This window comes from Starkeya nomas (genome assembly GCF_902703545.1).
GTDB lineage: Bacteria > Pseudomonadota > Alphaproteobacteria > Rhizobiales > Xanthobacteraceae > Ancylobacter > Ancylobacter moscoviensis.
On record NZ_CACSAS010000001.1, the window covers coordinates 1,654,792 to 1,712,462 of the forward strand.

Annotated in this window: 48 protein-coding genes (1 of these 48 running past the window's edge); 26 read left to right on the forward strand and 22 right to left on the reverse strand. The window is 66.3% G+C overall.

Annotated elements, in window-relative coordinates:
* A partial coding sequence (gene traA / locus STARVERO_RS08040) for a Ti-type conjugative transfer relaxase TraA (protein ID WP_244616650.1) occupies positions 1-1,977 on the reverse strand: 1,977 nt, incomplete at its 3' end.
* A 90-nt stretch (positions 1,978-2,067) separates the two neighbouring features.
* Here traA and STARVERO_RS23825 point away from each other — a divergent pair.
* Complete coding sequence (locus tag STARVERO_RS23825) at positions 2,068-2,493, forward strand: tyrosine-type recombinase/integrase (RefSeq protein ID WP_159601663.1); 426 nt, start codon at positions 2,068-2,070, stop codon at positions 2,491-2,493.
* A gap of 147 nt (positions 2,494-2,640) precedes the next feature.
* On the opposite strand, the gene STARVERO_RS23830 is transcribed toward STARVERO_RS23825, so the two are convergent.
* Together STARVERO_RS23830 and STARVERO_RS08055 are read right to left on the reverse strand one after the other, a co-directional pair.
* Entirely contained in the window at positions 2,641-3,585 is a 945-nt protein-coding gene (locus tag STARVERO_RS23830) for a DNA-methyltransferase (protein WP_159598469.1), read from the reverse strand.
* A gap of 272 nt (positions 3,586-3,857) precedes the next feature.
* Positions 3,858-4,538: a hypothetical protein gene (locus STARVERO_RS08055; protein ID WP_200837729.1), complete on the reverse strand. Its 681-nt coding sequence runs from the start codon at positions 4,536-4,538 to the stop codon at positions 3,858-3,860.
* Between the two features lie 547 nt (positions 4,539-5,085).
* On the opposite strand from STARVERO_RS08055, the gene STARVERO_RS08060 reads away from it, so the two are divergent.
* Positions 5,086-5,871, forward strand: coding sequence for a hypothetical protein (locus STARVERO_RS08060; RefSeq protein ID WP_159598470.1), 786 nt, complete (start codon positions 5,086-5,088; stop codon positions 5,869-5,871).
* Positions 5,872-5,928: 57 nt separating this feature from the next.
* Complete coding sequence (locus STARVERO_RS08065) at positions 5,929-6,351, forward strand: thermonuclease family protein (RefSeq protein ID WP_159601664.1); 423 nt, start codon at positions 5,929-5,931, stop codon at positions 6,349-6,351.
* Here STARVERO_RS08065 and STARVERO_RS08070 read toward each other — a convergent pair.
* Positions 6,311-6,994, reverse strand: a complete 684-nt coding sequence (locus tag STARVERO_RS08070; RefSeq protein ID WP_159598471.1) for a recombinase family protein — start codon at positions 6,992-6,994, stop codon at positions 6,311-6,313. The genes STARVERO_RS08065 and STARVERO_RS08070 overlap by 41 nt on opposite strands.
* A gap of 1,300 nt (positions 6,995-8,294) precedes the next feature.
* Here STARVERO_RS08070 and STARVERO_RS08075 point away from each other — a divergent pair.
* From STARVERO_RS08075 to STARVERO_RS08085, 3 genes are all read left to right on the forward strand, one after another.
* A complete protein-coding gene (locus STARVERO_RS08075; protein ID WP_159598472.1) occupies positions 8,295-9,014 on the forward strand; it encodes an SOS response-associated peptidase in 720 nt (239 codons plus the stop codon).
* A 54-nt stretch (positions 9,015-9,068) separates the two neighbouring features.
* Positions 9,069-11,009, forward strand: a complete 1,941-nt coding sequence (locus STARVERO_RS08080; RefSeq protein WP_244616652.1) for an acyltransferase family protein — start codon at positions 9,069-9,071, stop codon at positions 11,007-11,009.
* A gap of 217 nt (positions 11,010-11,226) precedes the next feature.
* Complete coding sequence (locus STARVERO_RS08085; RefSeq protein WP_422802133.1) at positions 11,227-11,829, forward strand: L,D-transpeptidase; 603 nt, start codon at positions 11,227-11,229, stop codon at positions 11,827-11,829.
* A gap of 54 nt (positions 11,830-11,883) precedes the next feature.
* Here STARVERO_RS08085 and STARVERO_RS08090 read toward each other — a convergent pair whose 3' ends face one another.
* The gene (locus STARVERO_RS08090) at positions 11,884-12,288 is read right to left on the reverse strand and encodes a gamma-butyrobetaine hydroxylase family protein (RefSeq protein WP_144342502.1); all 405 of its coding nucleotides are present in this window, start codon (positions 12,286-12,288) and stop codon (positions 11,884-11,886) included.
* A 228-nt stretch (positions 12,289-12,516) separates the two neighbouring features.
* Here STARVERO_RS08090 and moaA point away from each other — a divergent pair, with 228 nt between their 5' ends.
* From moaA to STARVERO_RS08105, 3 genes are all read left to right on the forward strand, one after another.
* On the forward strand, positions 12,517-13,560 hold the full coding sequence (gene moaA / locus STARVERO_RS08095) for a GTP 3',8-cyclase MoaA (protein ID WP_422802173.1): 1,044 nt from the start codon (positions 12,517-12,519) through the stop codon (positions 13,558-13,560).
* Between the two features lie 148 nt (positions 13,561-13,708).
* On the forward strand, positions 13,709-14,896 hold the full coding sequence (locus STARVERO_RS08100; protein WP_159598475.1) for an MFS transporter: 1,188 nt from the start codon (positions 13,709-13,711) through the stop codon (positions 14,894-14,896).
* 114 nt (positions 14,897-15,010) lie between these two features.
* Positions 15,011-15,922, forward strand: coding sequence for a DMT family transporter (locus STARVERO_RS08105; RefSeq protein ID WP_159598476.1), 912 nt, complete (start codon positions 15,011-15,013; stop codon positions 15,920-15,922).
* A gap of 22 nt (positions 15,923-15,944) precedes the next feature.
* Here STARVERO_RS08105 and STARVERO_RS08110 read toward each other — a convergent pair whose 3' ends face one another.
* The 3 genes from STARVERO_RS08110 to STARVERO_RS08120 form a co-directional block, all read right to left on the reverse strand.
* Positions 15,945-17,057 (reverse strand): TRAP transporter substrate-binding protein, encoded by a 1,113-nt coding sequence (locus STARVERO_RS08110; protein ID WP_159598477.1) that lies wholly within the window; start codon positions 17,055-17,057, stop codon positions 15,945-15,947.
* Positions 17,058-17,094: 37 nt separating this feature from the next.
* Entirely contained in the window at positions 17,095-18,237 is a 1,143-nt protein-coding gene (locus STARVERO_RS08115) for a TRAP transporter substrate-binding protein (RefSeq protein ID WP_200837731.1), read from the reverse strand.
* A 123-nt stretch (positions 18,238-18,360) separates the two neighbouring features.
* Positions 18,361-19,452 (reverse strand): TRAP transporter substrate-binding protein, encoded by a 1,092-nt coding sequence (locus STARVERO_RS08120; protein WP_144342497.1) that lies wholly within the window; start codon positions 19,450-19,452, stop codon positions 18,361-18,363.
* Between the two features lie 284 nt (positions 19,453-19,736).
* On the opposite strand from STARVERO_RS08120, the gene STARVERO_RS08125 reads away from it, so the two are divergent.
* Positions 19,737-20,564 (forward strand): isocitrate lyase/PEP mutase family protein, encoded by an 828-nt coding sequence (locus STARVERO_RS08125; protein ID WP_159598478.1) that lies wholly within the window; start codon positions 19,737-19,739, stop codon positions 20,562-20,564.
* Between the two features lie 7 nt (positions 20,565-20,571).
* Here the strand turns inward: STARVERO_RS08125 and apbC are convergent, their stop codons facing one another.
* Positions 20,572-21,750: an iron-sulfur cluster carrier protein ApbC gene (gene apbC / locus STARVERO_RS08130; RefSeq protein WP_159598479.1), complete on the reverse strand. Its 1,179-nt coding sequence runs from the start codon at positions 21,748-21,750 to the stop codon at positions 20,572-20,574.
* Positions 21,751-21,991: 241 nt separating this feature from the next.
* Here apbC and STARVERO_RS08135 point away from each other — a divergent pair, with 241 nt between their 5' ends.
* From STARVERO_RS08135 to STARVERO_RS08145, 3 genes are all read left to right on the forward strand, one after another.
* Complete coding sequence (locus tag STARVERO_RS08135) at positions 21,992-22,768, forward strand: ABC transporter substrate-binding protein (protein WP_159598480.1); 777 nt, start codon at positions 21,992-21,994, stop codon at positions 22,766-22,768.
* Between the two features lie 79 nt (positions 22,769-22,847).
* Entirely contained in the window at positions 22,848-23,570 is a 723-nt protein-coding gene (locus tag STARVERO_RS08140; RefSeq protein WP_159598481.1) for an ABC transporter permease, read from the forward strand.
* Positions 23,570-24,319 carry an ABC transporter permease gene (locus STARVERO_RS08145; protein WP_159598482.1) on the forward strand — a complete coding sequence of 250 codons (750 nt, stop codon included), beginning with the start codon at positions 23,570-23,572 and terminating at the stop codon, positions 24,317-24,319. Before STARVERO_RS08140 ends, STARVERO_RS08145 begins: the two co-directional genes overlap by 1 nt.
* Before the next feature lie 11 nt (positions 24,320-24,330).
* Here STARVERO_RS08145 and STARVERO_RS08150 read toward each other — a convergent pair whose 3' ends face one another.
* From STARVERO_RS08150 to cobT, 3 genes are read right to left on the reverse strand one after another with little or no spacing between them, the layout of a single operon-like run.
* Positions 24,331-24,966, reverse strand: a complete 636-nt coding sequence (locus tag STARVERO_RS08150) for a uracil-DNA glycosylase family protein (protein ID WP_159598483.1) — start codon at positions 24,964-24,966, stop codon at positions 24,331-24,333.
* A gap of 39 nt (positions 24,967-25,005) precedes the next feature.
* The gene (locus tag STARVERO_RS08155) at positions 25,006-25,533 is read right to left on the reverse strand and encodes a thermonuclease family protein (protein ID WP_244616654.1); all 528 of its coding nucleotides are present in this window, start codon (positions 25,531-25,533) and stop codon (positions 25,006-25,008) included.
* Complete coding sequence (gene cobT, locus STARVERO_RS08160; RefSeq protein ID WP_159598484.1) at positions 25,530-26,552, reverse strand: nicotinate-nucleotide--dimethylbenzimidazole phosphoribosyltransferase; 1,023 nt, start codon at positions 26,550-26,552, stop codon at positions 25,530-25,532. The genes STARVERO_RS08155 and cobT overlap by 4 nt, the downstream gene beginning before the upstream one ends.
* 78 nt (positions 26,553-26,630) lie before the next feature.
* Between cobT and bluB the strand changes: the two genes are divergently transcribed.
* From bluB to STARVERO_RS08180, 4 genes are read left to right on the forward strand one after another with little or no spacing between them, the layout of a single operon-like run.
* Complete coding sequence (gene bluB / locus STARVERO_RS08165; RefSeq protein ID WP_159598485.1) at positions 26,631-27,332, forward strand: 5,6-dimethylbenzimidazole synthase; 702 nt, start codon at positions 26,631-26,633, stop codon at positions 27,330-27,332.
* A 13-nt stretch (positions 27,333-27,345) separates the two neighbouring features.
* Positions 27,346-28,137, forward strand: coding sequence for an adenosylcobinamide-GDP ribazoletransferase (gene cobS / locus STARVERO_RS08170; protein ID WP_159598486.1), 792 nt, complete (start codon positions 27,346-27,348; stop codon positions 28,135-28,137).
* A 14-nt stretch (positions 28,138-28,151) separates the two neighbouring features.
* A complete protein-coding gene (locus STARVERO_RS08175; RefSeq protein WP_144342487.1) occupies positions 28,152-28,334 on the forward strand; it encodes a DUF1289 domain-containing protein in 183 nt (60 codons plus the stop codon).
* Positions 28,331-29,059 (forward strand): TIGR02281 family clan AA aspartic protease, encoded by a 729-nt coding sequence (locus tag STARVERO_RS08180; protein WP_144342486.1) that lies wholly within the window; start codon positions 28,331-28,333, stop codon positions 29,057-29,059. Before STARVERO_RS08175 ends, STARVERO_RS08180 begins: the two co-directional genes overlap by 4 nt.
* An 11-nt stretch (positions 29,060-29,070) precedes the next feature.
* Here STARVERO_RS08180 and STARVERO_RS08185 read toward each other — a convergent pair whose 3' ends face one another.
* Together STARVERO_RS08185 and dusA are read right to left on the reverse strand one after the other, a co-directional pair.
* Positions 29,071-29,910 (reverse strand): sulfite exporter TauE/SafE family protein, encoded by an 840-nt coding sequence (locus tag STARVERO_RS08185; RefSeq protein ID WP_159598487.1) that lies wholly within the window; start codon positions 29,908-29,910, stop codon positions 29,071-29,073.
* Entirely contained in the window at positions 29,910-30,938 is a 1,029-nt protein-coding gene (gene dusA / locus STARVERO_RS08190; protein WP_159598488.1) for a tRNA dihydrouridine(20/20a) synthase DusA, read from the reverse strand. Before dusA ends, STARVERO_RS08185 begins: the two co-directional genes overlap by 1 nt.
* 668 nt (positions 30,939-31,606) lie before the next feature.
* Here dusA and STARVERO_RS08195 point away from each other — a divergent pair.
* Positions 31,607-37,264 (forward strand): autotransporter outer membrane beta-barrel domain-containing protein, encoded by a 5,658-nt coding sequence (locus STARVERO_RS08195; RefSeq protein WP_159598489.1) that lies wholly within the window; start codon positions 31,607-31,609, stop codon positions 37,262-37,264.
* Positions 37,265-37,509: 245 nt separating this feature from the next.
* Here the strand turns inward: STARVERO_RS08195 and STARVERO_RS08200 are convergent, their stop codons facing one another.
* The 4 genes from STARVERO_RS08200 to STARVERO_RS08215 are packed head-to-tail and all read right to left on the reverse strand — an operon-like array spanning position 37,510 to position 42,752.
* Positions 37,510-38,625, reverse strand: a complete 1,116-nt coding sequence (locus STARVERO_RS08200) for an FAD binding domain-containing protein (protein WP_159598490.1) — start codon at positions 38,623-38,625, stop codon at positions 37,510-37,512.
* A gap of 37 nt (positions 38,626-38,662) precedes the next feature.
* A complete protein-coding gene (locus tag STARVERO_RS08205) occupies positions 38,663-40,918 on the reverse strand; it encodes a xanthine dehydrogenase family protein molybdopterin-binding subunit (protein WP_159598491.1) in 2,256 nt (751 codons plus the stop codon).
* A complete protein-coding gene (locus STARVERO_RS08210) occupies positions 40,915-41,412 on the reverse strand; it encodes a (2Fe-2S)-binding protein (RefSeq protein WP_159598492.1) in 498 nt (165 codons plus the stop codon). Before STARVERO_RS08210 ends, STARVERO_RS08205 begins: the two co-directional genes overlap by 4 nt.
* On the reverse strand, positions 41,409-42,752 hold the full coding sequence (locus STARVERO_RS08215; protein WP_159598493.1) for a cytochrome c: 1,344 nt from the start codon (positions 42,750-42,752) through the stop codon (positions 41,409-41,411). Before STARVERO_RS08215 ends, STARVERO_RS08210 begins: the two co-directional genes overlap by 4 nt.
* A 396-nt stretch (positions 42,753-43,148) precedes the next feature.
* Here STARVERO_RS08215 and STARVERO_RS08220 point away from each other — a divergent pair, with 396 nt between their 5' ends.
* From STARVERO_RS08220 to STARVERO_RS08230, 3 genes are all read left to right on the forward strand, one after another.
* Positions 43,149-43,661 (forward strand): redoxin domain-containing protein, encoded by a 513-nt coding sequence (locus STARVERO_RS08220; protein ID WP_159598494.1) that lies wholly within the window; start codon positions 43,149-43,151, stop codon positions 43,659-43,661.
* The gene (locus tag STARVERO_RS08225; protein WP_144342477.1) at positions 43,658-44,188 is read left to right on the forward strand and encodes a DsbA family protein; all 531 of its coding nucleotides are present in this window, start codon (positions 43,658-43,660) and stop codon (positions 44,186-44,188) included. Before STARVERO_RS08220 ends, STARVERO_RS08225 begins: the two co-directional genes overlap by 4 nt.
* A gap of 82 nt (positions 44,189-44,270) precedes the next feature.
* Positions 44,271-45,470, forward strand: coding sequence for an MFS transporter (locus STARVERO_RS08230; RefSeq protein ID WP_200837898.1), 1,200 nt, complete (start codon positions 44,271-44,273; stop codon positions 45,468-45,470).
* A 117-nt stretch (positions 45,471-45,587) separates the two neighbouring features.
* Here the strand turns inward: STARVERO_RS08230 and STARVERO_RS08235 are convergent, their stop codons facing one another.
* Together STARVERO_RS08235 and STARVERO_RS08240 are read right to left on the reverse strand one after the other, a co-directional pair.
* Positions 45,588-47,396 carry an ABC transporter ATP-binding protein gene (locus tag STARVERO_RS08235; protein ID WP_159598495.1) on the reverse strand — a complete coding sequence of 603 codons (1,809 nt, stop codon included), beginning with the start codon at positions 47,394-47,396 and terminating at the stop codon, positions 45,588-45,590.
* Between the two features lie 446 nt (positions 47,397-47,842).
* Positions 47,843-48,265 carry a RidA family protein gene (locus STARVERO_RS08240; protein WP_159598496.1) on the reverse strand — a complete coding sequence of 141 codons (423 nt, stop codon included), beginning with the start codon at positions 48,263-48,265 and terminating at the stop codon, positions 47,843-47,845.
* Positions 48,266-48,439: 174 nt separating this feature from the next.
* Between STARVERO_RS08240 and STARVERO_RS08245 the strand changes: the two genes are divergently transcribed.
* Entirely contained in the window at positions 48,440-49,327 is an 888-nt protein-coding gene (locus STARVERO_RS08245) for a LysR family transcriptional regulator (RefSeq protein WP_159598497.1), read from the forward strand.
* Positions 49,328-49,375: 48 nt separating this feature from the next.
* Here STARVERO_RS08245 and STARVERO_RS08250 read toward each other — a convergent pair whose 3' ends face one another.
* Complete coding sequence (locus tag STARVERO_RS08250) at positions 49,376-49,927, reverse strand: cupin domain-containing protein (RefSeq protein WP_159598498.1); 552 nt, start codon at positions 49,925-49,927, stop codon at positions 49,376-49,378.
* A gap of 143 nt (positions 49,928-50,070) precedes the next feature.
* Between STARVERO_RS08250 and aptA the strand changes: the two genes are divergently transcribed.
* The 4 genes from aptA (at position 50,071) to STARVERO_RS08270 (ending at position 57,216) form a co-directional block, all read left to right on the forward strand.
* Positions 50,071-51,405, forward strand: a complete 1,335-nt coding sequence (gene aptA, locus STARVERO_RS08255; RefSeq protein WP_479692374.1) for an omega-aminotransferase AptA — start codon at positions 50,071-50,073, stop codon at positions 51,403-51,405.
* Positions 51,406-52,019: 614 nt separating this feature from the next.
* Positions 52,020-55,427, forward strand: a complete 3,408-nt coding sequence (locus tag STARVERO_RS08260) for an autotransporter domain-containing protein (protein WP_244616656.1) — start codon at positions 52,020-52,022, stop codon at positions 55,425-55,427.
* 141 nt (positions 55,428-55,568) lie between these two features.
* On the forward strand, positions 55,569-56,375 hold the full coding sequence (locus STARVERO_RS08265; protein ID WP_159601671.1) for a DeoR/GlpR family DNA-binding transcription regulator: 807 nt from the start codon (positions 55,569-55,571) through the stop codon (positions 56,373-56,375).
* A 238-nt stretch (positions 56,376-56,613) separates the two neighbouring features.
* Positions 56,614-57,216, forward strand: coding sequence for a L,D-transpeptidase (locus STARVERO_RS08270; RefSeq protein WP_144342471.1), 603 nt, complete (start codon positions 56,614-56,616; stop codon positions 57,214-57,216).
* Between the two features lie 28 nt (positions 57,217-57,244).
* On the opposite strand, the gene STARVERO_RS08275 is transcribed toward STARVERO_RS08270, so the two are convergent.
* On the reverse strand, positions 57,245-57,671 hold the 3' portion of the coding sequence (locus STARVERO_RS08275) for an inositol monophosphatase family protein (protein WP_159598499.1). The gene runs 374 nt beyond the window's last position; 427 of the gene's 801 nt are visible here — the last part of the coding sequence; the start codon falls outside the window, past its right edge; its stop codon occupies positions 57,245-57,247.

Genomic DNA, 57,671 nt, shown 5'->3' on the forward strand with positions numbered 1-57,671 from the left:
GTCCATGCCCGGCGTCGCCAACACATGGGCGCGGTCTACGGTCATGCCCTGCGCCTTGTGGATCGTGGCGGCATAGCCGTGGTCGATCTTGTTGTAGTCCTTCAGGTCGAACGCGACATTGCGCCCGTCGTCGGTGCGGACGGTCATGCTCTGGGCGCCGACCTGCTCGACGGTGCCGAGCGTGCCGTTCTTCACGCCAAGGCCGCGCTCGTTTTGCAGGAACATGACGCGATCGCCGGGCGCGAAGGTCCGCACACCGCGTTCGGCGGCGACATGCACATCCGCGCCAAGTTCACCTGCATCACGCATTTTCTGGCGGGCGGCCTCATTGAGCGCGCGCACGTCGTCGTTGGTGTGGGTGAGGATGATGCGGCTCTTGTCGGGCGATTCCTGCCGGTCGCGGTCCCAGCGGCCGATCAGATCGTCGCGCGCCTGCTCGCGTGACTCGGCCTCATGGACCATACCATGCTTGTCGTAGGCGTGGATCGCATCGCCGGTTCGGCTGGTCGCCAGGTCACGGGTGGCGTCGCGCTGCCAGTCCTCGCGCTGGCGGCGCACCTCGCCGATCTCCGCCCCGCCATGGCGCTCGTGGATCGAACGGAACGCCGCGCCCGCCTCGATGGACTGCAACTGCTGCGGATCGCCGACCAGCACCACCTTGGCCCCGGCCTCGGCGGCATGGGATAGCACGCGCTCCAACTGCCGCGTGCCGACCATGCCCGCCTCGTCGATGACAAGCACATCGCGCGCGGCCAGCACATCGCGGCCCTGCGCCCAACCATGTTCCATGCTGGCGATGGTACGGGACGTTATGCCCGATCCGCCTTCGAGATTTTCCGCGGCGATGCCGGACAGCGCCACGCCCCGGACCTCGTAGCCCGCCGCCTCCCAAGCCTCGCGCGCCACCCCCAGCATCGCGCTCTTTCCCGTCCCGGCATAGCCGACGACGACACCCAGGCCGCGCCCGTCCGTGACATGCGCCAGCGCCTCGGCCTGCTCGCCGGACAAGACAAGGCCGCGCGTTTCCGCACGCGCCAGCGCCACCTCACGATCCCTGTCGTTGACCTCATGGCGTTCCCGTTCGGCCATCAGTTCGGCCGCGCGGTGTAAGCGCTGTTCGGTCTCGCTCATCTCGCGGGTGGTGAAGCGATCCTGCCCAAGTCCGTCCTTGCCGAGTTCGACAAGATCGGGCGCGTTGCGCATCGCGCCCATCACCGCGTTGAACTGGTCGATCCCGTCGCTGTGCCGGTGCGCGAACATCGCCATGTCACGCCGGGTGAAGGTCGATTGCTGCTGCGTGATCGCGTCGAGAGCGGTGGAAGGATCGGCGACGATCCGCGCGCCATTCTCGCGGGCAATGCGCCGGTGATCCTCGGCGCGGTCGGCCTCAAGCCCGGCGGCTTCCATGCGCTGCGCGGGTGCGCCGATCTTCGTCTGCGGCTCAAGGTCGATGCCCTGTGCCTCAAGGCTGCGGTGGTCGATCCGCGCGTCTATGTCGAGTTCCGCCAGCCGCTCGTTGACGTGATCGGCCCAGCGTTCGCGCCAACGCTCGACCAAATCCGTGCGGTTCCACTCCCGCACCTTCGGGCCGAAGCCGTCCGCGTCCACCGACCGCATGGTGAGCATGACATGGGCATGGGGCTTGGGCAGTCCGTCCGCCCCGGTGTCCCAATGCACATTGAGATCGGCGATCATGCCCTCATCGACAAACTCGGACTGCACGAAGTCGCGGGCCAGTTCGACGCCCTGCGTCTGTGTCATCTCGCGCGGAATGGCGAACTCCACCTCGCGGCAAAGCTGTGCGTCCTTTCTTTTCTCGAAGGCTTCAACATCATTCCAGAGCCGTTCGCGGTCGTTCCATTGCTCTGGGGCGTTTTCCGGCAACATCACCTCGGAATGGACGACGCCCGGCTTGTTGGAGAAGTCGTGGTCACGGCCCAGCCGGTCATCGCGCAGCCGGGAGGCCGAGCGCGGCACTCGGCAACATGGCGCCGGTCGAGTTCGCAATGAAATCCACGCTGGAAAAACAGGCCGCATGAGGCCACAAACGAAACCCAGGACTCTACCATAGACCGGAGGAGATTAGGGTCTCAGGTCAAACTCAAGAACCGGGCTTCAAAGCGCTGGGTTCCCATACACAGCCAACTCATCGCTTTGGGGCTCCTCGACTACATCGAGCAGTTGCGGAAGAGAGGACATGATCGCCTGTTCCCTACCTTCAATAGGGACGTAAAGAACGGCTACGGGCGCACTCTCGGGCGATGGTTCAATGACCGCTTCCTACCGAAGCTAGGGTTGAAGACAACCAAGTTGAGCTTCCACAGCCTCCGGCATACGGCCGTCACGACCATGATGCATGCCGATATTGAGGAACCTATCGTCCAATCGGTGGTCGGGCATACCAAGAGCGGCGTCACGCAGCAGTACTACTTCAAGGCGGGATACACGCTTGCACAACTTAGCGAGGCTGTAGAAACGATACGGTTCGAGTAGTTAAATTAACGACCACAACCCCAAGACCGCACAAGTACAGCATAAGGCGTCATCGAATTAACCAACGAAGAACAACTTCGACCTTTGCGAGATAGGAGAAGCGCGTATCTCACGAAGCTACATGCACCGGCCATAGCTAACGCGCAGTTACGCGTTACCCTCTTCGCGAACACGTAGAGCGGCTAGACGCGGAATAGCCTCCGAAGCCATAGCTACGAAACGCGAATCTCGCTCGACACCTATGCTCGGGTAGCCCACTGCACACGCTGCGGCCAAAGTCGAACCCGAACCCGCAAACGGGTCCAAAACAATCCCCTCACCCAACGGCAACGATGCGCGTACTATCTGACGCATTATGGCCTGAGGTTTAAGGGATGGATGAGGCGCAATCCGACGCTCACTTACCGGCGTCGGCCCCGATCTTATCACGTCACCGAAAGGTCGTTCCTTGGAAATCCTTCGAAAGCCACCAGTGCCCCATTTTCGGAGATTATCCTGCACCCGCCCCTCTAGAGGCGTCCTCAGCACGACCCACGGCTCCCACATGGAGCGAGGCATGACAGAAACGTCTGCAAATTCTTCGTGGGCGTTCTTAGGTCGATCACCTCCCCGCATCGTCATCACAAGACGAGCTATATATCCTCGGAGCTCTAGGCCGCCCTCGACCATAGCAGCAGCCACAATGTGTGCCAGCAGGGGGTTCGACGCCACTATGACGTTAGCGCCAGGCACAGCCGCCCGCCTGAGCAAAGCGCCCAACCTTTGGAAAAAATGCCGAAGCTCGTCATGATCACGCTGGCGTAGCACTGTAAAGCGAGGGAGGGGCGCTCTTCTGTGACCATCGAATGAGGGCGGAACACGCCATATTCCGCCACGCCCTTCTAGCAGCTTGACCTGCTCTTCAGATGAGTACTCGATCAAACCGTAAGGTGGATCCGTAACGACGGCATGCACGGACTGCTCTGGTTGCCGCTCCAACCATTCAAAACAATCTGCCTGATAGAGGCGAGCCAAATTATCGATGAAAACTGGCACTTCGCCAATTGTGGGGACCTCAGCAGATGATCCTGCCCGCCCGGCTTTACGTGCCATCAGTCATCCCCTCTGAGCCGGTACCTTCCCCGGGCGACACGTTCGAAAAGCCGAGGCTCATTAAGGTTGAGGTACGAGCGAACCGATGAGGGCGGTACATCGCCAAGCCGCTTGGATACAGCTTCGTAAATTTCGGTCACGGTCGCCGCATCATTAACAGTCCTGAGATGCCCTACAATGGCATCCCGCACGACACCCGGAGGATGCATGATCCGCTCCACTTCTTACCCAGCTACATGAATGCCCTATAGACGTCTCGACGTCAAAGGCTGTCATTGGGCCTTTTTCGTAGGCGGCTTTAGCCCGTCGGTTGCGTACTCTTCACCTGAAACGGGCGCAGTGCGCGACGCGGCATCGAGTTTATAGATGCAGCCAGCATGAAGCTTCTTGATACCTTCACGATGAAGGGTGGCTGTGCGGGTCCCGAGTGCGCCTCGGGCATTGTGCCGGAAATCTGCTTCCTCTACCTGAGCTATATAAACCTCAGTGAAGCGCATAGGATCGCGCTGCGAAGCGGGCTCTGTGGAATTGTCCACGACGTACACGAAAACGCACATCCATTGTGAGCGCGCCCCGTGGGTGTCGACAGCACCACCGGCCTTACGTGTACTCTTAACCTCGACGCCATCAGAACCCGACGCGACTGCATCAGCCGCATATCGCCCCCGTACAATCAAATCAGGATGACCATTGAAATGCCGGTTCTCCACGAGCGATCTTGAGAACTTAGCGAGTGAGGCTGTGATCATGTCCGATATCATCCCACTCATCGCCGCCGGCCGAAGCATATCATCCAGCCTATGAAGCCCCTTATCAGACAACAGCTTGTTCACATCGCAAAAGAAGTCATAAACATCCTGCATCGCATGACTGAAATCACTCAGTCGCAACTCGAAAGGTAGCGGGACATCTTTCCGAAACGCACTATCTTGAACGGTAGCCTTCTTTGCCATCGACTCGCCCCCTGACCAATTAGGGTAGAGTGAGACCATCTTGATTCTCAAGGTGCCCGTATCGTTTTGATTGGCAGAAAGAGCCCCCAACACGCTAAGAGGTTCCATGCCTGAGACGACGAGCGGGCGTTAGGGGCTCATCCAAGGCGCGCAGAGCCGCTATGCCGGCCCGCTGAGTTTTCTGTTGGACCCCTCAGATTGCAGATGCGCAGTCGCAGCCATGAAACAACATCCGTACATCCCTAACTGCCGTCTGCCTTGATGCCCCTCGCATTGACACTCGCTGGCTAACGCGGGACATAAGATGCGGAGCCGTACGTGCGGCTCCGGGGCGTAGTAACCCCTACAGCTAGGTGTGCGTGCTGCCAAATCAGCACCACTCTTCGACCTTTATGGTCGGGGAGCCTGCGGCGTATGTCCAGGTTCTCCGAACTAAAGGCCGTAGGGCCGTGCTGTACGGTTACTAACTCCCCGATCACCAGAGGATCGAAGGGCAATTTGCGGGGACGTACCGCACCTACAGCCCTTCTCCACGGGGGCTGTCCAGTTGGAAACCATCCTCATCATCGGGCTAATCGCCTTTGGCGGTTACAAGCTGCTGAAGTTCAATACGGCTGCGGGTATGGAGGCGGTTCGCGCCTTCAGTTACCTCGAAATCCTGCAAAAAGGCGGCTCTGTTGATGACGCCAATGCGATCACCGACAAATTCCTGAGCGATCTATCGTCAGAGACTGCCAGCAAGGTGATCGCCCTTGCCAAGTTCGAATATGAGCAGGTTCACCAAGGCAAGAAGCTCGCTCTGGTCGGCTACGCATATCGGCAAGGTCTGAGGCCGAATATGCCGAACTGGTACGCCTCATTTGTGCGCAGGGCGCCCTCAACTGCGACCATCGAGCTCAGTTACCGTGCGCCTCAGGTTGCCTCTGGCAGTCCCGTGGCCACGCCCGCTGGTGCAGACAGCGACGCCGGGTTCAATGCCTTCTATGAGACGTTTGCGAATGAGGTGCAGCGCATCTGGGGCGAGTCTTCGGGCAACTTCCGCATCGTGGACATGATGGAAGACGAGCCTTTTCGCCGCGCTCATCGGGATGGAATAGACCCTCTCGTCCTGGCTGTTGAACAGTGCGAGCAGATGGGAAAGATCGAACGGTTTCCCAACTACCAAGGCTATCGCGATGCGCTCGGCATTGAACTGACGCGCGTATGTGCCGACCCCGACCGGGCTGCCACCTTGGCGGCGCAGATCGATCCAGCTTGGCTGAGGGATAAGTTCACCAGCGGCATCCACCCTCGTCGTGTCGCGGTGGCTTGCTGCGAAGCAGCGGCAGCATAGATCGACGTTGTCGAGGTGCGGATTGCCGCTGCTGTTTGCACGGGCGCATGCTGCGTGATGTTGATCAGCTGCATGGCGCGGAATGCGGAAGACCCGTCGTATTCCCGATGCGGAAAAGACGTGCGCAGAAACTGCGTCATCGATGGCGATACGCTGAGGGTGCAAGGCATCGTCATCCGCATTGCCGATATAGATACGCCAGAGATCAGCCGCCCCGGCTGCACCGAGGAAAAGCGGCTGGGAGAGCAAGCGACGGCACGGCTCATTGAGCTGCTGAAAGCGGGTCGCTTTGGTTTGATCGCATGGAAGCGCCGTGACGAAGACCGTTACGGCCGCAAGCTCCGGGTGTTGATGCGAGACGGCCGCTCGCTTGGGAGCATTCTCATATCCGAGGGGCTGGCGCGGCCGTGGACAGGCAAGCGACAGCCATGGTGCAGCTTCACGCCCCGGACGACGAACGGGCCTTCAGAGGCTTCCTAGGCGCCCAGAGCCCCCACGTCTCCAAAGCCTTTATCTGTTCAGCCGGATGGTCCTTGATCCGGTAAATGGTCTGCCGAGTGACACCCGTTAGCTTGGCTATCTCGCTCGCGCCAGTATCCTGCGCCAGCAGTTCACATACGCGTTCAAACTGCTCACGGTCAAAGCCGGGCTTGCGGCCTCGGTACTTGATAGCGCCCTCCGTAGCCTTGGCATGAGCGATGCCGGCCTTTTGGGCTTCCTTGGTAGCCTCCGCTTGCGCCTGCGCTGTCGCAGCCATGAAGGCAATCAAGGCATCCCGCACCGCCATCTGCACGGGATCATTTGTAGCGCCATCAAACGTCAGGCCGTTGATGATGGTCTTGATCACCACTCCCCGCCGCATGAACTCGCGGATGGTGTCCGTCACATCGGCATAGTTCCTGCCGAGCCGGTCAACCCATCGCACGACGAGAGTGTCACCGGACCGCAGGATACGGAACAAATGGCGCCCCTCTGCGCGCTCTCTAAGCGGGACAGAAACTCCGGACACCCCTTCATCAGCTATGACCATATCGAACTTGAAGCCGGCCGATTCAGCCTGCGTCTGTTGATGAGCGAGTGTCTGATCTGCGGTGGAGACACGGGCATAGAGGATAACGGACATAAGCGCCTCGACTGTCCATAAGGATCATGTCCACTCAATTGCATGTCCGTTGATTAATATCAACCCCAGTGGACAGCCCCATTTGCCATATCTGTACCGACCGTTAGGGCATACCCATACGTACATATCGATCAGCACATAGCATGAGTATCTGCCGAAGCGGCGATGCCTCTATCTTCCCAGCCGCCAAAGCTCTTATAGATATTTCCAGAACGAGACAACAGTATCTATCTATTATACATAAGATATGCATATAATAATCAGCATTATTATAACATTGTCTAGAGACTGCATGAGTTTGTGTGTATCTACTCTTTTGCTCCACTGAAAGACCGATACCAAATTGCGTCGTCACTCCATCCGCAGATGGCTGACGCAGTCCGGCATCGTCCAGCGAGACGACATTGTCTGTCGACTGCATTGAGCTGTGTTGTAGAGCTACCCTTTTGTTCCACTTACGAAGGACCAAGGCCCTATCAGCACTCCGGCGAGCGCACAGCAGCATCGCCCTCCGTTCTGCACACGAGGGAGTGAGGATGGCCTACTGCTCCGAACGGAACAGCGCTGAGGCTAAGGCAGAGCGGCCTATGTCAGGCCCAGCAGCGTTCAAATCACCGCAGGAACCGCCCCGTACGGGGGGAACAGCTGCGCTTGACCATGTAAGATACCCGCACCCAAAAATTCGCCAGATTTTCAGTCCGGCCTATCGTGCGGCATTCCAAGGCGCGGCTCTGTTGCTCGGCACTGCACATCCGTTTCCGATGCGGCTCACTGCCGAGAACATGGCCCAGAGCGAAGAAGCCACCTGCCATCGGCTGCCCGTGCCGGATTAGCTGGCGCAGGTTGGGCATAGCGCGGACCCCAAGCCCCAAGAATCGCCGCTGACGGCCATTCAGCTGCCGATCCGAGGCAACCTGCCTGCCGAGCAGACAGCCAGCCCACGGCCATTTATGCCGATCCGGCCGGAAAGGGCTGAAACCCGGAGATGCCGGCGACCGATATCAGCCTCCTTCCGTACTCTGCCTCTGCGTGGCCCTTGCCGTAGCTCTCCAAATCAGGCCTAATCTGCGCTCACGGAAGTGAGACATAATCATCACCTTCCATCGCAGATAGTGCTTCGTAGTCAATGACTTAGCGGATCGGCGGGCCGCCCTGCATCGCCCACCATCATCGCTCCCCACGATACCGGACGACTTCGCCGGCGCGTGCCCCTTCGCAGCGTGCGATTGTGTGGACGGCTGTCCACATCCGTGCCAGCGTGCCTTCACGCGCCCGGCCGGGCGCCCCATGCTCGGCACGCATGTGCAATCTCTACAGCCACACTTCGAACGTCCAGGGAATCGCCGACCTGGTCGGCACGCTGAACAATCTCGCCGGCAACCTGCCGGCGCAGACCGGCATCTTCCCGGACCAGCCGGCCCCCATCGTCCGCACGGCGCCGGACGGGACGCGCGAACTGGCGCTGGCCCGCTGGGGCATGCCCTCGCCGCCGCATCTGGCCGGCCCGCCGGTGACGAACATCCGCAACCTCGCCTCCCCGCATTGGCGGACGTGGAGCGGACCGGCGCATCGCTGTCTCGTGCCCTTCACCAGCTTTAGCGAATACGCGCCGGAGCCGAATCCACGCACCGGACGCAAGGACGTGGTCTGGTTCGCCCTGTCGGACGAACGCCCGCTCGCCTTCTTCGCCGGCCTTTGGACACGCTGGACCGGCCGGCGCGGCACGAAGGCCGATCCGGTGGACGGTGAGCACGAGCTGTTCGGCTTCCTGACCTGCGAGCCCAACGCCGTCGTCGCGCCGATCCACCCCAAGGCGATGCCGGTCATCCTGACCACAAGGGAGGAGCGGGAGGTCTGGCTGCACGCGCCGTGGAGCGAGGCCGGCGCCCTCCAGCGCCCCTTGCCGGAGGCGCTTCTGACGGTCATTTCGCGGGGCGGCGCGAAGGAGGACCCGCCGCCGCTTCCTATGGCCGGCGAGCAACACCCCGGCGCAAACTGGACGCAGGGAAGCCTGTTCTAGCCATCCGGCATGCCGTGCGCGGCCTCCATCGGCGATAATGACCGACCTTTTCGCGTGAAAGAGCCAGCCGCCGCCGTGCATCACCATCTGCGTTACCGCGCCCATATCGACGGACTGCGCGCCGTCGCCGTCCTCGGCGTCGTGCTGTTCCATTTCGGGGCGAACTGGCTACCGGGCGGGTTCGTCGGCGTCGACGTGTTCTTCGTCATCTCCGGCTTCCTGATCTCCAAGTCGATCTACGCCGACACCGCCGACGGCAGCTTCTCGATCTTCAGCTTCTACGAGCGGCGCATGCGGCGCATCGTGCCGGCCTTCGTCGCGGTCTCGGCGGTGACCAGCGCCATCGCGCTGTTCGTCCTGCTACCGAACCAGCTCCTGTCCTATGCGCGCTCGCTGATCTGGTCGGTGCTCGCCTTCGGCAATGTCTACTTCTACCGGCGAGCGGACTATTTCGGCTCATCGGCGGAGGAGATGCCGCTGCTGCACTACTGGTCGCTGGGCGTGGAGGAACAGTTCTATTTCCTCTTCCCGGCGCTCATCCTCGTCTGCCGGCGCTTCTGGCCGAAGGCGCTGCCCTGGGCCGTGCTGGCGATCCTCGTCGCCTCGCTCGTCGCCTGCGAGATGGTGCGCCAGACCAACCCGGCGGCGGCGTTCTACCTGCTGCCCTTCCGCGCCTTCGAACTGCTGATCGGCGCGGCACTCGCCCTGCCCGGCATGCGCTTTTCCGGCAACCGCCACATTGGCGGGGCGGCTATCCTCGCCGGCGCGGGACTCATCCTCTACGGCATGCTGACGATCACCTCGGCCTCGCCCTTTCCGGGGCGGCTGGCGTTGATTCCCTGCCTCGGCGCGGCGCTCGTGCTGTGGGGCGGCGAACGCACCGAGAGCCTGCCGGCGCGGCTGCTCGGCGTGGCACCGATGCGCTTCTTCGGCGCCATCTCCTACTCGCTCTATCTGGTCCATTGGCCCATCGTGGTCTTCGCTCGCCAGCTCTGGCCGGACATGGATGCGCACCTGTTCCTGATCGGCGGCGTCGCGCTCTCCACGCTGCTCGGCTGGCTGTCCTGGCGCTTCGTCGAGCAGCCGGTGCGGCTGAACCGGGTCGCCTTTCCGCGTCGCATCGTCTTCGGCGCCACGGCGGCCGGAATCGCGGTGCTGCTGGGATTCGGCACGCTCACCACCAGCACGAGGGGCTTCCCGGGCCGCATGGATCCCGAGATCCAGCGCGTGCTGGCCTACACCAACTACGCCTTCAAGCCGGTGGTGCGGGACGGCCTGTGCTTCGTCCGGCAGGGGCAGAGCCCGGCCGACATCAAGCCGGAATGCCTGCCCACCGGTTCACCGCGCATCGTGCTCTGGGGCAGCAGCCATGTCGCCCAGTTCAGCGGCGCCCTGCTGCCGATGGCCAAGGAGCACGGCTACGCGCTGGGGCAGATCACCGGCGCGGCCTGCCTGCCGCTGCTCGACTTCACCAACCCGCACTCGCCGGTTTGCGACAGCCTGAACAAGTTCGCCTTCGAATGGCTGCTGACCCACAAGCCCGAGATCGTGGTCCTGGGCGGCGATGCCTTCGTCTCGCCCGAGCATCTGGCCGACCTCGACCGCGCCATCGCCCGCCTCAACGCGGCCGGCATCAAGGTGGTCGTGCTCGGCCCGGTGCCGAAGTACAAGCGGCCGGTGCCGGAAATCCTCGCGCTGCGCCTGCACCGGCAGAACGCCGATACCGGGACCGCCGACGACATGGACGAGGTGACCTACCGCTCGGACCGCCTGCTGACCGAGCACTTCGCCAACAATCCCTCAGTGCTCTACGTCTCGATCCTGCAGAACATGTGCCCCGAGATGAACTGCCAGCTCTCCATCGACGGCGAGCCGCTGGAATTCGACGCCACGCACTTCACCAGCAAGGGCGTGGCGTATTACGGCACGCGGCTCGGCAACCTCATCTTCGGCTCGCAGCACGCCACTACAGCGGCCGAGACCGCCGCGCCCTGAGAACGTGCCGCGCCTTCCCAGCGGCTGCCCGCACATGGCTGTTGCCGTCATGCCATAGAGACGCCACAATCGGCGAACTCACGGCATCGTCAGGCTGCCATTCGTCAAATACGGCGCATATTTAGGCGCCTGCGGGTGTCGGTGGTGGTGCTGGCGGGTCTCGCGGCGGCCCGTCGGGAAACGCCGGGGGCGTATCATCGATCGTATGGGGCTTGCGATGCGACTGAAGACGATGGCGGCCATGGTGCTCGCCGGAGTGACCCTGGCGGCAACAGTGCCGGCCATGGCACAGAGCGCGACGAATGCCGCGCCTTCCTTTTTCAACCTCTTTGCGCGCCCGTCGAATCTCGGCAACGGACCGGTCAAGGGCGGCAACTCGGCGCTCCGCCGGCAGGTCGTGTCCTATAACGGCAAATACGCGCCGGGCACCATTATCGTGAACACGGGTGAGCGCCGCCTCTATCTGGTCCAGGGCGGCGGCACCGCGCTGAAATACGGCATCGGCGTCGGCCGCGACGGCTTCCGCTGGTCGGGCGTGAAGACCGTGACCCGCAAGGCCGAGTGGCCGGGCTGGACCCCGCCGCCGCAGATGCTGAAGCGCCGCCCCGACCTGCCGCGCTACATGCCCGGCGGCATCGACAACCCTCTCGGCGCCCGCGCGCTCTATCTCGGCTCGTCGCTCTACCGCATCCACGGCTCCAACGAGCCGGAGACCATCGGTCAGGCGGTCTCCTCCGGCTGCTTCCGCATGACCAATGACGACGTCGCCGATCTCTATGATCGCGTGCGCGTCGGCACCAAGGTCGTCGTGCTGAACTGAGCGCGCCCGATATCGCCCCGGAGCGGCCTGTGCGCCGCCCGGGGTCTTCTCGCGTCAGTGCCGGCGCACGGTGCCGGCCGCGTCGCGCGAGAGGTTCTTGGACGCCAGCTCCTGCAGATAGCGCGTCCACAGCTCGTCCTGCTCGCGGCCGAGCCGGTGCAGGATCTCCCACGTGTAGATACCCGTCGAATGCTGGTCGTCGAAGATCAGGCGCACGGCATAATTGCCGACGGGAATGGCCTCATCGATCCGCACCTCGCGCTTGCCGGCAACGAGCTGACGGTCGGCCGGCGAATGGCCCTGCACTTCGGCGGAGGGGCTCTCGACCCGCAGATACTCCGCCGGCAGGATGAAGCTGGTGCCGTCGTCGAAAGCGATGGTCAGCGCGCGCCGGTCCTTGTGGATCCTGATCTCGGTCGGCCAGGCATTGCTCGGGCTGTGGGTCGAGGCGTCGGTCACGGTCTTCCCCTTCTCTCGTTGGCACTCCACATAGAGATGCGGCGGACGTTCGCCAAGCCGTTCGCCGGAGGTCTGATCCGCCGGCGCGCATTTGTCGGAACGCACGTCACGAATGGTTTAGGCAATCGCCCGATAGGCGTCTGCGCCTTGGCATGGGGATGCCCAATCATTAGAAATATCCTGAATAGGTAGCGCCGGACCCATCGGCGTCTCGGGAGCGCGGACGTGATCAGCGACGAAACCGTCATCGACCGGATACAGCGGGAAACCCCGCGGGCGCCGCTCGTCGACACGTTCGGCCGCGCGGTCACCTATCTACGCGTCTCCGTCACCGACCGCTGTGATTTCCGCTGCGTCTACTGCATGGCGGAGCACATGACCTTCCTGCCGAAGCCGGAGCTGCTGACGCTGGAAGAGCTCGACCGGCTGTGCTCGGCCTTCGTCGCCCGCGGCGTGAAGAAGCTGCGCCTCACCGGCGGCGAGCCGCTGGTGCGCCGCGACGTGATGACCCTGTTCCGCTCCCTCGGCCGGCATCTCGATTCCGGTGCGCTGGAGGAACTGACGCTGACCACCAACGGCTCGCAGCTCGCCCGCTTCGCGCGGGAGCTGGCCGATTGCGGCGTGAAGCGCATCAACGTCTCGCTCGACACGCTCGACCCGCAGCGCTTCCGGGCGCTGACCCGCTGGGGCGATCTCGGCAAGGTGCTCGCCGGCATCGACGCCGCCCAGGCGGCCGGGCTGCACGTCAAGCTCAACGCCGTCGCCCTGCGCGGCGAGAATGAGGACGAGATTCCCTCGCTCATCGAATGGGCGCACGGGCGCGGCATGGATGTCTCGCTCATCGAGGTCATGCCGCTGGGCGAGACCGGCTCGGAGCGGGTCGACCAGTACCTGCCGCTTTCGACCGTCCGCTCCCGCCTCCAGCAGCACTGGACGCTCGAGGACATCCCGTTCCGCACCGGCGGCCCCGCCCGCTACGTCTCGATCCGCGAGACCGGCGGCCGGCTCGGCTTCATCACCCCGCTGACGCATAATTTCTGCGAAGGCTGCAATCGCGTGCGCGTCACCTGCACCGGTACGCTCTACATGTGCCTGGGCCAGGAGGATGCGGCGGACCTGCGCGCGCCCCTGCGCGCCTCCGAGAGCGACGAGAAGCTGCATGCCGCGCTCGACGACGCCATTTTCCGCAAGCCGAAGGGGCATGACTTCGTCATCGACCGTCCCGGCCGCGCGCCCGCCCTCCGCCGCCATATGAGCGTCACCGGCGGCTGATCGATCCCCCTTTCGGGACGCATGGCTGGCCAGCGCCTGCTCGTGTTGCTGCAACGCAACATAACGTGCATATGCTGTAGTGATTCCAGCTGCTAATCAGCAGTGTCCTGAGTCGCTCCAGAGCCTCTTCGAAAACACGAGTCCACCGATGCAGCTTCCGCTGTTGGCCCTTGCCATGGCCTCCTTCGGCATTGGCACCACCGAGTTCGTGATCATGGGCCTCCTGCCGGAGGTCGCCGCCGATCTCTCCGTCACGATTCCCGCCGCCGGCCTGCTGGTCACCGGCTACGCGCTCGGGGTGGTCATCGGTGCGCCCATCGTCGCCATCATCACCAACTCCCTGCCCCGCAAGGCGACGCTGATCGGCCTGTCGAGCATGTTCGTGGTCGGCAATTTCCTCTGCGCCGTCGCCCCGGACTACTGGTTCCTGATGGGCGCGCGCGTCGTCACGGCCTTCTGCCATGGCGCCTTCTTCGGTATCGGCGCCGTGGTGGCGGCCAATCTCGTGCCGCCGAACCAGCGCGCCAGCGCCATCGCGCTAATGTTCGCCGGGCTGACCCTCGCCAATGTGCTGGGCGTGCCGCTCGGAACCGCGCTCGGCCAGGCGCTGGGCTGGCGCTCGACCTTCTGGGCGGTGGTGCTGATCGGCATCCTCGCGGTGAGCGCCATCGCGATCTGGGTGCCGCGTGACATCCCGCATGCGGCCGGCAACATCATCCGCGAATTCGCGGTGCTGAAGCGCCCGCAGGTGCTGCTCACCATGATGATGAGCGTGCTCGCCTCGGCGAGCCTGTTCTCGGTCTTCACCTACATCGCGCCGCTGCTGCGCGACGTGACCGGCTTCGCGCCGCACACCGTCACCTATGTGCTGCTGCTGTTCGGCGTCGGCATCACCATCGGCAACCTGCTGGGTGGCCGGCTGGCCGACTGGCGGCTGATGCCCTCGCTCATGGCGAGCTTCGTCGGCCTCACCGTCGTGCTGGTGGCCTTCGTCTTCCTCAGCCCGTTCGCGGCGGCGGCCGTCGCCACCGTCTTCATCTGGGGCATCCTGGTCTTCGCCGTCGTGCCGCCGATCCAGATGCGCGTGGTGGACGCCGCCGTGGGCGCGCCCAACCTCGCCTCGACGCTCAACCAGGGCGCCTTCAACCTCGGCAACGCGGCGGGCGCCTGGATCGGAGGCGCGGCGATCACCGTCGGTATCGGCTATGCCGAGCTGCCCTGGGTCGGCGCGGCGCTGGCCGTGGGCGCGCTGGGCCTCTGCGTCGTCTCGCAGTCGCTCGAGCGGCGCGCCGGCGGCCTCGTCGAGGCGACGGGCGGCGCCTGCGAGGAATGCTAGGTCTCCGTCTTCCCGCCTGCTGCATACCGGATTAGGCGTCCTGCGGCCGCAACGGTCGTTATTCCGTCTTTATTCAGTGGCTTAAGAGCGCTCTCTCCTGCGGACGCCCCTTCCATGCATGCCCCCAACGCCAATCGTCGCGGCATCCTGCTGATGATCGCCGGCTCGTCGATCTTCGCGACCAACGACGCCTTCTCCAAGCTTGCGCTCCAGCACATCCCGCCCTCCGAGATCCTCGCCGTGCGCGGTATCATGGCGGCGCTGCTGCTGCTCGCCCTGCTCAGCTGGAAGGGCCAGCTCGCGGCAATACGCCATGCCATCGACGGCCGGGTCCTGATGCGCGCCGGCGCCGAGGCCTGCGTGGCGATGCTGTTCATCACCGCGATCACCGTCATGTCGATCGCCGATGCCACCGCCATCCTGCAGGTGGCCCCGCTCGCCACCATGGCGGCCGCCGTGCTCTTCTTCCGTGCCCATATCAGCTGGCGCTACTGGACGGCGGTGATCGTCGGCTTCGTCGGCGTGGGCATGATCGTGAAGCCAGGCACCTCGGCCTTCGACTCGATGGCACTGCTGCCCCTCGCGGTCGCCTTCCTCATCGCCTTCCGCGATTTCATCACCGGCCGCATCGGCGCGCATGTGCCGACCCTCGTCGTCACCTTCGCCACGGCGATGGTTGGCATGGGGTTCGGCTTCGCGGGCAGCACCGTGGAACAATGGAACCCGCTGGACCTCACCACCCTCGCCTATCTGTTCGGTGGCAGCCTGTCGCTGATCGGTGGCCACCTGCTGACCATCGCGGCGTTCCGTGGCACCGATCCATCGACCATCGCGCCGTTCCGCTACGCCGCCGTGGTGTGCTCGGTCGGGCTGAGCGCCGTGGTGTTCCACAACATGCCGGACCTCGTCTCGATCGCCGGCATGGCGCTTATCATGGCCGCCGGGCTCTACACCATGCACCACCACATGAGCGCGCCGAAGCCGGCGCCGCTGGCGTCCCGGGACGAGCCGCGCAAGGCCGCCTAGCGGCGTCGCCACGCCCCCGGACTCAGCCGCGCGTGCGGGCGCGGATCATGTAGCCGTCATAGGGATACTCGCCGACCTGCCACCACAGGTACTCCTCGTTGCGGAAGGCGAGCATCGAATCGTAGATCGTCTTGAAGTCCGCGTTCTTGGCGGAGATCTCGGCCATCAGCGCGGAGTTCTCGGCATAGGCGGCGTCCATCACCTCCTGCGGGAAGGCGCGGAGTTGCGCGCCGCCTGCCACCAGCCGGCGCAGCGCGCCCGGATTGCGGGCATCATACTTGGCCAGCATGTCCGCATTGGCATAGGCCGCCGCCGCCTCGAAGGCCGCCTTGTAGGGCTTGGGCAGCTCGTTCCATGCCTGAAGATTGGCGACGAAATGGATGGTCGGCCCACCTTCCCACCAGCCGGGATAGTAGTAATAGGGCGCCACCCGGTTGAAGCCGAGCTTCTCGTCGTCGACCGGGCCGACGAACTCGGCGGCGTCGATGGTGCCCTTCTCCAGCGCCGGATAGATGTCGCCGCCGGCGAGGTTCTGCGGCACCAGCCCGAGGCGCGCCAGCACCTGACCGGCGATGCCCGGCAGGCGCATCTTCAGCCCCTTGATGTCGGCGATGCCCTTGATTTCCTTACGGAACCAGCCGCCCATCTGCGCGCCCGTATTGCCACCGGCAAAGCCGATGACACCGCTCTTGGCGAGGAAGGCGTTCTGCAATTCCAGTCCGCCACCGTGATAAAGCCACGCGGTCTGCTGGCGGGCGTTGAGCCCGAACGGCATGGTGGTGAAGGGCGCGAAGGCCGGGTTCTTGCCGATGTAGTAGTAGAGCGCGGTCTGGGCGAGCTCGACGGTGCGGTTCTGCACCGCGTCGAAGGCCTGAAGGCCCGGCACGATCTCGCCCGGCGCGAAGACATCGATGGTGAAGCGCCCGTCGGTCGCCTCGCCCACATATTTCGCCAGCAGCAGCGAGGAGCCGTAGATGGTGTCGAGCGACTTCGGGTAGCTCGACGTCAGCCGCCAGCGGATCTGCGGGGCGGTCTGGGCGACGGCTGGCGCGGCGATGGCGCTCGCGGCGGCGGCGAGGCCGGCGCCCTTCAGCAGCCGGCGGCGGGAGGTCGGGGCCGAGACCGGCGTCGACATGGGCGTTTCCCTTTTCATTGGTCCGGTCGCCGCGTTCTCAGCCGCGGGAGCGGGCGCGGATCATGTAGCCGTCATAGGGGTACTCGCCGACCTGCCACCACAGGTACTCCTCGTTGCGGAAGGCTATCAGCGAATCCATGATCTTCTTGAACCCGGCATTCTTCGCGCCGATCTCGGCCACCAGCTCGTTCGAGGCGGCCCAGGCGGCGTCGAGGAAGCTCTGCGGGAAGGGCTTGAGCTGCGCGCCCGCCGCCACCAGCCGGCGCAGCGCCGCCGGGTTGTAGGCGTCGTACTTCGCCAGCATGTCGGCATTGGCATAAGCGACGGCCGCCTCGAAGATCGCCTGATAGGCCTTCGGCAGGTCGTTCCACTTGGCGCGGTTGACCACGACGTTCATGGTCGGCCCGCCGTCCCACCAGCCGGGATAGTAGTAATAGGGCGCGACCCGCACGAAGCCGAGCTTCTCGTCGTCATAGGGGCCCACCCACTCGCAGGCGTCGATGGTGCCCTTCTCCAGCGCGGCGTAGATGTCGCCCGGCGCGATCTGCTGCGGCACGACGCCGAGCTTGGCCACCACCTGTCCCGCGATGCCGCCGATGCGGAACTTCAGCCCCTTGAAGTCCGACAGCTCCTTCACCTCGCGGCGGAACCAGCCGCCCATCTGGGTGCCGGTGTTGCCGCCGAGAAAGCCGACAAGGTTGTATTTGGCGAGGAACTCATCCTGCAGCTCACGCCCGCCGCCATGGTAGAACCAGGCGTTCTGCTGACGGGCGTTGAGCCCGAAGGGCATGGTGGTGAAGCAGGCGAAGGACGGGTCCTTGCCGAGATAGTAGTAGAGCGGCGTCTGGGCGACCTCGACGGTGCCGTTCTGCACCGCGTCGAGCGCCTGCAGGCCCGGCACGATCTCGCCGGCCGCGTAGTTCTGGATCACGAAGCGGCCCTCGGTCGCCTCGCTCACATATTTCGACACCAGCTCGTTGGCGCCGAAGATCGCGTCCAGCACCTTCGGCACGCTGGAGGTGAGGCGCCAGCGCACCTGCGGCGCGTTCTGCGCGATGGCCGGCGCAGCGAGCCCGACGGTCGCCACGCCAGCGGCAAGGCCGGCACCGGCGGTACGGAGAACGTCGCGACGCCCGAGCGTCGCATCGGCGGATTGGCGTGAGGCCGGGATGCGTTTCATGGCGGCACTTCCTGTCACTTCGCACCGGCCGATGCAACCTCGCCGAAGGTTATGCGGCCGCCCCCTAAACGACGATGCCCGGGACCGGCCCGGGCATCGCGTTCGATCAGAAGGCGCTCCGCCTCACCCGCGCGGACGGGTACGGATCTGGAAGCTGTCGAAGGTGTATTCCGCCACCTGCCACCACAGGTTCTCCTCGTTGCGGAAGGCCTGCATGGTGTCGATGGCCTTCTTGAAATCCGGGTTCTTGGCGGAGATTTCCGCCCAGAGCTCGTTGGTCGCCTTCAGGCAGGCTTCCATGACTTCCGTGGGATAGGGGCGCAGCTGCGTGCCGTTCGCCACCAGCCGCTTGATGGCCGGCGGGTTCTGCACGTCGTAGCGCGCCTGCATGATGGTGTTGGCGTAGGTCGTGCCGGCGATCAGCGCCGCCTTGTAGGTCTTCGGCAGTTCCTCGAACTTGGCGAGGTTGGCGAAGGCGTGGATGGTCGGCCCGCCTTCCCACCAACCGGGGTAGTAGTAGAACTTCGCCACCTTGTAGAAGCCGAGCTTCTCGTCGTCATAGGGGCCGATCCACTCGGCGCCGTCGATGGTGCCCTTCTCCAGCGCCGGATAGATGTCGCCGCCGGCGATCTGCTGGGGCACCACGCCGAGCTTGGCCATGACCTGCCCGGCGATGCCGCCGATGCGCATCTTGAGGCCGTTCATGTCGGCGACGGTCTTGATCTCCTTGGCGAACCAGCCGCCCATCTGGGCACCGGTGTTGCCGCAGGGCAGGCCGTAGACGTTGTACTTCTTGTAGAACTCGTTGAAGAGCTCGTTGCCGCCGTTCTGGTAGAGCCAGGCGTTCTGCTGGCGGGCGTTGAGCCCGAACGGCACCGACGCCGCCACCGCGAAGGTCGGATCCTTGCCGACGAAATAGTACGAGACGGTGTGGCACATCTCGACCGTGTTGTTCTGCACGGCGTCGAGCACCTGAAGGCCGGGCACGATTTCGCCCGCCGCGAAGACCTGGATCTGGAACTTCCCGTCGGTCAGCTCCGAAACCATCTTCGACATCACCTCGGCACCGCCATAGATGGTGTCGAGCGACTTCGGGAAGCTGGAGGCGAGGCGCCAGCGGATTTCCGGGGCGGACTGGGCGATGGCGGGCATCGCAACGGCACTGGAGGCCGCGACGCCGGCACCGGCGGCGGCAAGAAACTGACGACGCTTCATAGGTGGTCTCTCCTGAAGGGAATTTCCTCACGGCGCGGTTGGCGCATTTGCGCGCTCCGCACACGAATTGCTTGTTTTCCTAGACGTACGTCAGGCTTTGGAACCGCGCAACTGGCGCCCGGGTGCGTCTTTTGGCCAAGGCTGGGAGCCTTGCCGGCAATGGTCAGGCGGCAACGGACCACAGACGGCGCGGGAACCACTTTCGGTTGTGCGGCCGCCCCATATGTTCTTGATTTGTTCTATTTCGCGGTTAACCTGCCCACATCGTTGCGGAGGCTCCCCGAATGAACGACAAGACCGCCCGTTTTCGGGCACTGCATGAAGGGCCCGGCGCATTCATTCTGCCTAATCCATGGGACGTCGGCACGGCCCGCATCCTCGCCGGCTCGGGCTTCCCGGCGCTCGCCACCACCAGCGCCGGCATGGCTTTCTCACGCGGCGTGCGCGATGGCGGCGCTACCCGGGCGGACGTGCTCGCCCATTGCGCGCTCATCGTCGGGGCAACGCCGCTGCCAGTCTCGGCCGATCTCGAAAACGGCTTCGGCGACAGCCCCGAGGTGGTTGCCGAGACCATTCGCGCCGCAGCCGCCATAGGGTTGGCGGGCGGCTCGATCGAGGATCACACCGGACGCGCCGATGCACCGATCTACGATCCGTTCCTTGCATTGGAGCGCATTCACGCCGCCGTGGAAGCCCGCCGCGGCCTGCCGGGCGATTTCGTCCTCACGGCGCGTGCCGAGAACTTTCTGTGGGGCCGGGCCGATCTCGACGACACGATCCGGCGGCTCCAGAGCTTCGAAGCGGCCGGAGCCGATGTGCTCTACGCTCCCGGCCTGCCCGATCTCGACGCCGTGCGGACCGTCTGTTCGTCCGTGTCCCGGCCGGTAAACGTCGTCATCGGCATCGGCGGGGTGCGCTTCACCCGGGACGAACTCGCCGCCGCCGGGGTCCGGCGCATCAGCATCGGCTCCAGCCTCGCTCGCCTCGCCTATGGCAGCGTCGCTCGCGCGGCGCAGACCATGCAGCGGGAGGGACGCTTCGACTTCACCGGCGACGCCATGGGCTTCGCGGAGATCGGAGCCTTCTTTCCTCCCGCCGAGGAACGGGACTGAACGCCCCTCACCCCTCCATCACGATGCGGGGAGCCGGCCGCGCCGCACCACGGCGACCGGCGAGCGCCTCGCGCACCGAATTGGCGATGTCGCGGTAGATCTGCGCCTCGTGGCTGTCCGGGCGCGTCGCAACGATCGGCAGGCCGGCGTCGGAGGTCTCGCGGATCGACAGGTGCAGCGGCACCTCGCCGAGGAAGGGCACATTGAAGCGCTGGGCTTCGTGCCGCGCACCGCCATGGCCGAAGATGTCGGAGCGGCCGCCGCAGTGCGGGCACAGGAAGTAGCTCATGTTCTCGACGATGCCGAGCACCGGCACGTTGACCTTCTCGAACATGGCGATGCCGCGCCGCGCGTCGATGAGCGCGAGGTCCTGCGGCGTCGAGACGATGACCGCGCCGGCCAACGGCACCTGCTGCGCCATGGTGAGCTGTGCGTCGCCGGTACCGGGCGGCATGTCGACGACGAGGATGTCGAGCGGCGCCCAGTTGACCTCCTTGAGCATCTGGCTGATCGCCGACATCACCATCGGCCCGCGCCAGATCATCGGCGTCTCCTCCTCCACGAGGAAGCCGATGGACATCACCTTGAGCCCGAAAGCCTGCATGGGTGTGATCATCCGGCCCTGCACCTCGGGCCGCCCCTTCAGGCCCATCAGGCGCGGCACGGACGGGCCGTAGATGTCGGCGTCGAGCAGGCCGACCTTGAGGCCGAAGGAGGAGAGGCCCAGTGCAAGATTGGCCGCCAGCGTCGACTTGCCGACGCCACCCTTGCCGGAAGCCACGGCGATGATCGCTCCGACGCCCGGCAGGCCCGGCGATTCCTTCTGCGGATCGGCGGGGGGCTGGGGATGGCCGTGGCCGGCATGAGAGTGCCCGGCATGGGAATGTCCCCCCTGCCCCGAGACGCGCACCGGCTGCGCGCCTCCGACAGAGGCGGAGCCCGCCTTGCGCTCGGCGGTCAGCGCCACCAGCGCCGAGGTCACGCCCGGCGTACCGCGCACGGTGCGCTCCACCGCCGCGCGCACCGGCTCCCAGGCCTGCGCCTCGGCCGCGTCGACGGTGATCGACATATAGACCTTGCCGTCCGAGACGAGGATTTCGGAGAGGGCCCCGGTCTGCGTGACCGGTCGCCCGTCCGGCGCGGAGACCTGCGCCAGCCTTGCCTTCACATCGTCTGCGGTCGCCATGTCACGCTCCTCCTGAATGACGTGGGCAGGTGAGACACCAGCTCGGCCACAGCGTCAACCCGTCCCGCGCCGTGGCCCGATCGGCGGTACTGATGATGATGCTCTGCCCATAAATAAATCAGATCAACATCCTGACCACGATTGCGGCACACCCCGTTGCGCAACGTTTCGAAATAGTGCCAGCATGGGTTGCCGGAACAAAAACATCACCCGGCATGACAACCTTCCAGAGGGGAACAGAATGAGCCTTGTCACTCGCCTGGCCACCGCGGCCATTCTCGTCGCGGCCACGCTGGGCGGCGCTTCCGCAAAGGAGTGGAAGACCGTCCGCATCGGCACCGAAGGCGCCTACCCACCCTTCAACTATCTGGAGAACGGCGAGCTCAAGGGCTTCGACATCGACATCGCCAAGGCGCTCTGCGAGAAGGCCAAGGTTACCTGCACCTTCGTCGCGCAGGACTGGGACGGCATCATTCCCGCACTCCTCGCCGGCAAGTACGACGCCATCGTCGCCTCGATGTCGATCACCGAGGAACGCAAGAAGCAGATCAGCTTCTCGAATAAATATTACAACACGCCGGCGACCTTCGTGGTCCAGAAGGGCTCGACCATCACCGACACCTCGCCGGAATCGCTGAAGGGCAAGGTGCTGGGCGCGCAGAGCTCGACCATCCACTCGAACTATCTCGAGGACGTCTACGGCAAGGCCGGCGCGCAGGTGAAGCTCTACGCCACAATCGACGACACCCATCTCGACCTCGCCAATGGCCGCATCGACGCCCTGCTGTCCGATAAGGTGGTCGAGCTGGACTGGCTGAAGTCGAAGGGCGGCGAGTGCTGCAAGTTCACCGGCGCCGAATACAAGGATCCGAAATATTTCGGCGAGGGTGTCGGCGTCGGCATCCGCAAGGACGATCCGGACCTCGTCGCGCTCTTCAACAAGGCCATCGAGGAGATCCTCGCCGACGGTACCTACAAGAAGATCAACGACAAGTACTTCCCGTTCAGCGTCTATTGACGCACGCTCCGCAACGCCGTTCCGGTGAGTCTGCCGGAACGGCGCCGTTTCCCTGCCGATGTGGAGCGTCCCGCTCATCATGCTGGATCTGCTCAGCCTGCTCTCCTTCGGCCCTGACGGCTGGGGAGACGAAATCGCCCGAGGCGCGCTGCTCACCATCGAGCTCGCGCTGGCCACCTTGCCCGTGGGCATCACCATCGGGCTGCTCATCGCGCTGGCGAAGGATTCGCACTCGCCGGTGCTGAGGGGGCTAGGCAATCTCTACACCACCGTGTTCCGCGGCCTGCCCGAACTGCTGACGCTGTTCATCGTCTATTACGGCGGGCAGATGCTGCTCACCCGCATCGCCAACTACCTGGTGCCCGACGCCAATATCGAGGTGAACCAGTTCGTCGCCGGCGTGGTGGCGCTGGGGCTCGTGCTCGGCGCCTTCTCCAGCGAGGTGCTGCTCGCCGCCATCCGCGCCGTGCCGAGAGGACAGAAGGAAGCGGCATCCGCGCTCGGACTGTCGGGCTGGAGCACCTTCCGCCTCGTCACCTTCCCGCAGCTCTGGCGCGTCGCCCTGCCGGGCCTGTCCAACAACTGGATGGTGCTCCTGAAGGACACGTCACTGGTCTCGGTCATCGCCATCAGCGACCTGATGCGCCAGACCGCCATCGCGGTTGGCGTGACCAAGCAGCCCTTCTTCTTCTACCTCGTGGCCTGCCTGATCTATCTGGTGTTCTCCGGCGTCTCGAGCGTCATCTTCACCAAGCTGGAGAATCGGGCGGCCCGCGGCTTCAAGCGCGTGGGAGGCCACTGATGCAGGCGATCCTCGACGCCATCGGTTCCGGCTTCCTCTCGGTGATGGGCTTCATCGGCCTCAACGCCGACCTCATGGACCGCTACGGCCTGCGCTTCCTCGACGGCGTGTGGGTGACGCTGAAGCTGGTCTTGCTGTCGGTGTTCCTCGGCGCGCTGCTTGCCCTGCCGCTCGCCGTGGCGCGGGTGGAAGGCGGCAAGTTCCTCGCGCGCGCCTCCTTCGTCTATTCCTATTTCTTCCGCGGCACGCCGCTGCTGGCGCAGACCTTCCTCATCTATTACGGCGCCGGCCAGTTCCGCGAGCAGCTCACCGATATCGGCCTGTGGTGGTTCTTCCGCGACGCCTTCAACTGCGCGCTCTTCACCTTCACGCTGAACACCGCCGCCTACCAGTCGGAGATCCTGCGCGGCGGCATACAGAGCCTGCCCGCCGGGCAGATGGAGGCGGCGCAATCGCTCGGCCTCTCGCGCGTCCTCGCCTATCGCAAGGTGGTTCTGCCGCAGGCTTTCGCGGTCGGGCTGCGCCCGCTCGGCAACGAGCTGGTACTGATGATCAAGTCGAGCGCCATCGCCTCGGTCATCACCGTCTACGACCTGATGGGCGTCACCCGCCTCGCCTTCTCCCGCTCCTACGACATGGAAGTCTATCTCTGGGCGGCGGCGCTCTACCTCATCATGGTCGAGATCGTGCGGCGGGTGTGGGACGTGCTGGAGCGGCGGCTGAACCGGCACATGCTGGTCTCGCGCTGAGGTCGGGGCCCCTATCCCAGCAGCCGCGCCACCTCGGCCTTAAGCACCGGCAGAAGCTCCGCCTCGAACCACGGATGGCGCTTCAGCCAGCCGGTGTTGCGCCAGGAGGGATGCGGCAGCGGGAGGATGCGTGGGCTCTCGCGCGCCTCCCAGATCTCCCGCCAGCGCATCACCCGCTCGGTCAATCCTCCGCCGGCGAAGCGTTCCAGCCCGAGCCGCTTGAGATGATAGGCTTGCGAGGTCGCGCCCACCGCGACGACGAGATCGAAGGGCGCGCGCGCCGCGAACAGCCGGTCGTGCCACAGCGCGGCGCATTCCTTGCGTGGCGGCAGGTCCCCGCCCTTGGCGTCCTGCCCCGGAAAGCAGAAGCCCATGGCCGCGACCGCGATCCGGTCCTCGTCATAGAAGGTGTCTCGGTCGATGCCGAGCCAGGACCGCAGCCGGTCGCCGGAGGCATCGTTGAAGGACTGGCCGGAGGCATGCACCTTCGTGCCCGGCGCCTGTCCGGCGACGAGGATGCGCGCCTTTGGCCCGACATGCAGCACCGGGCGCGGCGCGTGCGGCAGCGGCTTGCCGCGCGGATGCTCCACGCAGGCGCGGCAGGCACGGATTTCGGCAAGGACGGTGTCAAGGCTTTCCGGCGGCATGGCCTTTAGATAGGCGGCACCCGCCGCTTTCGGAAGCGCTCAGGAGCCGGCGCGCGGGTTGCGCGCGCGCCATTCCCCCGGCCGCTCGAAGGGACCGGCCCAGATGCCGCGTCCCGCCTGGCGCGCGGCGCGCTCCTCGCTCCCATAGGAAAGGCCCAGAGCCACCGCCCAGCCGTCGCTCACCAGCGCCGCGCCGATGTCGCGCCCGTCGACCGTGCAGACAGAGACCGCGCGGGCATAGCGGTCCTCGTCGACCGGCCGGCACTTCACCTCGCCCTTGGCCACCAGCGCCCGCAAGGCGGCCCGCGCCCGCTCGCCACACGGCCAGAGCTTCTCCGGCGACCCGCATTGCTGATGCAGCTCGGGCGCGTCGATGCCTTCCAGCCGCACCCGTTCGCCGCCGATCTCCAGGCTGTCGCCGTCCGCGACCCGAACGGAGCCGGTGAGCGCCGGCACGAAGCGCTCAACGACGAGCGCGCCCGCGACCAGCACCACCGCGACCAGGATCGACTGGTAGGTGCTCGGCCGCCAGCCGCGGCGTCCCTCGAACCGCCGGGGCCGCCTCACGCGTCGGCCACGCCAGCTTCGGCGAAGGTCGACATGCCGGCATGGCAGGCGAGCGCCGCCTTGACGACGCCGATCGCCAGCGCCGCACCCGAGCCCTCGCCCAGCCGCATGTCGAGATCGAGCAGCGGCCGCAGACCGAGGCGCTCCAGCACCACCCGGTGCGCCGGCTCGGCCGAGACATGGCCGGCGAAACAGTGATCGAGCGCGGTCGGATCGAGCGCCTTGAGCACGGCGGCGGCGGCGGTCACCACATAGCCGTCCAGCACGACCGGTACGCGCTGCAACCGCGCGGCGAGAATGGCGCCGGCCATCGCCGCCACCTCGCGCCCGCCGAGCTTGCGCAGCACTTCCAGCGGATCGTCGAGATGCGCCTTCGAGCGGGCCACCGCCGCACGCACCGCCGCGATCTTGCGGGCCAGCACCTCGCCGGTGGAGCCGGTGCCGGGGCCGACCCATTCCTCAGCCTCGCCACCATAAAGACCATGGAAGATGGCGGCGGCGACGGTGGTGTTGCCGATGCCCATCTCGCCGAGGCAGAGCAGGTCCGGCTCGCCGGCCAGCGCTTCCATGCCGAAGGCCATAGTCGCGGCGCACTCGGCCTCGGTCAGCGCGTCCTGCTCGACGATGTCCGGCGTCGGCAGGTCGAGCGCGAGGTCGAACACCCGCAGGCCCGCGCCGAACACACCGCAGATCTGGTTTACCGCCGCCTTGCCGTTGGTGAAGGTGGCGACCATCTGCTTGGTCACCTCCGGCGGATAGGGCGAAACGCCCCGCCCCGCGACACCATGGGTTGCCGCGAACACCGCGACGGTCGGCCGGTTGATCGCGGGAATTTCCCGCCCCTGCCAGCCGGCGATCCGGATGGCAATCTCCTCCAGCCGCCCCAGCGCGCCGGGCGGCTTGACGAGCTGGCGCTGGCGCTCGGCAGCGGCGGCGCGCGCCGCCTCGTCCGGGCCGGGCATCTGGGCGACGAGGTTGCGGATGTCGTCAAAGGGAAGGCCGGTGGCGGAGCGCAGCATGGGAAATCCCGTCCGTGATGCCCGGAGCCTGCGTGGAAAGGGTCGCATCGGGCGCGGCGGCGGGGTAGACCCTCCCTTATGAGCGCGCAACCCTTAAATCCCCCGGCTTCGCCTTATGGCGCAGACGACGGCGCCCGAATAGCGGTCCCGCCGGTCTTCGACGCCGGCTTTCTCGGCGCGCTCGACACGCTCTTCGCCTGGCGGCGGGACGTGCGCCACTTCGCGACGCGTCCGCTGGAAGAAGCCGCCTTCGCCGATCTCATCGCCCGCGCGGCACAGGCGCCGAGCGTCGGGCTGAGCCAGCCCTGGCGGCTGGTGCGGGTGCGCGAGCCAGGCCGGCGGGCTGCAGTTCGAACCACCTTCGAGACCTGCAACGCCGAGGCGCTGGCACTCCAGCCCACCGAGCGCGCCGGCCTCTATGCCCGTCTGAAGCTCGCCGGCCTCGACGACGCGCCCGAGCAGATCGCCGTCTTCGTCGATCCCGAGCCCGAGGCGGGCCACGGCCTCGGCCGTGCCACCATGCCGGAGACGGTCGCCTATTCCGCCGTGCTGGCCATCCACACCCTCTGGCTCGCCGCCGCCGCGCGAGGTATCGGGCTCGGCTGGGTCTCCATCCTCGACCCCGCATCCGTCGCCCGCGCGCTCGACGTGCCGGAGCGCTGGCGGCTGGTCGGCTATCTCTGCATCGGCTACCCGGCTGAGCTTTCCGACACACCGGAGCTCGAACGCGCCGGCTGGGAACATCGCCGCCCGACCGGCGCGTTCCTCGTCGAGCGGTGAGAGAAGCGCCGCCATGCCCCTCCCCGTGCTGTCCGATGTACCGGAAGCCCTGCGCTTCCTCTCCCGCCTGCCAGTGCCGCGCCTGCCCTTCGAGGCGGCCCCGGGCGGACCGCCGGACCTCGACCGGCTCGGGCCAGCGCTGCCGGCGGCCGGTGCGGTTCTCGGGCTGATCGCCGCCGCCGTATTCCTCGCCGCTCACGGCCTCGGGCTCGGCGGTTTCCTTGCCGCCACGCTCGCGGTCGGCACGCTCGTCGCCATCACCGGCGCGCTGCACGAGGACGGTCTCGCCGATGTCGCCGACGCACTCGGTGGATGGAGCGTCGAGCGGCGGCTGGAGATCATGAAGGACAGCCGCATCGGCAGCTTCGGCGTGTGTGCGCTCGTCCTCGCCTTCGCCCTGCGCCTCGGAACGCTCGCGGCGCTGGCGGCGGAGGGCGCCCTCGCCGCCGCGGCCGCGCTCATTGCCGCCGTCGCGGTCTCGCGGCTCGCCGGCCTGTGGATGCTTTCCGCCCTCCCCTTCGCCCGCGCCGATGGGCTCGCCCGCAGCGCCGGCGTGCCGGGGCTCGCGAGCCGGCGCACCGCGTTTGCCGTCGCGCTTGTGATCGCGGCGCTGCTGATCGGGCCCACGCTCGGCCCGATGGCGTTGCTCGGCGGCGTCACCCTTGGAATCGCTGCGTTTTTTGGCATCGCCCGCCTTGCCCGCGCCCAATTCGGCGGGCAAACCGGAGACGTCGCCGGGGCCGCGACCCTGACAGTTGAGATTGCCTTCCTGATGGGTCTGCTTATCTTCGCGCGGCAGCCCTGAGCGTTCCGAATCCGATGCCGATTGCCCTCTCCACTCCCTGCGTTTCCATCTGCACGCTGGATGCCACCGGCCGGACCTGCCTCGGCTGCGGCCGCACGGTGGAGGAGATCGGCGCGTGGAGCACCATGAGCGAGCGGGAGCGGCGTGCCATCATGTCCCGCCTCGCCGCCCGCCGCAGCCCGGAGGGCGCGCGATGAACGCCGACCGGCTGATGTGGACCGTGGTGCTGGGCCTCGCCACCGGCATCGGGCTGATCTTCTGGGCCTCGCGTTTCGGCAGCGTCGCCGGCCTGGGCGCCGGGGAGCTTGCACAGCTCGTCGCCTACGGCACCATCGCGCTGGTTCTCGGCGCCGGCGTCTTCGCCACCTTCACAGGCCGGCTGGGCGAGGCGCTTCGCGCTGCCGTTCTCTGGCTGGTCATCTTCGGTGTGCTGGCCACCGGCTACACCTACCGTTTCGAGCTGCACGCCGTCGCCTATCGCGTGCTGGCCGAGCTGGCACCGGGCTACGCCGTGCCGCTCGCCCATGACAGTGGCCCGGCGGTCGAGGTCGCCCGCGCCCGCGACGGAGACTTCAACGTGCGCGTGGAGATCAACGGCAATCGCATTCCCATGCTGGTCGACACCGGCGCCTCCAGCGTCGTGCTGACACCGGAGGATGCGGTGGCGGTCGGCCTGCCGCTCGAATTCCTGAGCTACGACATCCCCATCGACACCGCCAATGGGCGTGGCCGCGCGGCCGCCGTGGTGCTGGAGCGCATCGCCATCGCCGGCAGCATCGACGAGCGCGACGTGCCCGCCCTCGTGGCCAGCCCCGGCACGCTGAAACACAGCCTGCTCGGCATGAGCTTCCTCTCCCGCCTCGCCAGCTTCGAGATCCGCGGCGAGAAACTGGTGATGCGCGCGAAAGCCGTCGATCCGTAGCGCGAGAGCGTTCAGAGATTGGCGAACAGGGCCACGACGAAGCGCAAGCCGACGATCAGCAGGTAGAGCCCGAAGCCGACTTCCAGCTGCCGCTTGGTGAAGGCGTGCGCGAATCGTGCCCCGAGCGGTGCCGCCAGCGTGGCCACGCCGCCGACCAGCAGCAGGCCCGGCAACGAGACATAGCCCAGCGAGAACGGTGGCAGCACGTCGAGATGCGACAGGCCGCTGAGGATGTAGCCGATGGCACCGGGCACCGCGATCAGCGCCCCGAGCCCGGCCGAAGTGGCAATCGCCGTGTGGATCGGCACGCGGTAGAGGGTGAGCACCACCGTCGCGATGCCCCCGCCGCTGATGCCGATGAGCGGTGCGGAGGCGCCGATGCCAAAGCCGTAGAGCGTCATCGCCACACGCCCCGGCAGTTCGTCCGCCAGCACCCAGCTGTCACGGCCGAACAGCAGCTTCGAGGCCATCAGCGCCGAGAACAGCACGAAGGCGATCTTCAGCACCACATCCGGCGAGACCGCCGCCAGCAGCGTGCCGACGACCACGCCAGCGACCACCGGCACCGCCCATCGCCTCAGAACGCTGTCGTCCACCTTGGTGCGCCGCCGATGCGCGAGGAAGGAACGCAGCGCCGTCGGCACGATGATGGCGAGGGCCGTGCCGACCGAAAGATGCATGCGCTCGGCATCGCTCACGCCGACCGCCCCGAACACCTCGTAGAGCACGGGGACGATGATCGCCCCGCCCCCGATGCCGAAAAGCCCGGCGAGGATACCGGTCGCGAGGCCCGCCAGCAGCAGGGCGCCGGCCAGCCACAGAAGGTGTTCGAGGGGGATTGCCTGCAACATCACGCCACCATGGCGCGCCGCTCCTCCGCCTTCCGCACCTCGTCGACGGCGGCGCGCAGCACGTCGAGCCCGGCCTCTGCCTTCACCCCGTCGATCGCGAGGCGGCGCCGGAAGGCGCGCGCGCCGGGTCGTCCCGTGAACAGGCCGAGCATGTGGCGGGTAATATCGTGCAAACGTCCGCCGTGGGAAAGGTGCGCCGCTACGTAAGGCTCGAACGCCGCGACGGCCTCAAAGGCGTCGGCATGCGGATCGGCCTCGCCGAAGAACTGGCTGTCGACGCGCATCAGCAATTCGGGCTGCTGATAGGCCGCCCGTCCCAGCATCGCGCCATCCACATGGGCAAGATGCGCCTGAGCCTCCTCCAGCGTGCCGATGCCGCCATTGATGCTAATCGGCACGTCGGGCAAACGCTGCTTGAGGCGGTAGACACGGCCGTAGTCGAGCGGGGGAATGTCGCGGTTCTCCTTCGGGGAGAGCCCTTCCAGCCAGGCCTTGCGGGCATGCACGATCAGCGCGTCGGCTCCCGCCGCCAGAACGGCGTCGGCAAGCGCATCGAGGGCAAGTTCCGGGTCCTGCTCGTCGACGCCGATGCGGCACTTCACCGTGACGGGAATGGCGACCTCGGCCTTCATCGCCGCCACGCCGTCGGCCACCAGCGCCGGATCGCGCATCAGGCAGGCGCCGAAATTGCCGCCCTGCACACGGTCGGACGGGCAGCCTATATTGAGGTTCACCTCGTCATAGCCGCGCTCGGCGCAGATGTGCGCGGCCTTGGCCAGCGCCGCCGGATCCGACCCGCCGAGCTGCACCGCCACCGGATGCTCCTCTTCCGAGAAACCGATCAGCCGGTCGCGGTCGCCGAAGATCACCGCATTGGCCGTGACCATCTCGGTATAGAGCAGCGCCCGGCGCGACAGGACACGGTGGAACGCCCGGCAGTTCCGGTCGGTCCAGTCCATCATGGGCGCAACGGAGAAGCGGTGCGCGGAAAGGGGCGCGGGGCGCGCGGCGGCGTTCGGCTGGCTCATTTTCCTCATATCGACGACATGGACGCCGGCGGCAAGGCCTCCCGTTTCTGCCGCCGCCATCCCCCGTTCGCGAAAAGACCCAACGCCCGCCGCCTGCGCGCGCTCGGGGCGCCTACGAGTCGCCCCTTTTCGGCACAGAAGACCGCAAAAGTTGAAAGTAAATTTATTTCAAAAATAAGACTATTATCGATTGATTTATATCAACCCACCCGAGGTATTAGCGTAAAATAGAATTGGATACAATTTTTAGATAGACAAATACATAAAGCGAATACAAGCATAAATCAGCTAATGATCGGATTTTGATATTGATAACTTCAATCTGATATTCGTTTTTTTTGGGAAAATATAAGTATTTACGTACACATACAATCCGCTTGTGATTCTTTCCACTGTAAGTTATTTGGAAAATACGACTAATTTGCGCCGTTTGTGACATCATTCGGCGCTATGCCAGTGAGCGGTTGGATACAAGACCGATCGCCGCCTTGGGGGATGCAATGACGGCTGGAAAGAAGGCGTTTTCCTTGCGTAACAATCACGTAATTTGCAGGCATGCTGCGATTCTTCTTTCAAGCGTAGCCGTTTCCGTCTTCTCAACATGCGCATTTGCCGACAGTTTTACACTCGGCAACTACGCGCCGGGACACTATCCGGTCGGCAATTACGTGCCGCCGCCGACCACGGTACCGGGGCCGAACGACGATCACGTCGGCCAGAGCATCGTCAACAACGGCGCCACGAACACCCTCGACGGCAGCTACACGACGGTCCAGAACGGCGTGCCGAACTGGACCACGCAGACACTGGCCCAGATCGGCGCAGACGGTCGGATCATCAACGGCGCCGTGCTCCCGGACGGCGTTCTCACGATCGGCCAGCAAAACCAGACGGTTACGTATTTCGACACGACCACCCAGGAGAACGTGACCGTCAACGTCTACAACTCGAACAATTTCAACGTCGCGCCGGATAGCCGGGGGTTCACGATCTGGGACGACGTGAACGACCAGGAAGCGTATCTCGACCCGCGCCTGGCGACGGTCTCCAGTGGCTCGAGCCTGTCGGTCGTCGTCGGTACGCCGGGCGGCAGCACCACGGCGCCCGAGAACGTCCTCACCATGCCGATGAAGGCCAGCCCGAACACGGGCTCGAACATCATCAGCGCCTATGAGGTGAACGACACGTCATCGCTCTCCTACGACACGACGACCCGTTTCGATCTCGGCGAGTATCTGACGCCCGGTCAGGAAACGAACACGGTCAATGTCACGGGCGTCAATTTCGACAAGGGCGTCGTCATTCCCGCCGGCGCGACCTGGCTTAATCCGGCGACCAATACGGTGGAAAACATTCCGGCCGGAACCGTGACGGACGTCGTCTCCTATCAGAACTATAACAATTACCTGATCGGCCAGATCCAGAAGGGCGAGTTCGTTGTCCCTGGCGGCGTTTCACTTGAGCAGCACTACCGGAACACGCTGGCCGGCGCCTACAGCACCAACAACGTCTCGGTCGAATATCGACAGGCCGAGATGCCCAAATATGTCCAGGACATGCCGCTCGGCGAGCGGACTTTCATCCACGGGACGAACACGGCCGCCATCACCGTGAAGGCCGGCGAGAAGCTGGAGGACGTGACCTCGGGCGGCTCGCATTCGATGGTCTATCTCGAAGACAGTGCGACGCTCGTGAACGACGGCATGATGTCGAGCCGCTACAGCGCGCACGCCATCGTCGGGCACGATAATGCCGATGTGCAGAACACCGCCACCGGCGTCATCTCCAACTTCATTCCCACCGCTGGCGGCGCGTTCGGTGAGACCGGCGCCTTCTCGCGCGGCGTCGTGCTCGACGGCCAGGCGAATTTCGACAATGACGGCATCGTCAACGTCGCGGGCTCGACCAGCCTGCCCTATTGGCTGTCGGCTCCTGTGAATAACCCGGACAGCCAGCGGCAGGATCAGAATGCCGGCTTCTGGAACGCCGGCGTCGTTCTCTCCGGCGACGCCACCGCGACCAACAAGACGGACGGCATCATCAATGTCGGCGTCAACAATGCCGGCGGCAATGTGAGCCTCATCGACGGCGTGTATCTTCAGGGCACCGCGTCCTTCGTCAACCGGGGCGGCATCAACATCGGCAAGACCGCCCAGGTCGACAAGGCGGACGCCCAGACCGACGTCAGCAACAATTCCGCCATCCTGACCGGCATCCGCGCCCTCGGCGACGCGAAGGCCGAGAACGCCGCCGGCGCGACGATCACCATCGGCGCCAATACCGGGCGTGCGGCCGCCATGTATGCGAGCTCGGGCACGGGCGGCGAGGCGATCGGAAGCGGCGCACTCGAACTCGTCAATAACGGCGCGATCATTATCGACGGCAATCGTGCCGGCACGCCCAACGCCAATTACGGCATTGCCGCCGAGAACGTGGTCGGCAACATCGTCCAGAATGGCGAGATCGAACTGAACGGCGTCAACGCCCGCGGCGTGTACGTCTTCGGCACCCGCGTCGCCACCCATGCCGAAGTCACCGAGAATTCGACCATTCTGGTCGGCGGCGGCTTCAATCCGGGCACCAACACCCGTAATTACGGCGTGTGGGTCCAGGGCTCGGTCGCGACCGCGGATGTCGACGGCGTCGTCAATCTCGACGGCGTGGGCGGCATCGCCGTGCATGCGCGCCAGGGTGCGAAGATCGATCTCGATAGCGACGCGCAGATCAACTTCGTCGCCGGTTCGGACCAGATCGGTTACTTCATCCACGGCGCGGGTTCGGAAATCCGCAACATCGCCAACGTGCTCGACGTCAGCACCGACAACTCGACGCTGTTCCGCATCGAGGACGGCGCCAGCTATGGTGGTCTGGGCGGCGGCGACGCACGCGTGCTGACGGCTTCCGGCGCCAATTCGACCATCCTGCACGTGACCGGCACCAGCACCACGGCCGCCACGGGCACCGGCATCTACAACCTCACCGGCGTCGGCTCGGTCGCCGTCAAGTCCGAAGGCGGCGCCACCGTCACCATCGACGACGCGACACAGATCAACCTCAACGCCGAGGACACCATCGGCGGCATCGTCGACGGTCGGAAATACGACCTCGCCGGCGTCGTGACGGCGACGGGGCGTAACTCCGTTCTCGACAACCACGCCGAACTCACCTCCGGCAGCGACGGCGTGACGGGTCTCATCACGCGCTATGCCGGCAACCTGACCAACGACGCCGCGATCGGCTTCACCGGTACCGATGCCACCGGCATCATCGCCGAGACCGGCGGCAAGGCGAACAACACCGGCGCGATCGGCATCGCCGACGGCACCGGCATCCTCGTGCGCAAGACCGGACAGGCGATCAACGCCGCCACCATCGGCGTGACCGCCGGCGAAGGCGTGATCGTCCAGGACAACGGCGTCTTCGACAACCGGGCCGGCGGCGACATCGCCGTCCAGAACGGCACCGGCATTCTCGTCGAGAACACCGACGGCACCCAGTCCGTCTCGAAGGTCACCAACGTCGCAGCCATCGTGGTCGAGGACGGCATCGCCGGCATCCACGTCCGCAACGGCGCGGCCCTCGACGGTTCGGGCTTGTCCGGCACCGTCACGGTCCGCGGCTCGGCGGATGGCGTGCTCATTGGCCAGGCCGCCTCCGGCCTGATCCTCGGCAACAGCGTCGTCACCACGCAGGGCTCGGGCAACGGCGTCGAGAACGAGGCCGAACTCGCCAATGTCGAGCTGCGCAACACGACGATCAATGTCGATGGCAACGGCGCCGGCGTTCGCACCGGCGTCAACTTCAAAGCGGTGTCCACCGCGACGATCAACGTGAACGGCAACGACGGAACGGGCTTCCTGTTCCAGCTCGCGAACGGGCAGCCGACCACCAACGACTTCGTGCTGACCGACAAGTACGCCATCAATCTCGCGGCCACGAGCCGCCGCGGCATCGGCGTGAACGCCAACACGACCGGCGATGTCCTGATCACCACGCCGCTGGAGGATCTCGGCACCCGTAACATCGCCGTCTACATCACCAATGCCGCCCAGGCGAACATCGACAGCGACATCGCCGTCAACACCACCAGCGGCTCCGGCGGCACCGGCATCTACATCGAGAACGCCGAGACGGCGATCGTCGATGGCACGGTGAACGTTGGAGCGGCGGGCGGCTCCGCGCTCGTCATCGAACGCGTCGCCACCGAGGCCTTCAACCTCGCCGCCCTCACCTCGCTGAGCGGCGCGCCGGTCGTCGATCTGTCGCCGTCGGCGGGGACCGCCTTCACCAATCTCGGGACCATTCAGGCCCGGGCCTACGACGCGGTGGCTGTTCTCGGCAGCGGCGGCGCGGACAGCATCGTGCTGGGCGAAGGCAGCGGCTCCACCAGCGCCGTCACCGGCATCATCCAGGCGGGCGCCGGCACCGACACGGTGCTGTGGAGCGCTGGCACGCTGGTCGGCAGCATCGAGATGGGCGACGGCGACAACGAACAACTCGCTATCGTCGGCCGCAACCTCTCCACCGTCTACCACCTCGATGGCGGCACGGGCATCGGCGATACGCTGACCTTCTCCGACATCCAGTACTATGGCGGCTCCTTCGCCACCGACGACGCCTTCCAGAACCGCGCCAAGGGCATCAATCTCGGCCAGGGCTGGGAGACCATCAATCTCGTCGACGGCACCGACTTCACGCTGACCGGCGACCTGCTCTACGGCAACACGCTCAATGTCGACGACACCAGCGTGATCCGCGCCGGCAACAACGTGAACGCGCGGATGGGCCTGCCGGGATCGATCTATACGAACTCCGGCATCCTCGACCTGACCAATGGCGCCTATTCCCTGGCTGACAGGGCGACCATCTCCGGCACCTATGTCGGCGCCCCCGGCAGCGAGCTGTGGATCAACACCCATCTCGCCGGCGACACCTCGCCGACCGATCGCCTGATCATCAATGGCGGCTCGGAAGGCACCACCTCGATCAAGGTGGTGGTGAACCCCGGCAGCCCCGGCGCCTTGACCTATAACGGCATCAAGGTTGTGCAGGTCGATGACGACGCCAACTCGAACGCCGTCTTCACTCTGCAGGGCGACTATCTGTTCCAGGGCTCTCCGGCCGTGGTGGGCGGCGCCTATGCGTACCGGCTCTACCAGGACGGCATCACCACGCCCACCGATGGCGACTGGTATCTGCGCTCGACGCTGATCAACCCGGTGCCGGTCGATCCCACCGATCCGAGCCCGACACCGCCGCTCCCGAGCACCCCGCTCTACCAGCCTGGCGTTCCGCTTTACGAGGTGTATGCGCGGTCTCTGCTGGCCTTCAACGGCCTGCCGACACTGCAGCAGCGGGTGGGCAACCGTTACTGGAACCAGCCGCAGCCCGCGCAGACCGTGTTCTGCAAGGACCCGAAGAAGAACTTCCAGTGCACCCCCACCCCTGAGCAGTCCGGCTACTACCAGGACGGCAGCGTCATCACCGGGCAGAACGGCGTCTGGGGGCGGATCGAGGCGGCCCATGCCAGCTTCGACCCGACCCGCTCGACCAGCGGCACCGACTATGACCAGGACCTGTGGAAGCTGCAGGCCGGCGTCGACGGCATGCTGAGGGAGTTCGAGAGCGGCTCGCTCATCGCCGGCGTCAACGGCTTCTACGGCACGCTCGACACCGACGTGTCCTCGATCTACGGCACCGGCAAGATCGACACCACCGGCTACGGCGTCGGCGGGACCCTGACCTGGTACGGCAATAACGGCTTCTACGTCGACGGCCAGGCCTCGGTGACGTGGTACGAGAGCGACCTGAAGTCCGATCTGGCGGGTACCCTCGCCAAGAATCTCGACGGCCTCGGCTACGCCTTCTCGGTGGAGGCGGGCCGGCGCTACGAGGTCAGCCCGTCCTGGTACCTGATCCCGCAGGCCCAGCTGGTCTACTCGAATGTGAGCGTCGACAGCTTCTATGACCGCTTCGATGCCCGGGTGTCGCCCGGCGACGCGGACAGCCTGCGGGGCCGCCTCGGCCTCGCTGTGGAGCGCCAGACCAGCTGGACGGCGGCCAACGGGCAGAAGCGCCATGCCTCGGTCTACGGCATCGGGAACCTCTATTACGAGTTCCTGGACGGCACCTCGCCGGTCGATGTGGCGGGCACGACCTTCGTGAGCGGCGGCGACGACTTCTGGGGCGAGATCGGCCTCGGCGGCACGGTGGCGCTGACCGAGCGTCTCGACCTCTATGGCGAGGCGCGCTACGCGACCAGCCTTGAGAACGCCGGCGACAACAACGTCTATGGCGGCAATATCGGCCTGCGCTTCTCCTGGTAGGCCGTCCGCCTCCCCCAATGAAAACGGGCCGCCCGGCAAAACACCGGGCGGCCCGTTCGCGTTCGGGCTCGGCTCCAGCGGAGGTCAAGAACTCCGCGCAGCCAATGACACTGCGAACGGGCAGAAGCAGGTTCCGCGTCGTAAGATTAGAGTTCCGGCCAGCGGCATCCGTCTTTGCTCCGGCAGTCCATCGTTCGAGGCACTGACGGAAGCGCTGGCGACGGCTTCAAAGGACAGACACGGCGTCAGCCAAGCGAGCGCCCGAGTTGCTGGCCGTAGGTGACGATGGCGCGTCCCGCCGGCAACCTTTCGGCCTCATAGGTAGCCAGCGCCGCATCGAGACCGGAGACGTCGCGCAGGGCATCCCGCAGCGCAAAGGCATCCCCGGCGGCCTTGGCGACACCCATCGCCGTGTGCGGTCGCGCCACGAAGGCCGCGTCGCCCAGCAGGGCGATGCGGTCCGCTACCATGTGAACGGGCGCGTAGTCGAAGATCGCGTGGATGAAGGGCTTCGGTTCGGCTTTCACGACGGCCGCGAAGGCCGGCGGCAGCAACCGGGCGGCGTCCGCCCGCATCACGTCCGCCGTCTCGGGGCGCACCCGGCCAGGAGCCAGCGAAAAGGGCCGCCGCCCGCCATCCACATCCGTGAGCACCGCGTCGAGAGCATCCGGCGCGTAGCGGCGGTACCACACCCAGTTATAGCGCCGCTGGCCGACGGCGGTGGACCCGTCCGGTCCCGGCACGAGATAGCCAAGAATGTGCGAACCGGGCATTTCGTAGAAGGCAAAGCGCTCGAAGAGCTGCCGCGCCGCCTCTGGCGGCACCTGCGCCTCCGGGACGAGGCCGCGCCATGTGGCATAGCCCACATATTCTGGGACCGAATCCGGTCCCACGACCGCCCCCCGGATCGTCGAGCCGACGCCGTCGGCACCGATCACCAGATCGGCGCGTTCCTCGCTGCCGTCCGCGAAGCGCACACGTACCCCGTCGGACTCCCGCGCGACGTTCACCGCCCGCAGCCCTTTCCGGTAGCGATCGTCGGGAACGAGGTCGCGGAAGGTTCGGAACAGCACATCCCATGACAACTGCGTCTGCGGCATGTGCTGCCGATGGATGATGCCGCCCTCGCGATCGAGATAGATCCGCTCCTGTGCCGTCACGCCGACGCGCGCGACATGCTCGATGCCGACTTCGCGCAGCATCGCGAACACCTCGCGCTGGGCGACAAGTCCGGCGCCGCGCCCTTCCAGCCCGTGCACCGAGCGTTCGGTGACGGTCACGTCGAAGCCGGCGCGCTCCAGCAGCACGGCGGCGAACAGGCCGCCGATCGAGCCGCCGACGATGAGGATACGAGGAGACATGTGATTACCTATCCGCGAGAGAGCCGGACGATGACGGTCAGGACGGGGAGTGCGTCGGCAGGGAAGAAGCTGTCATCGCAGCACGAACCGTGGCGGCGTCGAGCGGAAGCGTCCGCAGGCGCCGTCCCGTGACGTCACGAACGGCATTGGCGATCGCCGCCCCCGTCGGTCCCTGTGCCGCTTCGCCCGCTCCGAGGAAGGGCAGCCCCGGTCGGCCGACGATATGCACCTCGATGTGGCGCGGCACATGGGCGAAGCGCAGGATCGGATAGGACGCCCAGTCGATCGAGGTGATGCGGCGACGGTCGAACCGCACGCTCTCGAACAGCGTCCAGCTCGTCGCCTGCACGATGCCTCCCTCGATCTGGTTGCGCACCCCGTCCGGATTGACGACCTGCCCCGTATCGACGGCGGCGACCGCCCGCTGGATCACGGTGCGGCCGGTGTCCTGATCGATGGCGATTTCGAGGGCAATGGCGCAGTAGGCCTCGAGATTCTTGTAGCGGGCGAAGGCGAAACCGTAACCACTGCCGGCAGGAGCCTTCGGGCGGCTCTTCCAGCCGAAGCGCTCGGCGGCCTCGGTGACGACGGTCCTCGCGCGCTCATCCGCGAGATGGTGCAGGCGGAAATCGACCGGGTCCTGTCCGGAAAGCCCGGCGAGATCGTCCATCGTGCTCTCGATGGCGAAGATATTGAGATAGCCCCCCAGCGATCGCATGGACGAGCCGCGCAGCGGCATCTCCGGCAGGAAGTGGTTCACGGCACGGGCGTTGGGCAGCACATAGAGCGGCACCGCATTGCGATCGCCGCCACCTTCCGGCATCGGCAGGTCGACCGGCGGCGCGGGAGGAAACGGATCGGCGATATCGCGCGCGGCCAGCAGCGTGCCGGGCGGGCCCGGACGCATCATGTGCGACTGGCTCCAGACATCATGCTGCCAGGCCGCTATCGAACCGTCCGGCCCCAACGCCGCGCGCAGATGCGCGACCATCCCCGGCCCGAAGGGCTCCCAGGCGTGTTCCTGCTCGCGCATCCACTGCACGCGTACCGGCCGGCCCGGCACCGCCCGCGCGAGGAGCGCCGCGTCCGCGCCGACATCGTCCGCACCGTTCTGGCCGTAGCAGCCGGCTCCCTCCGCATGGATGCAGCGAACCTTGTCCTGCGGCATGGCGAGCAGCGTCGCCAGCGCGTTGCGCAGGGGATAGACACCCTGCGTATGGGTCCAGACGGTCAGCGCGTCGCCCTCCATGCGCGCGATGGCGCAGGACGGACCGATCGAGCCATGGGCGAGATAGGGACGGCTGAACAGCCCGTCGACGGCGTAGGACGGCGCCACCGGCTGGCCGACGTCGAGGATCGTCGTGTCCCTGGAGGGCAGCGCCATCAGCGCATCGGGCAGGCGGGCCTCGTCGGGCAGTTCGGCGGTTTCGTCCCACCTGGCAAGCGCCGCGAGGCGGCGCATCGCCTGGATCGCCGTCCATTCCTTCTCGGCGATCACGCCGAGGAACGCGCCGTCGCGCACGACCTTGAGCACGCCGGGCATCGTCTCGACCGGCCCGGCGTCGAGGGCGGCGAGCCGGGCGCCGTAGCTCGGCGGACGCACGATGCGCCCATGCACCATGCCCGGCAGCCGCATGTCCTGCACATAGGCCGCCCCGCCGGTGACCTTGGCGGGGATGTCGACCCGCGGCACCGGACGGTCCATCACCGTGAAATCCCTGGGATCGGTGAGGATCGAGGTCGGCTGGGCATCGACATGCAGCAGCTGCTCCGAGACCAGATCGCCATAGCCGAAGCGGAACCCGCCGGGTCCGGTCACGACGCCATCGCGCGCTGAAAGCTCGCTGGCGCTGGCGCCGGCACGCCGGGCCGCCTCGCCGATGAGGATTTCACGGACCTGCGCCGCCGCGTTGCGGAGAGCGGTACCCGAATCCTGCACCGAATGGCTGGCCGCCGTATAGCCCTCGTTCGGGGTGCGCCCCGTATCGGCCGTGATCAGGGTAAGGCGCGCGATGGGCAGCTTGAGCTCCTCCGCCGCCACCTGCATCAACGCGGTCCGAATGCCCTGGCCGAGTTCGGCCTTGCCTGTGAACACCGTCGCGTTTCCATTCGGCTCGATGCGGATCCAGGCGTCGAGCAGCGGCGTGGAATCGAGGCTGCCGGGCAACCCCCGCAGCGGCGTCTCGCTCGCCCCGGTCTCGGTCAGCGCGAAGGCATGGCGCGACAGGCTGAAGGCCAGCACCAGCGCGCCGGTGCCGCGCAGCACGTCGCGGCGGGAGATCGCGTGCGTCATCGGGCTCCCTCCGATGCCTGCGCCAGGGCTTGTGCCTGCGCCAGAGCTTGGGCGGCGCGCTTGACGGCGCGGATGACGCGCATGTGGGTTCCGCAACGGCAGAGCTGGGGCTCGAGGGCGGCGAGAATGTCGTCGTCATCGGGATCTGGAATGCGTTCCAGCAGCTCCTGCGCCCGCATCATCATGCCGGCGATGCAGTAGCCGCACTGCGCCGCCTGCTCCGCGATGAAGGAGGCCTGCAGCGGCCCCGGCTCGTCGACCGTGCCGAGCCCCTCGACGGTGCGGACGCTCCGCCCCTCCAGGAGCATCACCGGCGTGATGCAGGAGAACACCGCCTCCCCGTCCACCAGCACCGTGCAGGCGCCACACTGGCCGAGGCCACAGCCGAACTTGGCGCCGTTCAGCTCCAGTTCGTCGCGCAGCACATAGAGCAGCGGCGTATCGGGGTCGGAGGTCACGGAGCGTTGCGTGCCATTGACGGTGAAGGTGATCATCGGGCGGCTCCCGCATGGGGCGAGGGAATGGCGGCATCGCGGGCCGCAGTGATGGCGGCTGGCAGGTCGGACCAGCCCGGCTTGCCGGCGACGGTCTGGCGCAGATAGGCGACGAGCGCCGTCAGCGCCGCGTCGTTCATGGCGGAGCCGAAACCCGGCATGATCGGTGCCGCCTGCCCGTCGCTGGCGGGCACGCCCTGCAGGACGACGTTCAGCAGGTTCTGCGGCGTGTCGGCCGACAGGCTCGTCGACAGCGCGAGGTCGGTTCCCCCCAGAGGCAGGGGCCGACCCGCCTCGTGGCAGGAGGCGCAGGCCGCGGCGAAGAGGCGAAGCCCTTCCGGCTGGCCGGTGCCGGGCGCGGCAATCGCGGCCTGCCAGCCAGCGGATTGCGGGGGGACCCCCGGCATATCCGGCGCGGCGGCCGGAAGCGGCGGGAACGTCGCGGCCGGCGCGCCGAGCGAGGCCAGATAGCGCGCCATCGCCGCGACATCCTCGGCCGGCGCCTCCGCAAGATTCTCGACCACCGGCCGCATCGGGCCGAGGGCGACGCCATGGTCTGCCTGCCAGCCCTGCCGCAGATAATCGCCGAGGGCGGCCTCGGCCCACGGAATCCGGCTCGGCGAATGGGGGCCGAGCGGAAACGCGGCCCAGCCCTCCGCCTCACCGCCGGCAAATGCCCGGGAACGGACCTCCGCCCCCATCAGGTTGCGCGGCGTGTGACAGGCGCCGCAATGGGCGAGGCCCTCCACGAGGTAGCGGCCACGATTCCACGGCGCGTCGCGCGATGGGTCAGGAACGTAGGTCTCAGGACGAAAGAACAGCAGCTTCCAGCCGGCCAGGACGAGGCGAATATTGATCGGAAACGGCAGGTCGTTCGCGGGAGCTTCCGCAACCACCGGATCGCGCGTCATCAGGAAGGCGTAGAGCGCCTTCAGGTCGGCGTCCGTGGTCAGGCTGAAATGGTCGTAGGGAAAGGCCGGATAGAGGTGGCGCCCCTCGCGATCCACCCCCTCCCGCATGGCACGGGTGAAGGCGACCAGCGACCAGCGTCCGATTCCGGTCTCAGGGTCGGGCGTGATGTTGGTCGAATAGATCGTCCCGAAGGGCGTCGGCATCGCCAGCCCGCCCGCGAAGGTGCGGCCGCCGGCGGTGGTGTGGCAGGTACGGCAATCGCCGATCAACGCGAGGTCGGCGCCACGGCGCACCTCGTCGGGCTGGAATGAAGTCACAGCCGGCGGAGCTATGGGAGGAAGCGCGCCGCGCCAGGCATAGGCCAGCGCTGCGGCACCGCCAGCGGCGACCAGAATAATTCCTGATAAAAATACTCGCTTCAACAGCATAAGACACCTCATATACCGGAAACGATATACATTATTACCAACATAATATTTCGATACAGCATGACACGAAGGATATATTATCGACTTATCGCCTAGATCGCAGCGGGCATGCCGGATGACAGGAGGCCAGTCCCGAGACCCGGAATCGTGTCATACGAGATTGTCAGCCGTCGACTTATCGCAATCGCACGCCATCCCGCCGCCGGATGGGAGCCCAGACGATCCGCGGAGGATCAAGAATAAACTCAAGTATTACGTCGGCACGCGAAGGGCCAATTTCCCCTTCCAATGAAAGGTTCACTATGCACCGCGAATGGAGGCGTTCGCACGGTGGCCGCAACGGCCGGTTCCGTCCGGCGGGTACGCCTCCGTGGCACTGATGAAAGGGGGGCCGACATGGCCGATCAGTCACATCCCGGAACTCCGCTGCAACCCGGTCAGGCCGCACCGGACTTCAGCCTTCCCGCGACGCCGGACCAGCACCTCTCCCTCTCGGAGATGAGGGGCGCGCCGGTTATCCTCGCCTTCTATCCCGCCGACTGGAGCCCGGTCTGCGGCGACGAGCTCGCCCTGTTCAACGAGGTGCTGCCGGAGTTTCACCGCTTCGGCGCCCGCCTCGTCGGCATCTCGACGGACGGCGTGTGGTGCCACGCGGCCTTCGCGGGCGAGCGCAAGCTGCATTTCCCCCTGCTCGCGGATTTCGAGCCCAAGGGCGGGGTGGCGCGCCGCTACGGCGTTTATCGCCCGCAGGAAGGCATCGCCGAGCGAGCGCTGTTCGTCATCGATTCCGAGGGCGTGATCCGCTGGTCCTATGTCTCGCCGCTCGGCCTCAATCCCGGAGCCGACGGCATCCTCGATGCGCTCGACGACATGACGGCGCGCGCCCACAACACAGGAGCCGCGGCATGACCCGCTCGATCCCCCCGGTCGGCGCCGACGATCACATCCTCGGCCCCGATGACGCCGCCGTCACGCTCGTGGAGTACGGCGACTATGAATGCCCCTATTGCGGCGAGGCCTATCCGGTGTTGAAGGCCGTGCAACAGGCGATGGGGCGACAGTTGCGGTTCGTGTTCCGAAACTTCCCCCTCGTCGATGCCCATCCCCATGCCCGGCGCGCCGCGCAGTTCGCCGAGGCGGCATCGCAGGCCGGCGTGTTCTGGGCCGCTCACGACATGCTGTTCGAGAACCAGGATGCGCTCGATGACGAAAGTCTCCTCGTCTATGGCGAACGCCTCGGCATCGGCCGCGCCCTTCTGCTTGCCGCGTTCGAGGGCCGTTATGACGACAAGCTCCGCCACGACTTCATCGGCGGCGTGCGCGGCGGCGTGAACGGCACGCCCTGCCTGTTCGTCGACGGCGTCCGTTACGACGGCCCCCGCGACATCGACGCCCTCGTCGATATCCTCCGGCAGGCCGCTCGACGCAGCGCCTGACGCTTCCTCATCACACTCATTTACCGTGCGCCGTCGCCGATGGCGCCGCTCTCCATTCCTCGGAGCCGGTTTCCCCATGACGATGCAGCATTCAGCCCCGGAAGGTCCCGCCGACAGCCCCTCTGCCCGATCCGCGCTTGGATATGGCACCACCTTCGCGATGGCGGCGGCCGCCGGTCTCGCCGTCGCTAACATCTACTACAACCAGCCCATGCTGGAGCTGATCGAGCAGGAATTGCCCGATCCGCTGGCGGGCGCCATTCCCACCGCCACCCAGCTCGGCTACGCGGCCGGGCTGTTCCTGCTGGTCCCTCTCGGCGACCTTATGGAACGGCGACGCCTGATCATCGTGCAGTTCGCCTTGCTGTCGGCCGCGCTTCTTGCGGCGGCGATGGCGCCCAATGCGCTGACGCTCGTGCTGGCATCGCTGGTCGTCGGGCTCCTCTCCACCGTCGCCCAGCAGATCGTGCCGTTCGCGGCGCATCTCGCCTTGCCGGAAAAGCGCGGCGCGACGGTCGGGACGGTGATGGCCGGCCTGCTCACCGGCATTCTGCTGAGCCGCACGCTGGCCGGCTTTGTCGCCTCCCACGCTGGATGGCGCGAGATGTTCTGGCTGGCGGTGCCGATGGCACTCGCCGCCGCCGCCCTCATGGCCATCGTCCTGCCGCGCAGCGCACCGGATTCCACGATGGGATATCCGAGCCTGCTGCGCTCCATCTGGCACCTCTGGCGGGAGTTTCCCACCCTGCGGCTCGCGGCGCTGACGCAATCGGCGCTGTTCGCGGCCTTCACGGTATTCTGGACGGTCCTTGCCTTCCGGCTCGCCGAACCGCAATTCGGACTTGGCGCGGAAATCGCCGGCCTTTTCGGCCTCGTGGGCACGGTCGGCATTCTGGCCGCCCCACTGGCCGGGCGCTTTGCCGACCGGCGCGGGCCGACACAGGCCGTAGTGCTGGGCGCCGTGGTGACGCTGGTCTCGTGGGTCGTCTTCGGCCTGTGGACCTCGCTGGCCGGCCTGATCGTCGGCGTGGTGCTGCTCGACTTCGGCATGCAGAGCGCCCTGGTCTCGAACCAGCATATCGTGTTCGCGCTCCGCCCGGCCGCCCGGGCACGGCTCAACACCGTGCTCATGGGAACGATGTTCCTCGGCGGCGCCATCGGCTCGGCCACGGCGACGCTCGCCTGGGGCACCGGCGGCTGGTTTCTGGTCAGCGTGCTGGGCACCGCCTTCGCGGCCGGCGCGGCGGGGCTGCAACTGCTGACCTGGCGCCGAAAACAATAGGCGGCGGAATTATTGCGCTGAAGCCTTGCTCACGGCGCCGACCCGGACCATGCGGAGAATGGACGCTCGCCGCCCCGTGCGGAGCAACGAGCGCCCACCTTTGCTGCATCAAGCCCCCTACCCCGCCGGCTCTCCTTCCGGCACCTCGATCTGCGCCATGCCATCGGACTGGCGCTCGAACAGCCGCCGGTAGCGGCCGCCAGGGCGGGCGAGCAGCGTCTCGTGCCGACCATCCTCGACGATCCGGCCGTGCTCGAAGACGAGGATGCGGTCCATCGCCCGCACCGTGGAGAGGCGATGGGCAATGACGATGGCCGTCCGCCCCTGCATCAGCCGCTCCATCGCTTCCTGGATCGCCGCCTCCGATTCCGAATCGAGGCTGGACGTCGCCTCGTCGAGAATGAGGATCGGCGCGTCCGCCAGGAAGGCCCGCGCGATCGCGACGCGCTGGCGTTCGCCGCCGGAGAGCTTCACGCCCCGCTCGCCGACCAGCGTGCGATAGCCCTTCGGCAAGCGCAGGATGAAGTCGTGCGCGTTCGCGAGACGCGCCGCGCGCTCGATCTCCGCCTCGCTCGCACCCGGCCGCCCATAGGCGATGTTCTCAGCCAGCGTACGATGGAAGAGGATCGGCTCCTGTTGCACGATGGCCACCTGCTGGCGCAGCGAAGCCTGCGCCACCTCGCGCACATCGTGCCCGTCGATCAGCACCCGGCCGCCGGTGACGTCGTAGAGCCGCTGCAACAGCTTCACGAAGGTCGTCTTGCCCGAACCGGACGGCCCGACAAGGCCGACGCGTTGGCCGGCCGGGATGAGCACGTCGAGATCTGCGAACAGCGGGGCCGCATGGCGCCCGTAATGGAAGTCGACGTGATCGAAACGCACCTCGCCGCCCTGCACCGCCAGCGGCCGTGCCTCGCGCGCGTCGGCGACGCCGGCCGTCAGCCCGTGCAGTTCGACCATCTCCTCCATGTCGTTCACCGCCCGCTGGAGGTTGTGAACATGCTGGCCGATCTCGCGGAGATAGCCGTGCAACACGAAATAGGTGGTGAGGACGTAGGTGACGTCGCCGGGCGTGGCGCGGCCCCGCCACCACAGCCACAGCGCTGTTCCGGTGACGGCGGTGCGCACCACCCAGAGCAGCGCGAACTCGCCGCTGGCGCTCCAGGTCGCCAGCATCCAGGTGCGCCGCACCCGGCGGCGCCAGCGCGTGACCACCGCGGCAAGCCGCTCGTCCTCGCGGGCCTCCGCTCCGAAGGCCTTCACCACCTGGTTGGCGCCGAGCGTATCGGAGAGCAGGCCGCCGATGCGGGTGTCCCAGGCATTGGAGACCCGCGCCGCCGGCGCGACCACCCGCGTGGCCAGCGTCACGGTCAGCCCGCCATAGGCGAGCGAACCGAGCGCCATCACCAGCCCCATGATCGGCCAGTGCAGCATCAGCAGCCCGACCGTGCCGGCGAGCACCACCATGGAGGGCAGCAGCGACAGCAGCAACACGTCGTTGATGACGTCGAGCGCCCACATGCCGCGCGTGATCTTGCGCACAGTGGAACCGGCGAAGCTGTTGGCGTGCCAATCGCTGGAAAAGCGCTGCACCCGGCGAAAGGAGTCGCGCACGACATCGGCCATGATGTCGAGCGTGAGCGGCACCACGGCCCACCAGGCGAGATGGCGCAGCACGACCATGGCAAGGCCCAGCCCGGCCATGATCAGGAAAGCTTCCAGCGCCACCGGTGCCGCGCCGCTCCCCGCCGTGAGGGCATCGATCAGCCGGCCGGCATAGAGCGGCACGAAGATTTCCGTCAGCGTCGCAAGCGTGATCGTCAGAGCGATGCCGGCAGCGATCGGCCAGCGACGGGCCCAGTGGCGGAAGGTGAAGGCGAGAACATTGCGCAGCGCGTCCGCGCCGCGTTTGGACGTAGGAAACATGACGGGCACAGACGCAAAGGGCGCGCCTCTCCTGCGAAGGACTAAATCAGCGGAAATCGGGGGACGGTGGCGGGGGAGCGCGGCTCCGCGGCCTGCCGAACTAGCGGTGCGCCATCCCGGCCGGGACGGGCAAACGGAACAGAATCGTCATCGCGCCCCTCCCTGGTTCGCAGCGTCAATGACGCGTTGCTACCACAAAAGGCGCTGTGCCGGCAATCCGTCACGCTGTTCGTCGGGAGGCGGCGTGGTCATCCGATGCCGCCGCGATTCCGCAAAAGGAAAGGTCGAAGTGGATTTTCAATGGTGTACGCGGACGTCCCCAGCCCTCGTCATCCCGTCCAGCCGGCTGGAAGCACGGCTGGATGTCGCCATCGGCGCCACCGGCAGCGATCCGCAGCGGCTCCTTCATCGGCGACGGCGATGACGAGGGCCAGTCATGGTGGAAATCAGCGTGCCCGGTAATCCGTGCTTTCATCGCGCGAAGGGATGCGGGCGATGACCTTGATCTCGAAATCGAAGCCGGCGAGCCAGGTGACGCCCACCGCCGTCCAGTTCGGATAAGGCGGCTCGCCGATCTCTGCCGCGCGAACGGCCAGCACCGCATCGAGCTGCGCCTGCGGATCGGTGTGGAAGGTGGTGACATCGATCACATCGTCGAGGCTGCATCCGGCCGCCGTCAGCACGGCGCGCAGATTGGCGAATGCCCGACGCACCTGCGCCTCGAAGACAGGTTCGGGCGAGCCGTCCTCGCGGCTGCCGACCTGACCCGAAACGAAGAGAAGATCGCCGGAGCGAATGGCCGCGGAGTACTGGTGGACATCGTACAGGGCGTGCCGGTTGGCAGGAAAGACGGCGTCGCGCTTGGGCATGTGGGATTCCTTGTCTGACGTGGAGATGTGCGGCGGACGGCGAACGCCCCGCCGGCGCGGCATCTTCGCGTCGGCGGCCTTCCGCCCCCGACAGCCGGCCAGTAGGAGATAGGGCAATCCGATTGCATCGATTAGCCGTTGAAATCGGCATGAGCTGATGCAAGATCGCCATCAATGTTCCGCCCCTCACTCAACGATCTCACCGCCTTCGTCGCGGTCGCCACTCACCGCAGCTTTCGTCGCGCGGCGGACGAGATCGGCACGGCTCCCTCCACCTTGAGCCACGCGATGCGCGCGCTGGAGGAACGCATGGGCGTGCGACTTCTGAACCGCACCACGCGGAGCGTCTCGCCGACGGAAGCTGGATTCCAGCTTCTCGGCCGTCTTCAGCCGGCACTGGCCCTGCTGGACGAGGCGCTGGAGGCCGTAGCGCCCTTCCGGGGCAACATCGCCGGCACCGTCCGCGTCAACGCTCCCCGTCTGGCGGCCGGCTTTCTCGTGCGCGACCTGCTTCCGCCGATGGCGGAGCGCTTTCCCGATGTGAGCGTGGACATCGTCGTCGAGGGGCGGCTGGTCGATATCGTGTCCGGCGGATTCGATGCCGGCGTTCGCCTCATGGGATCGATCCCCAAGGACATGATCGCGCTGCCGCTGTCCCGACCGCTGGCATTCGTCTGCATCGCGGCGCCGGCCTATCTCGATCGCTTCGGCGAACCGCGCAGCCCCGAGGAGTTGCACCGCCACCGCTGCATCGGCCATCGCGTACCCAGCGGCAAGCTCTATCGATGGGAGTTCGAGCGGGCCGGACAGGAGCTCGTCATCGACACAAACGGCTCCGTCATCCTCGACGACGAGGAACTGATGGTCGATGCCGCCATGAAGGGACTGGGCATCGCCTATGTCGCGGACTGGGCCGCTCAGACGGGCCTGTCCGATGGCAGGCTCCGCCGCGTGCTCGCAGCCTGGACGCCCGCCCCGGAAGCGATCGGGATCTACTATCCCGGGCATCGGGCCGTGCCGCCGGCCCTGCGTGCCTTTCTCGATGTCGCCAGGGAAGTGTGAAGAAAGCTCCGTGAAGGAGGGAACCCCGAACGAAGCGGCGGGACGCCGTCAGAAAGTCGGCGGCGTGCAGGCGCTCACCACTTCGCACGGCACCGAGCCGACACACCGGAAGCGGTGCGGCCGCCGGCTCTCGAAGTAATAGGCATCGCCGGCACCGAGCACCTTGCGCTCGCCGTCCACCGTCACCTCGAGCCGGCCGCTGAGGATGATGCCGCCCTCCTCCCCGTCATGCACCAGCGGGATGACGCCGGTGTCGGCGCCGGGCTGGTAGCACTCCTTGAGGATCTGCAGCGCCCGGCCGAAAGCGCTCTCGCCGACCTGTCGGAACGAGATCGGCCCCTTGCCGATCTCGGTCAGTTCGTCCTCGCGATAGAACGCTTTCTTCGGAAGGGTGGGCGCCAGGCCGAAGAAGTCCGCCATGCTGATCGGTATGCCATCGAGGATACGCTTGAGCGCGCCCACCGACGGATTGCTGGTGTTGGATTCGATCAGCGAGATCGTCGAATTGGTCACGCCGGCGCGCCGGGCAAGCTCGCGCTGCGAGAGCTTGTGCAACTGGCGGACGTAGCGGAGCCGCCCTCCGAGATCGTCCTCGACCATGCGCCTGTTTCATCCGTTGCGAATAACGAAAATTCTGATCTTTCTATCTATATATATCAATGACTTGATGGACGAAAGAAAAGGACTTGTTCCCCATCGCCCATCGTGGCCAAGGTCCCCCTTCCCGCAAGAGGAGACCAGCCGTGAACATTCGCGCCAACACCCCTTCCCTCGACGCCTTCTGGATGCCGTTCACGGCAAACCGGCAGTTCAAGGCGGCCCCGCGCCTGCTCGCCGCCGCCGAGGGCATGTACTACACGAGCGATGATGGCCGCCGCGTGCTCGACGGCACCGCCGGCCTGTGGTGCGTCAATGCCGGCCATGGCCGTCGCCGGATCACCGAGGCGGTCGAGCGCCAGCTTTCCACCCTCGACTTCGCGCCCACCTTCCAGATGGGCCATCCCGTCGCCTTCGACTTCGCCCAGCGTCTCGCCGCCATCGCGCCGGGGGGCGAGGCGGCCGGACTCGACCGGGTGTTCTTCACCAATTCCGGCTCGGAATCGGTCGATACGGCACTGAAGATCGCCATCGCCTATCAGCGCGCCATCGGCCAGGGCACCCGCACCCGCGTCATCGGCCGCGAGCGTGGCTATCACGGCGTCGGCTTCGGCGGCATCACCGTGGGCGGCCTCGTGAACAACCGGCGCGTCTTCCCGCTGCTGCCCGGCGCCGACCATCTGCGCCACACCCACGATCCCGCGCGCAACGCCTTCACCAAAGGCGGCCTGCCGGAACACGGCGCCGAGCTCGCCGATGACCTCGAGCGCCTCGTCGCGCTGCACGGCGCCGAGACCATCGCCGCGGTGATCGTCGAGCCGATGGCGGGCTCCACCGGCGTGTTGCTGCCGCCGAAGGGCTATCTGGAGAAGCTGCGCGAGATCGCCACCCGCCACGGCATCCTGCTCATCTTCGACGAGGTGATCACCGGCTTCGGCCGCCTCGGCGCCCCCTTCGCGACCGACTATTTCGGGGTGACGCCGGACCTCGTCACCACCGCCAAGGGCATCACCAACGGCACCATCCCGATGGGCGCGGTCTTCGCCAGCCGCAAGATGCACGACGCGCTGATGACCGGCCCGGAAGCGGCCATCGAACTGTTCCACGGCTACACCTATTCCGGCCACCCGGTCGCCTGCGCCGCCGGCATCGCGACGCTGGACATCTATGCCGAAGAAGGCCTGCTCACCCGCGCGGCGGAACTCGCCCCGCATTGGGAGGAGGCGATGCATTCGCTGCGCGACCTGCCGAACGTCGTCGACATCCGCACCATCGGCCTCGTCGCCGGCATCGAGCTCGCCTCGCGCAAGGACGCCATTGGCGCCCGTGCCTATGACGTCTTCGTCGATTGCTTCAACAAGGGCCTTTTGATCCGCGTCACCGGCGACATCATCGCCCTGTCGCCGCCGCTGATCGTCGAAAAGGGCCAGATCGACGACCTCGCCTCCACTCTCGCCGACGCGCTCAAGCGCGCCGCCTGACGCCAGCGACGCCTCCCGCCGCACCGCCCCAGCCGGCGGTGCGGCGCCGGCTGCCGTCATCGACCGCGCGCCGGCAACCAGGGAGCGGGAAGGACGACAGGAATCCGGCATCAGCTACATGTTGTTTTAACAACATTTTGGATCGCGTCGCCGACACCCCGGCGGGATGCAGAGGAAGCATCCAGAGATCAGACCCGACGCCCTTGCTCCCTTCACCTCGCAGCGAAATGTCGCGTGCCTTAGATGGCGTCACACACCGCCATGAGACACAAAAGTCGTCCAAATCTATAAGAACATCGATAAATCATATCGTTACAAGAGCCCTGAGCCTCGCGGAGTCCTATGCTCCCTCGCACAGCCCCTTCGATACGGCACGGGCGCGGCCAACAGGTGGAATACCACCGCCATCGTCACCAGAGGCAACCAAGCCATGTCGCACGACGCGCCATCTATGTAGGAGGATCGATCACGCTGGACAGATAATGTTACATAACTGACATCGTATTCTGCCAGATCAGCAATCCTCAAAACGACGCCGACCGGAATCCGCAGCCACCATCCGCGCTCCGGGAACCAGGCAGCGGGAAATCTGAGCTTTTTGGGGATTTGGCACGATGACTATCAGGAATACCCGCCGTCGACGGGGCCTCAGCCTCGTCACCATCACCTCGCGGCTGCTCTGCGGCGCCGCGCTGGCCGCGCTCGGGACAACCGCCGGCCAGGCGGACGACGACACGCTGCGCATCCTCTCCTTGAACATCTGGAACCAGTTCAAGCAGAATCCCGGCGTCACTTCCGAATTCATGATCAACGGCAATTACGACGTGCTGGCCTTCCAGGAGGCCAATGGCAGCCGTTACGTGAGCGACATTCCGGGCATCCTGAAGGACGCCGGCCGCGGCACCTATGGCGGCGTGCTGGTCGGCGACGTCGGCGTCATCTCCCGTCTGCCGGGCACCTTCGGCACCTACACCCTCCCCGGCGTCACCACGCAGGGCCGCTATGTCAGCTTCACCGTCGCGGACGGCAAGGCCGGGCGACCGGAGACGCTCATCGGCACGGTGCATCTCGACTATGCCGACACCTCGGGCGGGCGCATCAAGGAAGCCAAGGCCCTCAACACATGGGCCGGCGACAGCGACACGCCGATCATTCTGGTCGGCGACTTCAACGCCGGCGACGTCTCGGAGCGCGGCCTCCACTCCGCCGAGCAGCAGTCCTATCTGTTCGCCCGCACCATCGTCGACGGCGGCAGTTCCACCCTGTGGAAGCAACTCGCCAAGGAATACACGCCGGAAGGCAAGGGAGACGAATACACCGCCTATGCGACCGCGATGAAGGCCACCGATCCGAATGGCCAGGCGCACTACCGCAACGTGATCCAGGACTATTTCAACGCCCATCGCGACGAGTTCCCCGGCAAGACCAGCATCTCGCAGCTGAGCTGGCGCCAGTGGGAGCAGATCGTCGCCAAGGACATGGCGGCAAAGGGGATCAGCTTCGAGGACGAGACCCTTCCTGTCGCCAGCAACCAGCCGGTGACGATGAACATTCTGAAGAAGCAGTACATGCTGCTTCAGAACCCGGATGAGCGCGAGCAGTTCGCCCCGCATGAACTCAGCGACGGCAGCACCACCTGGCCCTCGGCCGGCCAGGACTCCACCAATACCTGGACGAGTTGGGACCGCGCGACCATCGACCACTTCCTCATCTCGCGCCCCTTCGGCAAGTGGTACGTGCTGGCGGACGATCCGAACGACCCCTACACCGGCGTGGCCGACGAGGTCGGCTATACCAATGACGGCCGTCCGCTTTCCGACCATGAGCCGGTCGCCCACACGCTGAAATGGATCGGCCCGGCGCTGGAGAGCTATACGGAGACGGTCGACGATGCGACGGTCGAGAAGACCCGGCTCGTCTGGGGCGCCGACGCCACGACCTTCGAGGAGAAGAACAAGGAATTCTACCTGACGCGCAACAACATGCGCACCGACGTCTATCTCGGGCAGATCTCGGACGAGAACGGCAATCCGATCCTCACCGACCTGACGGATGAGGAGAAGAAGACGCTGCTCAACTGCAAGAGCACGGATCCGCGCCTGCAGCAGGCGATCGTCGACTATTGCATCGACGACCACAGCTTCATCGGCCAGACGCTGGTGACCGACGGCGGCACCCTCATCGTCGACGAGGACACCGCGCTCGGCACCTCGGCGGCAAGCCTGCACCTCGACAACGGAACGCTGCGCATCGCCGGCACCGACATGGCGGTTCTCGACCGCTCGGTGGTGCTGGAGGCCGGCGGCGGCGGCATCGAGATCGCCGATGCCGCCAATGCCGTCGCCATCCGCCGGGCGATTTCCGGCGAAGGCAGCCTGACCAAGCTGGGCGAAGGCGCCCTCGGGCTGTTCGGCACCAACACCTATACCGGCGAGACGTTCGTCAGGAACGGCCTGCTCGTCGTCAACGGCTCGATCGCCAGCTCCGCGCTGACTACGGTGCTGGATGGCGCCGCGCTCGCCGGCACCGGCACCGTCGGCAGTCTCAAGATCGCGTCGGGCGGCGTTGTCGCGCCGGGTAATTCGATCGGCACGCTCAACGTCGCCGGCAACCTTACCTTCGAAAGCGGCTCCGCCTATGAGGTCGAGTTCAACGCCGAGGGCGCGAGCGATCTGATCGCCGTGACCGGCAAGACCACCATCGAGGGCGGCACGCTGATGAGTCTCGGCACCGCGGGCGACTACAAGCCGGAGACCAGCTACACCATCATCATCTCGGCCGGCGGCATCGAGGGCGCCTTCGGCGAGGTCACCTCCAGCTTCGCCTTCCTCGACCCGACGCTGGCCTATGGCGCGACCGACGTGGTGCTGACGCTGGCGCGCAACGACACCGCCTTCGACCGGCTCGGCGCCACCTTCAACCAGCGCTCCGCCGCGCGCGGCGCCGAAAGCCTCGGCTACGGCGCGCCACTCTACGACGCCATCGTCATGCTCGACGAGGCGAGCGCCCGCTCCGCCTTCGCGCAGATCGGCGGCGAGGTGCACGCCTCGACCTATGGCGTCCTGATCGACGACAGCCGCTTCCTGCGCGATGCGGCGAACGAACGCCTGCGCGCCGCCAGCGGCGAACTGGCGGGTCAGGACATGTCGGTGCTGGCTTACGACAAGGCCGGCCCGGCGCCGGTGGCCGCCGACACCAACCGCTTCGCCGTGTGGGGCCAGTCCTTCGGGTCGTGGAGTGACGTCGACGGCGACGGCAATGCCTCGGGCCTGACCAGCAATGTGGGCGGCCTGCTGGCCGGCGCGGACGCGGCGGTCGGCGATGCCTGGCGGGTCGGCCTGCTCGCCGGCTACAGCCGGACGTCGGTCGAACTCGACGATCTCGTCTCCAGCGGCGACGCCGACAACTACCATATCGGCTTCTATGCCGGCTCGCGCTCCGGCCCGCTGGGCCTGCGCCTCGGCGTCGGCCACACCTGGCACAGCATCGAGACCTCGCGCCAGGTGGCCATTCCCGGGCTCAACGAGAGCCTCTCGGCGGATTACGACGCGTCGACCACGCAGGTCTTCGGCGAACTCGGCTACCGGTTCGATCTGGCACGCAGCGCGATCGAGCCGTTCCTCAGCCTCGCCTATGTCCGCTTCAGCAATGACGGCTTCGTCGAGAAGGGCGGCGCCGCCGCGCTTGCCGGTGCGTCCGGCGATCTCGACACCCTGTTCACCACCCTGGGCGCCCGCGCCTCGACCAGCTTCGACATCGGCTCGACGGTGGCCACACTGCACGGCACGCTCGGCTGGCAGCACGCCTCGGGCGACGTGGTCCCGCAAGCTGTGCTGGCATTCGCCGGCGGCGACGATTTCGGTATCCGCGGGACGCCGATCGCCGAGAATGTGGCCATCATCCGCGCCGGGGTGGACTTCGCCGCCACGCCGAACGCGACGCTGGGCATCAGCTACTCCGGCCAGTTCGGCTCCGGCCTTGGCGACAACGGCGTCACCGGCCGGCTGAGCGTGAAGTTCTGACGCGACGTCGTGCCGGTTTCCACCACGCCGCCTGCCGGGGTCGCACACCCGGCAGGCCCCGAACGGCTTCGATCCATGGGGCGGCCTGATGGACGCCCCATGGATCGATCGTTATTTTTGCGAGCGCTATCGAGATCCGAGATGCAGATTCGCGACGAAGAGCGAGATGACGAGGGAAAGAAGGCGCGGCGCCACGCGTTCCTGATCCAATATCTCGAGCAGAACCGGTACATCTCGGTCGAGGAGATCGCGAGCCGCTTCTCGGTCACCACCCAGACCGCCCGCCGCGACATCGTCGCGCTGGAACTGGAAGGCAAGGTCCGCCGCCTGCACGGCGGCGCGGTCGCCTCGACGCCCATCGATCCCACCGTCTACCGCCAGCGCCGCATCGCCAATGCGCAGGCCAAGGACGCCATCGGCAGCGCCGTCGCCCGTATGGTGCCCGACCATGCGTCCGTTTTCATCGACACGGGCACGACATGCGAGGCGGTCGCCCGCGCGCTCATCGATCACAAGGGCCTGCGCGTCGTCACCTACAGTCTGCGCGCCGCCACGACGCTGAGCGAGCGAACCGACTTCACGGTCGCGGTGCCCGGCGGCTTCGTCCGTCAGGTGGATGGCGGCGTGTTCAGCCAGAATTCGGCCGAGTTCATCCAGGCCTTCAAGTTCGATTTCGTCGTCATTTCGGTCAGCGGCATCGACGAGGACGGTGACATCGGCGATGACGACTATGCTGAAGTCGCGGCCGTCCGGGCGGCCATGCAGCAGGCCGGCAGCGTGATCCTCGCCATCGACAGCAGCAAGTTCGGCCGGCGCGGGCTTGTCCGTCTGGGCTCGCTCCGCGACGTGGATATCCTCGTCACGGATACCGCGCCGACGGGCAGCCTCGCCGCCGTAACCGCCAAGAGTGGGGTCGCACTCGAACTCGCAAGGCTCGAACTCGCCTGAACAGCAATAGCGGGTTCCGTTGCCGAGAAGTCGAGCCAGGCCGCATGACAGGGCTTGAACAGGTCGAACGGCCTCTTTCGGGTCATGCAGCGTGCGCCCTCTGGCAGGCGGGTTGATCTCCACGGCCCACCGCGCTACGCGACTACCGTCGACGACGACAGCCCATGGCGGCAGCGAAGGGACCGTCCTTCCTTCCGTAGGCGTACGCTTTTCCGAACCTGCCAAGCGAGATACGACCATGAAGCCGATGAACCTGCTACTGCTCGGCCTCGGCGCAAGCATCCTGCTGGGCTGCGCGGCGACACCCCAGCAGACGCCGGCCGCGTCGGCGGCGGCCTATGCGGACGAGGCGTACCCGGTACGACTGGTGAATCGGTCCAAGTTCGACAGCCGCTTCCTGCCGGTCGAGGTAGCGAACACCACGGGCGAGGCGCCCGGCACCATCGTGGTCGATACCGCCTCGAACCACCTCTATCTCGTCGAAAGCGAGAGCAAGGCCCGGCGCTATGGCATCGCCGTCGGTGCCAGTGGCTACGCGTGGAAGGGCAGCGCCACGATCCAGCGCAAGGCCAAGTGGCCGGCCTGGCACCCGACGGACGACATGCACAACCAGACCCCCGGCCTGCCGAAGCGCGTCGAGCCGGGACCGCAGAACCCGCTCGGGGCGCGGGCGCTCTACCTCTACTCCAACGGCAAGGACACGCTGTACCGCATCCACGGCACCTCGGAACCATGGACCATCGGCACGCAGGCTTCCTCCGGCTGCATCCGCATGTTCAACGAGGACGTCATCGACCTCTTCGAGCGGACGCCTGTCGGCACGCGGGTCATCGTGCGCTGAACGGATCGCCGCGCCAGGCCGTGGGCCGTCAGGCGGCCCCGCTCAGGCGACGCAGATCGGCATGGACGTGCCGGTTGCCCGCCCAGATCGGACCGGGACGCCCGAGATCACCGTCGAATGTCGCGATCCCGCCGGCTTCCTGCACGAGGATCATGCCGGCCCAGCAGTCCCAGCAATAGAGCATCGGATCGAAATAGCCGGCGATGCGGTTGGCGGCGACATAGGCGAGCATGAGCGCGCCCGAGCCGACGCGGAACAACACGCCGCCCTCGCGATAGAGTGCCTCCACGAAGGCCCCCACCTCCCCCGGCGTCGCCTTCTGCGTGGCGCCGAAACCGATGGTCGTCGAGGCGACGGTCCAGTCGGGATTCATCGTGAGCACGCGCCCGTTGAGCCAGGCGCCGCCGCCCTCCGCCGCCGAATAAAGCTCCTTCAGCATCGGTGCGTAGATCACC

Bases quoted from the DNA above. Each gene is read 5' to 3' on its own strand.
- STARVERO_RS23830 (WP_159598469.1), bottom strand. From the start codon at position 3,585: ATGGCACGTAAAGCCGGGCGGGCAGGATCATCTGCTGAGGTCCCCACA.
- STARVERO_RS08055 (WP_200837729.1), bottom strand. From the start codon at position 4,538: ATGGCAAAGAAGGCTACCGTTCAAGATAGTGCGTTTCGGAAAGATGTC.
- STARVERO_RS08065 (WP_159601664.1), top strand. From the start codon at position 5,929: ATGTTGATCAGCTGCATGGCGCGGAATGCGGAAGACCCGTCGTATTCC.
- STARVERO_RS08070 (WP_159598471.1), bottom strand. From the start codon at position 6,994: ATGTCCGTTATCCTCTATGCCCGTGTCTCCACCGCAGATCAGACACTC.
- STARVERO_RS08075 (WP_159598472.1), top strand. From the start codon at position 8,295: ATGTGCAATCTCTACAGCCACACTTCGAACGTCCAGGGAATCGCCGAC.
- STARVERO_RS08085 (WP_422802133.1), top strand. From the start codon at position 11,227: ATGCGACTGAAGACGATGGCGGCCATGGTGCTCGCCGGAGTGACCCTG.
- STARVERO_RS08100 (WP_159598475.1), top strand. From the start codon at position 13,709: ATGCAGCTTCCGCTGTTGGCCCTTGCCATGGCCTCCTTCGGCATTGGC.
- STARVERO_RS08105 (WP_159598476.1), top strand. From the start codon at position 15,011: ATGCATGCCCCCAACGCCAATCGTCGCGGCATCCTGCTGATGATCGCC.
- STARVERO_RS08110 (WP_159598477.1), bottom strand. From the start codon at position 17,057: ATGTCGACGCCGGTCTCGGCCCCGACCTCCCGCCGCCGGCTGCTGAAG.
- STARVERO_RS08115 (WP_200837731.1), bottom strand. From the start codon at position 18,237: ATGAAACGCATCCCGGCCTCACGCCAATCCGCCGATGCGACGCTCGGG.
- STARVERO_RS08120 (WP_144342497.1), bottom strand. From the start codon at position 19,452: ATGAAGCGTCGTCAGTTTCTTGCCGCCGCCGGTGCCGGCGTCGCGGCC.
- STARVERO_RS08125 (WP_159598478.1), top strand. From the start codon at position 19,737: ATGAACGACAAGACCGCCCGTTTTCGGGCACTGCATGAAGGGCCCGGC.
- apbC (WP_159598479.1), bottom strand. From the start codon at position 21,750: ATGGCGACCGCAGACGATGTGAAGGCAAGGCTGGCGCAGGTCTCCGCG.
- STARVERO_RS08135 (WP_159598480.1), top strand. From the start codon at position 21,992: ATGAGCCTTGTCACTCGCCTGGCCACCGCGGCCATTCTCGTCGCGGCC.
- STARVERO_RS08140 (WP_159598481.1), top strand. From the start codon at position 22,848: ATGCTGGATCTGCTCAGCCTGCTCTCCTTCGGCCCTGACGGCTGGGGA.
- STARVERO_RS08145 (WP_159598482.1), top strand. From the start codon at position 23,570: ATGCAGGCGATCCTCGACGCCATCGGTTCCGGCTTCCTCTCGGTGATG.
- STARVERO_RS08150 (WP_159598483.1), bottom strand. From the start codon at position 24,966: ATGCCGCCGGAAAGCCTTGACACCGTCCTTGCCGAAATCCGTGCCTGC.
- cobT (WP_159598484.1), bottom strand. From the start codon at position 26,552: ATGCTGCGCTCCGCCACCGGCCTTCCCTTTGACGACATCCGCAACCTC.
- bluB (WP_159598485.1), top strand. From the start codon at position 26,631: ATGAGCGCGCAACCCTTAAATCCCCCGGCTTCGCCTTATGGCGCAGAC.
- cobS (WP_159598486.1), top strand. From the start codon at position 27,346: ATGCCCCTCCCCGTGCTGTCCGATGTACCGGAAGCCCTGCGCTTCCTC.
- STARVERO_RS08175 (WP_144342487.1), top strand. From the start codon at position 28,152: ATGCCGATTGCCCTCTCCACTCCCTGCGTTTCCATCTGCACGCTGGAT.
- STARVERO_RS08180 (WP_144342486.1), top strand. From the start codon at position 28,331: ATGAACGCCGACCGGCTGATGTGGACCGTGGTGCTGGGCCTCGCCACC.
- STARVERO_RS08185 (WP_159598487.1), bottom strand. From the start codon at position 29,910: ATGTTGCAGGCAATCCCCCTCGAACACCTTCTGTGGCTGGCCGGCGCC.
- dusA (WP_159598488.1), bottom strand. From the start codon at position 30,938: ATGAGCCAGCCGAACGCCGCCGCGCGCCCCGCGCCCCTTTCCGCGCAC.
- STARVERO_RS08200 (WP_159598490.1), bottom strand. From the start codon at position 38,625: ATGTCTCCTCGTATCCTCATCGTCGGCGGCTCGATCGGCGGCCTGTTC.
- STARVERO_RS08205 (WP_159598491.1), bottom strand. From the start codon at position 40,918: ATGACGCACGCGATCTCCCGCCGCGACGTGCTGCGCGGCACCGGCGCG.
- STARVERO_RS08210 (WP_159598492.1), bottom strand. From the start codon at position 41,412: ATGATCACCTTCACCGTCAATGGCACGCAACGCTCCGTGACCTCCGAC.
- STARVERO_RS08215 (WP_159598493.1), bottom strand. From the start codon at position 42,752: ATGCTGTTGAAGCGAGTATTTTTATCAGGAATTATTCTGGTCGCCGCT.
- STARVERO_RS08220 (WP_159598494.1), top strand. From the start codon at position 43,149: ATGGCCGATCAGTCACATCCCGGAACTCCGCTGCAACCCGGTCAGGCC.
- STARVERO_RS08225 (WP_144342477.1), top strand. From the start codon at position 43,658: ATGACCCGCTCGATCCCCCCGGTCGGCGCCGACGATCACATCCTCGGC.
- STARVERO_RS08230 (WP_200837898.1), top strand. From the start codon at position 44,271: ATGCAGCATTCAGCCCCGGAAGGTCCCGCCGACAGCCCCTCTGCCCGA.
- STARVERO_RS08235 (WP_159598495.1), bottom strand. From the start codon at position 47,396: ATGTTTCCTACGTCCAAACGCGGCGCGGACGCGCTGCGCAATGTTCTC.
- STARVERO_RS08240 (WP_159598496.1), bottom strand. From the start codon at position 48,265: ATGCCCAAGCGCGACGCCGTCTTTCCTGCCAACCGGCACGCCCTGTAC.
- STARVERO_RS08245 (WP_159598497.1), top strand. From the start codon at position 48,440: ATGTTCCGCCCCTCACTCAACGATCTCACCGCCTTCGTCGCGGTCGCC.
- STARVERO_RS08250 (WP_159598498.1), bottom strand. From the start codon at position 49,927: ATGGTCGAGGACGATCTCGGAGGGCGGCTCCGCTACGTCCGCCAGTTG.
- STARVERO_RS08260 (WP_244616656.1), top strand. From the start codon at position 52,020: ATGACTATCAGGAATACCCGCCGTCGACGGGGCCTCAGCCTCGTCACC.
- STARVERO_RS08265 (WP_159601671.1), top strand. From the start codon at position 55,569: ATGCAGATTCGCGACGAAGAGCGAGATGACGAGGGAAAGAAGGCGCGG.
- STARVERO_RS08270 (WP_144342471.1), top strand. From the start codon at position 56,614: ATGAAGCCGATGAACCTGCTACTGCTCGGCCTCGGCGCAAGCATCCTG.